Source organism: Enterococcus sp. E4-150, assembly GCF_035726465.1.
Lineage (GTDB): Bacteria > Bacillota > Bacilli > Lactobacillales > Enterococcaceae > Enterococcus_B > Enterococcus_B faecium.
Window position 1 is genome coordinate 1 of record NZ_JAPRGK010000004.1, and the last position, 57,671, is coordinate 57,671.

The window sequence follows — 57,671 nt, forward strand, 5'->3', positions numbered from 1 at the left end:
TTGGAGCTGTCCTTATGGACCTTCATGACGAATGGCTCAGTTCTACAAGAAAATATATTAAGTTTGATCAATGAGAGACCGGTAAAACATTGTATAGTATTTTACACAGGATTATGGACTTGACTAATTTTTCGGTAAAGATGTATAATATTTTCTGAAAATTTAAAGAATTGGGGTATAGATTATGGAAAAACAGCAAGACAAGGGCTTCTTCGGGCAGCCGAAGGGATTGTCAACTTTGTTCTTCACTGAGATGTGGGAACGATTTAGTTATTACGGTATGCGTGCATTACTTATCTATTATATGTACGATACAGTTGCCAACGGGGGACTTGGATTACCACGAGCAACAGCATTAGCTATCATGTCGATCTACGGATCTTTGATCTACATGTCTAGTATCGTCGGCGGATGGGTATCTGACCGAGTGTTAGGAGCAAAACGCACTGTATTCTTCGGTGGAGTTTTCATTATGCTTGGCCACATCGTCTTGGCTTTACCATTTGGTGTAAGTACATTGTTTGTTTCGATGGCATTGATTATTATCGGAACCGCCTTTTTGAAACCAAATGTTTCTGGCATGGTCGGACATCTTTATTCAAAGACTGACTTGCGAAGAGATGCAGGATTTTCGATTTTTTACATGGGTGTCAACTTAGGGGCATTATTAGCACCACTAATCGTTGGTACAATCGGTCAAGAATATAACTATCATTTAGGGTTCTCTTTAGCTGCTATTGGGATGTTCTTTGGATTATTACAATACATCATCCAAGGACGCAAGACATTAGACGGAGTGGGTACAACACCGCCGAATCCTTTGACAACTGAAGAACGTAAAGGATTCATCCGTAACTTGATCATCGCACTTGTTGTTATCGCTGCAGTATTCGGCGGGGCACAACTAACTGGTCATCTGACAATTGACTTTTTTGTCAATACAATCAGTGTATTGGGGATTATCTTACCGTTGTATTACTTTATCAAAATGCTGACTTCAAAAGATGTAACTGCTGAAGAAAAACCAAGAGTATGGGCTTATATCCCATTATTCCTTGCAGCAATCATTTTCTGGTCATTACAAGAACAAGGTTCATCTATCTTAGCTTTATTTGCTAGTGAACGTACACAATCTACGCTATTTGGTGTAACGATCCAAGCAAGCTGGTATCAATCATTGAATCCAATTTTCATCTTTATTCTGACACCAGTATTCGTAACGATGTGGACGAAACTTGGTGAACGTCAACCATCTACAGTAGTGAAATTCTCTCTTGGACTTTTATTTGCAGGATTATCGTACTTGCTATTGATGTTGCCGGGTATGCTTTATGGAACAAGTGGAAAAGTAAGTCCATTGTGGTTGTTGGGAAGTTTCTTCATCGTGGTTATTGCTGAATTGTGTCTTTCACCAGTTGGTTTGTCTGTGACAACAAAATTAGCACCACGAGCATTTGAATCACAAACAATCGCTATTTGGTTCTTAGCTGATGCTTCTTCACAAGCAATCAATGCACAAATTGCACGCTTCTACACACCGGGAACAGAATCTGCCTACTTCGGTATTATCGGTGCAGTAGCAATCGTCGGTGGTATCTTGCTATTTACTGTGAAAGAACCAATCAAAAAACTAATGGGCTCTATTCATTAATCAATGAACATAAAAACAGGAATTGCTTATTTGCAGCAGTTCCTGTTTTTTGCGTATACTTAAAAAAGTAGAAATATCAGAACCTTAAAAGGATATAATTTGAAGAATATAGAACAAATGTTCAGTATTTTTTGATATAATAAAGGAGCACCGTATCATGTGTTGAAGGAGGAAAAGCATGTCTTTACAATTTATTCTTGGAAACGGGAAAAAAGATCACCGTCAAGTCTTGATCGACGAAGCATCCGCTTGGCTCGACCAGGATGCAAGTAACCAAGTATTTTTCCTTGTTCCCAACTACAGCAAATTCGAACAGGAACAAGAAATTTTAGCGGAGATGCGAAGAAGAAGCGGAAAAAAAGCTTTCAGCACAACAAACGTTCAAGTATTTAGTTTTTATCGTCTGGCTTGGTATTTGCTGCAACAGACAACTCTTCTTACAGGAAATGAATTATCAGAATCAGGATCTGCAATGATCTTGCGACAGATTTTAGAAAAAAATGAGGAAGAATTAACAATCTTTCGCGGAGAAATCAATAAAAGAGGGTTTATTCGTCAATTACAAGAACTCTACAGTGAATTGCGTACAGGAAATATTCAACCAGAAGACCTGATGCTTTTATTTGGTGATTCACCTAATGCAGAAGACCAGCAACTTAAAATGAAAGACTTGAAGCTGATTTTTTCAGCTTATGACAGCGAATTGACTCAACGTGCACTAACAAATGAAGATGCACTATCTATACTAGCAAATTATATGCAGACACAAGATTTCAACAACGTCAAATTTATTGTCAGTGGTTTTTCTCGAATCAATGGTCAAGAGTATCAATTACTGCAGGCAGTGATGGAAAAGGGGCAATTGGTTGTCGATTTATTGCTGGATCGTCCTTATACAGCGGATCTTCCAGAAGTACTTACGCTCTTTCATGAGACTGGAAAGCTTTATTTCCGTCTTTTTCAAAGTGCAAGAGAACGGAAAGTCCCTATATTAGTGGACCGATTTGCACCAGAGCAGACTCGTCCGACAGAGCTTCAACTGCTGCAAACAATGTGGGAAGAGACATCTAGCCAAAAGAAAGCGGCAGTACACAAATTAGGGGGACAAGAGCATCTCCATTTGTGGGAAGCTGAAAATCCAACTGAAGAAGTCCGACAATTAGCTGTTGAAATCAGACGACTAGTCAGTGAAGAAAACTACCGTTATCGTGATATCCAAGTGCTGACAAAAAATATGTCTTTATATGGAAATATCCTTCGGCCGATCTTTCAAGAAATGGCAATTCCTTTTTATATCGATGAAGAACAAATGATGGAAAATCATCCGCTGATCGAATGGATCAACAGTCTGTTCGCTCTTGACCGCTATTCTTATCGGCTAAGTGATATTATGCGTTTTTTCAAAACTGAATTATTTCTGTCGACGGAAGCAGAAACCGAACTTGATGAATGGAAACAAGAGCGAGATGAATTCAGGAAAAAACTGGACATCACTGAAAATGTAGCACTTGCTTACAATTATCAAGGAACTTATTGGACTCGTGAAAAAGACTGGCAGTTTGTGGCGTATGATTTTGAAGCAGAACAGATTGAAGACGTACAGTATTTGGAAGAACAGTCAAATACGATTAGACGATTATTTCAGAAAGCTGTACCAGTATTTTTGAAAAAAATAAAGAAAAGCAAAACAGGACAAGAGGCCGCAAATGGTTTTTATCAATTTTTGATCCAAAGTGGCGTACAGCAACAATTATTGTTTTGGCGTAATCAGGAAGTAGACAGAGGAAACTTAGAAGCGGCAAGAAACCATGAGCAGACATGGGGAGCGCTGATTGATCTGTTGGATGAATATGTAGTAATTTATGGTGAATCGGCTTTTGACTGGTCACTGTTCCAAGAAATCATTACGAGTGGTCTAGAAAATCTAAGTTATGGTAAAATCCCTACCGCAATCGACCAAGTGCGAATCAATCGTTTGGAATTAGTTCGACCAAATCAAGCTGCCGTCACTTTTGCATTAGGGTTGAATGATCAAGTGTTTCCAGACCGAAAAGAGACAAAAGGATTGTTGTCCAGTGAAGAACGAGAAGTATTAAATCAGGCCTTGCCAGATGGACAGTTTTTATTCGACCCATCAAAGGAAAGTATCTCTTTTGAGCCTTTCCAAGCCTATCTTGTTTTTCTTTCCGGAACAGATCGATTATATCTTAGTTATGCACAAAGCTATGACACAGATGGCTCGCTGAAGATGTCTCCTTATTTGCGTAGAATCACAGAATATTTATCTGTTCCCGTCGAGAGAAAAGAGCATTTGACGATCGAAAGCGACCCTAATTGTTATGTAGGGACTTACAGAAGCGGAATCAATACAGTCAATAGGATTTATCGATTAGCTTTAGATGAAAAAAAACCTGTACCAAAGCACTGGCAAAAGCTCAAAGAATTAGTACTGAATTCGTCATGGCGAAATTTTGCTTTACAGATTTTTGAAAGTCAGGAACATTTAAATGTTCCTGTTTCGATGCCAGAAAAAATGGCGGAAGAGCTTTATGGAAAAGAAATTTATACTTCAATTTCACGTATGGAGAATTTTTATAATTGTGAATACAAATACTTCATGCAATTTGGTTTGAAATTGAAAGAACGAACTGTTTATGGTCTAACTCCAGCAGCAACTGGTGATTTTTATCATGAATCATTGGATCGTTTCTTCAAGCTACTGTTTTCAAACCAATTATCCTTAGTGAATATGTCCGATACGCAGCGTAGAGACTTTACTGAAAAAGTGCTGCAGGAAGTATTCGGAGAACTTCGGTTTGAGATATTGGATAGTTCTGCAAGAATGAACTATATCCGCTACCAGTTAGGACAGACGATTCAAAAAGTGGCATGGGCTTTGCAAAAACAGAGCAAAAATACAGGCATGCATCCTCTTCAGACAGAGATTCTATTTGGTCAGATTGCTGGAGCAAAAGGTATCACAGGTCTGGAATTACCGTTGAGTAATGGTGGAAAACTCCATGTTCGAGGGAAAATCGATCGAATCGATGTAGCTTCTGAACAAGACGATACTTGGCTAAGCGTCGTTGATTACAAATCTAGCGGACGTTCATTCGATGTCACAGAAGCTTATTATGGCATGGCTATGCAATTATTGACGTATCTGGACGTAGCATTGATGGATGCGGTACGTTTGACTGGAAAGGCGGCTGTTAAACCAGCAGGATCATATTATTTACATGTTCATAATCCTGTATTGACGGAGACAGATGATGTAGAGAAGAATACATTGAAAAAATTTAGTTATGATGGCGTTTTTGTCGATGATCCCGCTCTTTTAGAAGTACTAGATCATTCACTGGAAGCAAAAGAACAATCACTGATCTATCCAGTGAAAAAAAATGCGAAAGATGAATACCAAAAAGGTAGTTTCAGTAAAGACAAATTTTTCACGGAAGAAGAACTGCAACTATTCATGGCGCATAATCGGGAAAATATGCGGTTAGCTGGAGATGCGATTACTTCCGGAGAAATCAAACTAAATCCAGCTTATAAAGATAAACAGCGGATTGCCTGCGAATTTTGTCCATTCAGAAGCATCTGTACGTTTGATGTGATGCTGAAAGAAAATAATTACCACCGTCTGGAGAAAATAGATAAGGAAGAAGCACTGCGTAGAATATTGAAAAGGAGTGAAGAAGAGTGAATCAAATTCCTTTAAAACCGCAAAATGAACGATTCACAGATGATCAGTGGCAAGCGATTTTTGATCAAGGAGATAATCTATTAGTCTCTGCGTCTGCCGGATCAGGTAAAACTACAGTGCTTGTTCGAAGAGTGATTGAAAAACTAAAAATGGGTTTTGATATCGATGAATTATTGATTGTGACATTTACTGAAGCTGCCGCAAGAGAAATGAAAGAAAGAATTCAAGAGGCATTACAAGAATCCGTCAATAGCGAAAGTGACCCTGTACGTAGACAGCATTTTACTAAGCAGTTAGTTTTATTGCCCACAGCGAATATCTCAACCTTACATGCTTTTTGCCTGACAGTTATTCGACGTTATTATTACTTAATTGATATTGATCCAGTCTTTCGCATGTTAACAGATGAAACAGAAACGATCTTGATGAAGGAGGATGTGTGGGACGAGCTGAGAGAAGCACTTTATGCAGAAAATGATGAACGATTTTTCCAATTAACAATGAATTTTTCTAATGATCGTTCAGATGACGGCTTGACGAATCTGGTGTTTTCTCTTTATGAGTTTGCCCGTGCCAACCCTGACCCCCAAAAATGGCTAGAACAGTTAAGCGATAATTATCGTTTGCCTGAGGGGCTAGCGAAATCTCGATTATATCAAGAACAAATCCGTCCTTTAGTTTTGGCAGATATATACCAATGTGTACAATTATATGAACAGATGACTCAGTTAGCACAAGGTGAAGGATTAGAAAAAATGCATGAGCAAGTAGCTGGAGAACAACAGCAGATCAAGAATATCTATGAAGCGTTCTCGCAAGATCGGTTAGAAGAAGCTTATGCTGGTTTGGAACAACTAACTTTTTCAACTTTTAAGAGCAGTCGGAAAGCAGAATTGAAAGAAATTTCCAATGAAGTCAAGGGCATGAGGGATAAAGCAAAAAAACTGATTCAGCAGATAAGTAAAAGTTATTTTCCTGTTTCCCCAAGCCAAATGGAAGAATTAACGGACAAAGCACTACCGTTAGTCGAAGAAATGACAAAAGTCACGCAAAGCTTCATGGACGGTTTCAGTATGCGTAAACGGGAAAAAGGTGTTCTGGATTTCAATGATCTGGAACATTTAGCGTTGCAGATTCTCACAGAAAAAACGAAAGATGTATGGCTGCCAAGTGAAGCTTCAAAACATTATCGAAAAAAATTCAAAGAAGTAATGGTAGATGAATATCAAGACGTGAACCAATTACAAGAAGCCATTTTATACTGGCTAAGAGAACCTGATGATACAAAAGGAAATATGTTCATGGTTGGGGATGTCAAACAATCCATCTATTCTTTCCGTTTAGCAGATCCTAGTTTATTTATCGGGAAATACGAGAATTTCTCAAAGAAAGAAGGCGGACGTCGAATCGTTTTGGCTGAGAACTTCCGCTCTAGAAAAGAAGTCCTTTCTTTTACGAATCTTATTTTTGAACAACTAATGGATCCAGCAGTGGGTCAAATCAATTATGACGAAGTAGCCAAACTGATCCAAGGATTTTCAGACTTTCCAGAGAATGAACAGTTTGAGCCGGAAATCATGATCTATGAAAAAGAACAGGAAGAATCAGAGATTGAGATTCCGACGGATGATATACTGGAAGACAAAACAGAAGGCGAACTTTTTATGACAGGACTAAAAATTCGTCAATTAATTGATTCCTCCTTTATGATTTATGATAAAAAATCAAAAAAAAGTCGTCCGATAGAGTACAAAGACATTGTTCTCTTGACACCTACAAAGAAGAACAACTTAACGATTTTAGAGATTTTCAAAACATTGGATATTCCATTAGAGATGAATGATGCTCAAAACTATTTTCAAGCGACAGAAATTCGCACGATGATCTCGCTGCTACAATTAATCGATAATCCCTATCAAGATATTCCGCTTGCGGCTGTATTGCGCTCACCGATCGTGGGTCTGATTGAACCAGAATTAGCCAGCATTCGATTAGCTGACCGTGCACATACTTACTATGATGCTGTGCTTGCTTATCAAGCATCAAACGAAGATGAATTAGCAGCTAAGCTGGAACATTTTGGCAAGCAACTAGATCATTGGCGAGAACTTGCTCGCCGTTCTTCGATCACTGACTTGTTATGGGATATCTATTATGAGACGGGATATCTAGAGTATGTGGTCGGTCTGCCAGCAGGGGCACAGAGACAAGCCAATCTTTATGCATTGGTTGATCGTGCCAAAGCTTACGAGCAAAGTTCTTTCAGAGGATTATACCAGTTCGTGCGTTTCATTGAAAAAATGCAAGAAAAAGATAAAGACTTAGCAGAACCAGTCATTTCAATAGAAGATAATGCTGTTCGCGTTATGACGATCCATGCAAGTAAAGGCTTGGAATTCCCAGTTGTATTTTTGTTAGATATGACAAAGGAGTTCAACTTACAAGACTTGCGCAATCGGTATGCTTTTGAAGAAAAACTTGGAGCAGGAATTCGCTATATGGATCCTGAAACACGAGTGTTATATGATACGTTACCGTTTCAAGCCATCAAATTGGCAAAGCAAAACAAATTGTTGTCGGAAGAAATGCGTAAATTGTATGTAGGATTGACTCGGGCAGAACAAAAGCTTTTCATTGTCGGTTCCTATAAAAATAAAGAGCAAATGATCCAAACGTGGTCTGAAGCAGCTGATCATGAGGAGTTGGTTTTTGATCCTGCGCTACGTTTGAAGGGCAGAAGCAGCTTGATGAATTGGATTGGTTACGGATTGATCCGTCATCCTGAAATGCAGAAATACTTAGAGGAAGAAATTTCGACTTCTCTTCTTCAACATTCAAATGCACAGTTTTCTATTTCATGGATGAATCAGCAATCGATCATTGAACAAAGACAGTTGCTTGCTGAAAAAGAACTGGTTAACTTAGATCAGCAGATGAAAGAAGATGAAACTTTATTAGCAGATTCGTTACAAAAACGTCTGGCATATGAATATCCTTATCAAGCTTCTTCACAAACCACAAGTTATCAATCTGTATCTGAAATCAAACGATTATTCGAAGATCCAGATGATACACAAGAATCACGTTTGACTCTGGAAAGCAGTCAGAACAAAGCAGCATCCCGTCAATTTCGTTATACGCAAGAACAACTAGCAGAACCAAAATTTTTGCAAAAAGATCGGCAAGTGTCAGCAACTGCTGTTGGAACTGCTACGCATGCTTTGTTACAATTACTGCCATTAGAGATGCCAACTACAGAGAGTATCCATCAAAAATTACAGGAATTGGTAAGGAAACGGTTAGTAGACGAAAAAGTCGCGAAAAAAGTAGATGTTTCTTCTATTATATGGTTCTTTCAAACAGAACTTGGTCAACAGCTGATTGCCAACAAAGAAAACGTAAAACGAGAACAACCTTTTTCCATGCTGCTTCCTGCTGACGAAGTATTTCAAGACTATCCAAATCAAGAAGATGAACTATTAATCCACGGAATCGTCGATGGATACCTAGAAGAAAAAGATCATCTCAATATCTATGATTTTAAAACAGATTTTATTTTACATCCGGATGATCCAGCAGAAATAGATGCAATCGTCCAAAAATATCAAGGACAGCTAAGACTTTACCAACAAGCAATGTCAGAAGCTTTGAATAAGCCAGTAGAAAATGTTTTCCTAATTTTGCTTCGAGTGAAACAAATTATAAACATTAACAAATAATTATAATTGAGCAAACTTGACTTATGTTTTGTAAGGATTATGCTATACTCTGGGAAGAGGTGAGTATGATGGAGCTAACACAGACAGAATTCGTTTTATGCCCTAAATTTGAAAAAACATTCTCTATTTTAGGAAAAAAATGGAACGGATTGATTATCGATGTACTACTCGAAAACGGTCCGCAACGCTTTGTTGAGCTTGCGGCAAAAATCCCGATGGTCAGTGATCGAGTATTAGTCGAACGCTTGAAGGAATTAGAAAAAGAAGGAATAGTCACTCGAAACTTTGCCTGTAGCGAAAAGAGCCGTTCAGAATATCTCTTGACTGAAAAAGGAGCAGACTTGCAAAAAGCGATGCGTCAAATACAAGTTTGGAGCGAAAAATGGGTCACAGAGGAAGAATGCGGTTGATTTTGTAAAAAAAATCTTGTAAACTATAGTCCATACGAATAAGTAAAGAACGATGACGAAAAAGAGTAGTTTGGCTAAACCAGTTCAGGGAGATCTGTCGCAGACTGAAAGCAGATCCTGTGTTTGAAAAATGAAGTTCACTTTCCGAGTTCGTCTGATAAAATCAGACCGGCAATTGTCGTTAACGAAGTAAGAGTGCGGTGTAAGTCATTTATCCGCAAATTAGGATGGTAACGCGAAGACCTCGTTCCTTAACAGGAATGAGGTCTTTTTGTTTTGTATTTGGAATTTAAAGGAGGAACAAGCACATGTCTCTACAAGCACAATTAGAGAGCTTGAAAGAAGCAACGCTCGTCAAAATCACAGCGGCACAAGATTTAAATGAATTAAATCAAATACGTGTTGAAACGTTAGGAAAAAAAGGACCGATCACAGAAGTATTACGTGGGATGAAAGATCTAAGTCCAGAAGAGCGACCAAAAGTCGGAAGTTTCGCAAATGAGATCCGAGATCTTTTGACAGAAGAGATCGAGCGAAAAAAACAAGTATTAGAAGAAGAAGCGTTAAATGCAGCTTTGGCAAAAGAAACAATAGACGTGACACTACCTGGTAGAAAAGTAAAACATGGTACACGTCATATCGTGACACAAATCATGGAAGAAATTGAAGATATTTTTGTGGGTATGGGGTATCAGATCGTAGAAGGTTACGAAGTAGAGTCTGACCATTACAATTTCGAACGGATGAACCTGCCAAAAGACCATCCGGCAAGGGACATGCAAGATACTTTCTATATTTCAGACGAGATACTCATTCGGACACATACTTCACCAGTCCAAGCACGGACAATGGAAAAACATGATTTCTCTAAGGGTGCTCTACGAATGATCTCGCCAGGGAAAGTCTTCCGCAGAGATACAGATGATGCGACCCACAGTCATCAGTTCCATCAAATTGAAGGGCTAGTTGTTGATAAAAACATCACGATGGGCGACCTTAAAGGAACATTAGAAGTCGTAATGAAAAAAATGTTTGGGGAAGATCGTGAAATTCGTTTGCGTCCAAGTTATTTCCCATTTACGGAGCCATCAGTAGAAGTAGATGTCAGCTGTTTCAAATGTGGTGGTGCCGGTTGTAACGTATGTAAATACACTGGATGGATCGAGATTTTAGGAGCTGGCATGGTGCACCCGAATGTGTTGAAGATGTCAGGAATCGATCCAGAAGAATATTCAGGCTTTGCTTTCGGCCTTGGACCAGACCGCGTAGCTATGTTGCGGTATGGAGTGAATGATATCCGTAATTTCTATCAAAATGACTTACGTTTCTTAAGTCAGTTCAAGGGGGAGTAAGAAGATGTTAGTTTCATATAAATGGCTCAATCGTTATGTAGATTTATCGAATGTAACACCAAAAGAATTAGCGGATAAGATGTCTGTGACAGGAATCGAAGTAGAGGGAGTAACGGTTCCAGAAGAAGGCTTGAAAAAAATCGTTGTCGGTGAAGTCAAGGAATGCGTACCACATCCAGATTCTGATCACCTTTCTATTTGTCAAGTCGATATTGGCGAAGACGAGCTGTCTCAAATCGTTTGTGGAGCGCCTAATGTGAAGGTTGGAATCAAAGTGATTGTTGCACTTCCTAACTCACGTATCGCTGGTAATGTAAAAATCAAAAAAGGAAAAATGCGTGGCCAAGTATCAAATGGCATGATTTGCTCATTACAAGAAATTGGCTATTCAGATAGTGTTATACCGAAAGAATACGCTGAAGGTATCTATTATATGCCACAAGAAGCTGTAAATGGCGATCCAGTTTTTCCTTATTTGGATATGGATGATTCGATTATTGAATTATCTATCACACCGAATCGTGCGGATGCATTGTCAATGCGTGGCGTAGCTTATGAAGTTGGGGCAATTTATCGTCAGACTCCTACATTCGATGACGAAAAGCTGGTAGAATCCTCACGTCCTGCTAGCGATAAAATTCAAGTGGAAGTTGAAGATAAAGAAGCAGTTCCTGCTTATCAAATCAGAATCATTGAAGGAGTAAGAATCCAGCCAAGTCCTCAATGGCTGCAAAATCTTTTGATGAACGAAGGCATTCGTCCAATCAACAATGTAGTAGATGTGACGAACTATATTTTGCTTTTATTCGGACAACCACTACATGCATTTGACTACGACAAATTGAAATCAAAAGAGATCTTTGTCCGCCGTGCAAAAGAAAATGAAACATTAGTAACACTAGATGGAGAATCTCGGGAATTGACAACTGACAATCTCGTCATTACTAACGGCAAAGAACCAGTTGCTTTAGCTGGTGTCATGGGAGGGTTAGACTCAGAGATCACGAATGAAACAACAACAGTTGCACTAGAATCTGCTTTATTTGATCCAATTTCGATTCGTCGTACAGCAAAACAATTTAATTTGCGTAGTGAATCCTCTGCACGTTTTGAAAAAGGAATCAACCATGCGACTGTTGGAGAAGCCAGTGAGGTTGCTGCAGCAATGATCGTTTCTCTTGCGGGTGGGGAAGTTCTACAAGGCGCGGTCAAAGGCTCAGAGATCAAAGCAGAAGACGTATCAGTGAAGATTTCACTTGAACGCATCAATCAATATTTAGGAACATCTCTTGTCGTTAAAGAAGTAAATGAGATTTTTGAAGCACTTGGATTTAGCTATGAAGAAAAGGAGCATGTTTATTCCGTAGTAGTACCACCAAGACGCTGGGATATCCAAATCGAAGCAGATATTATCGAAGAAGTTGCTCGTATTTATGGATACGACCAGTTGCCATCTACACTTCCAAGTGGAGAAACGGTTGCTGGAAGCTTGTCAAAAGAACAAGAAACTACTCGTAAAATTCGTACGATCTTTGAAGGAAGCGGATTGAGCGAAGCAATCAGTTATTCATTGACAACAGAAGAAAAATCAAGACAGTTTGTTATAAAAGAAAGCAATATTACACGTTTGGACTGGCCAATGAGTGAAGAGCGTTCTGTATTGCGAATGAATTTGATCAGCGGATTATTAGATGATATCAGTTATAACACTGCCCGAAAAAATACAGAGATTGCTTTATATGAAATTGGTCGGGTGTTCTTCCAAGAAAATGATCCACGTACACATCTGCCGCAAGAAGTAAAACATGCAGCAATCGCTATTTCTGGTATTTGGGAAGAAAAAGATTGGCAGATGAAAGCTCAAAATGTAGACTTTTTCACCATCAAGGGTCTTTTAGAAAACTTATTTGAACAACTAGGCATCACTGAAGATATCCATTATCAAACAGTGACAGAAATGAAGGAAATGCATCCTGGAAGAACTGCTGCGATTTACCTTGGCGAAAAATTTATTGGTTTTGTCGGTCAAGTGCATCCAACGATTGCAAAAAGTTATGATATTCCAGAAACATATGTTGCTGAGTTTGATTTATCTGCTGTAGTGGAAGCTGCTCAAAAAGGGATCGTTTTCGAAGCAGTGACAAAATTCCCAGCAGTCAGCCGGGACATCGCTTTGCTTGTAAAAGAAACTGTGACAAATCAGGAATTAACAGAAGTTATCCGTTCTGCTGCCGGAAGATTTTTAACAGATATTCAATTATTTGATGTCTATCAAGGAGAAAACATTGAAAAAGGACATAAATCCATGGCGTATAGCCTGACATTCGTCAACCCAGAAGCAACATTGACAGATGAAGAAATCAATAAAGGAATGGAAAAAGTCGAAAAAGCGTTGGTAGAAAACCTAGAGGCAAGTATTCGCTAAGAGGGAAAATATAGTAAGTAACGATCAAGTAGCTTTTGAAGACCATACATTTGAAAAAGAGATGTGACACAACTTCGTCACATCTCTTTTTTTGATTTTAAAAAAGGAATAGCACAGAGACGAGATAAAAAAACAGGCCTTTACAGCCTGTTTTTTTAGAGTAAATGAATTAATGGAAGTAATTGATTCCCATTGCTGATTTTACTTCAGAAAGTGTTTGTGCAGCTACTTTAGCAGCTTCTTCACTACCTTTACGTAAGATTTCCATAACAGCTGAAGGATCTTTTTCCAATTCTTCTCGGCGCGCACGGATCGGTGCAAATTCAGCTTCCAATACATCAATGAGGTATCGTTTGATCTTTACATCACCAAGTCCGCCACGGCGGTAATGAGCTTTCATTTCTTCAATTGCTTCTTTATCTGTTCCGAATACATCCAAGTAGGTGAAGACCATATTCCCTTCTACTTGTCCAGGATCTTGTACATGGATGTGGTTTGGATCAGTATACATACTCATGACTTTTTTCTGTAAAACATCGGCAGGATCGGAGATATAAATACCGTTTCCTAACGATTTACTCATTTTGCCATTTCCATCGATTCCAGGTAATCTACCCATTCCTTTTGGTGGGAATACGCCTTTTGGTTCCACCAAGACTTCACCATATGTATGATTGAAGCTTTGTACGATTTCCTGTGTCTGCTCTAGCATTGGTTTTTGATCCTCGCCAACAGGTACAAGATTCGCTTTGAATGCAGTGATATCTGCTGCTTGAGAAACAGGATAGATAAAGAATCCTGTAGGCACGCTTTCACCGAATTTTTTTTGTTCGATTTCTGTTTTGACAGTCGGATTGCGCCGAACGCGTCCTACGCTGACTAAGTTCAAATAATACATGGTTAATTCAGCTAATTCCGGAATTTGTGATTGGATAAATAAAGTAGATTTTGCAGGATCTAATCCCACGGCTAAATAGTCTAAAGCAACTTGCAAGACATTTGATGAAACCTTCTCAGGATTTTTAGCATTATCTGTCAGTGCTTGCATGTCAGCAATCATGACAAACAGTTGGTTGTCTTCATCTGCCTGCATAGCCACTCGGGTTTTTAGAGAACCGACGTAATGCCCTAAATGCAGCTTCCCAGTTGGTCGATCTCCCGTTAAAATAATATTTTTCAAAAAAGACACCTCTTTACGATTTGTAAGTCTGAGCACTTAATATCTTACCGTTTTTCCTGAAAAGAAACAACAGTTCCTAATGAAAAAACAAGGAAAGAGGATAAAATAACTAATAGATTAGAAATGGAAGAAATATTTATGGGAGAATAAACGTTCTAAGAAACTTTACAAATTACTAAACTATCAGATATAATGTATTTTATTATACATCTTTAAAAGAAATCTTACTAAATAATAATGGGAGTGTAATTCTATGGCAATGATTAAATTTGATCACGTGGATAAATATTATGGCAAGTTCCACGCATTAAAAAATATCAATCTCGAATTCGAGAAAGGAGAAGTTGTCGTTGTCATTGGTCCTTCTGGTTCAGGAAAGAGCACGATGCTTCGCTGTATCAATGGATTAGAGACGATTTCTTCAGGCAAGCTACTAATTAATGATACTGACTTGCATGATAAAAAGACAAAGTTGACAGAAGTCCGAAAGAATATCGGCATGGTTTTCCAGCATTTCAATTTGTATCCTAATAAAACCGTTCTGGAAAATATTACATTAGCACCAATCAAAGTGTTAAAGCAAGACCAGGCAACTGCAGTCAAAAACGCTGAGAAATTTCTGAAAACTGTCAATATGTTAGATAAGAAAGATTCTTATCCTTCCATGTTATCCGGGGGACAACAGCAACGGGTGGCAATCGCCAGAGGTTTAGCGATGAATCCTGAGATGCTGCTGTTTGATGAACCTACTTCTGCTTTGGATCCGGAAATGATTGGTGATGTATTAGACGTTATGAAAAAATTGGCTCATGACGGTATGTCAATGATTGTCGTGACACATGAAATGGGCTTTGCCAAAGAAGTGGCGGATCGTGTTATCTTCATGGCTGATGGAGAAGTATTGGAAGACAGCAGAAATGTGAGAGACTTTTTCGAAAATCCAAATGAAGTCCGAGCACAGCAATTTATCAGTAAAGTTATCAATCATTGATAGGAGGAAAAAGATGCGCAGGTTAAAAAAAATACGCCTGATTTTCCTTTTAGGCATTGCTTTTCTTGCACTAGCCGGATGTAAAGGAAATGGGTTGGCAAATGAAGATATTTTAGAGCGAAGCAAATCTACCAATGAAATCATCTGGGGTGTCAAGTATGATACTCGATTATTTGGAATGATGGATATTGAGAGCAGAACTGTACAAGGATTTGATATAGATATTGCAAAAGCAATCACTAAAAAGATCCTTGGTGACAATGGAAAAACAGAATTTGTTGAAGTCACTTCTAAAACTCGGATTCCATTATTGAAAAACGGAAATATCGATGCAATTATTGCAACGATGACGATCACAGATGAACGAAAAAAACAGGTTGACTTTTCAGATGTCTATTTCGATGCTGGCCAAGCTTTGTTGGTAAAGAAAGGAAGCCAAATCAAAAGTGTAGATGATTTGAATGCTTCTACAACGGTTCTAGCAGTCAAAGGTTCTACATCGGCTGCGAATATCCGACAGCATGCACCAGATGCAAAAATTTTAGAATTAGAAAACTATGCAGAAGCATTCACTGCTTTACAATCTGGTCAGGGAGACGCGATGACTACGGATAATGCGATTTTGTTAGGGATTGCAGATGAAAATCCAGAGTATGAGTTAGTTGGTGGAACGTTTACTAATGAGCCTTACGGGATTGCGATCAACAAAGGGCAAGAAAACTTCTTGAAAGCTGTTAACCAAGCGCTAGAGGAAATGCATGCAGATGGCACATACGATAAAATCTATCAAAAATGGTTTCCAAATGAAACTGAAGGAAAAGTAGAGTAAGGGGGAGAGGCAATGAGCGAATTGATACAGACTTATGGACCAATCTTTGTCGACGGGTTCAAGATCACATTGTTTTCGAGTGTCTTAGCACTTGTGTTTAGTTTGATTATCGGAACGTTAATGGCAATCTTCCAATTATCAAAGAATAAAGTAGTGAGCGCCTTAGCAAAGGCATATGTAGAATTTTTTAGAAACATTCCATTATTAATCATCGTGATGTTTTTTTATGTTGTCGTACCGATTTATTGGTTTAATCTAGATGGATTCCAAGCAGGTACGATTGGATTAACGATCTATACATCTGCTTTTATTGCTGAAACAGTACGTTCAGGGATTCAAACCGTACCAAAAGGTCAAACAGAAGCAGGACTATCTTCTGGTTTTACCTATTCAGAAATCATGCGTTATATTGTTTTACCGCAAGCATTCAAAATCGTTATTCCGCCATTAGGCAACCAATTTATCAACCTCGTAAAAAATTCATCTATTTTAGCAATCGTAGCTGGTTTAGATTTGATGTATCAAGGAGACTTGATCGCCAGTGAAACATTCAATACCTTCGATACGTATATCATCGTTGGGTTATTTTACTTAGTTATCACGCTACCGTTATCTTACTTAATGGTTTATCTTGAGAAAAAATGGGCGGTTCGTTCATAGAAGGAGGGGAAATACATGGATTTTAGTGGCGCTTTTTCATGGATGAATATCCGTTTTTTATTGGAAGGATTAAAGGTTACTGTTGAAGTTTCATTGTTTTCGATCATTTTTAGTTTCTTGATCGGTGGTCTGACAGGTGTGATTCGTTTTGCGAATATCCCTTTCTTTTCCAAAATCCTTGGTGTAGTGATTGATATTATACGGAATCTTCCATTATTATTGATCATTTTCTTCACTTACTTTGCCTTACCTCAAATCGGCATTCAGATGAACATCTTCTGGTCTGCTGTTGCAGCATTAACGATTTTTGAGTCAGCTATGTTGTCGGAAATTTTCCGAGCTGGACTCAATGCTGTTCCAAAAGGACAGATGGAGGCAGGATTATCAACGGGACTGACTTATGTAGAAACGATGCGAACGATCGTGTTACCGCAAGCATTTAAATCAATGATCCCGGCAATTGTGAGCCAATTGATTTCACTGATCAAAGATACTTCATTAGCAGTAATCATTTCTTTACCTGAACTTTCTCATCAGGCACGTATTATTTATGGACAGAACACCAATTATGTGCTTCCGATGTTCATCATCATGACACTTATGTACTTCGTGGTATGTTACGCGCTTTCTCTGCTTTCCGGTTACTTGGAAAAGAGACGGTACAGTTATTAATAGATGATTCTTTTAGCGGTTGTGGCAAACTAAAGTCACAACCGCTTTTCCTCTTTCCATTCGAAAAAAAGAGATTTCGATTGTTTTAAGCAAGTAAGAGCACTTGAAAATTCACGCTAAAAAGTACACAATAGGGAGGATAGAATTTATTGAAAAAAAGGATGATACGATTGACAGATAATCGCCCTATCGGATTTATTGATTCAGGTGTCGGCGGCTTGACTGTAGTAAAAGAAGCCCTAAAACAATTACCGAATGAAAATATTTTATTTGTAGGAGACACAGCACGCTGCCCATATGGCCCTAGACCCGCGGAACAGGTAATCCAGTATACTTGGGAAATGACGGATTATCTGGTGGAGCAAGGAATCAAGATGCTGGTGATCGCCTGCAATACCGCAACTGCGGTGGCTTTAGAAGAAATCAAAGCTGCTCTTTCTATTCCAGTCATCGGTGTGATCCTTCCCGGTACTAGAGCGGCAGTAAAAAAAACACAAAATAAACAAGTTGGCATTATCGGTACGATTGGTACAGTAAAAAGTCGAGCTTATGAAAAAGCGCTGAAAGAGAAAGTGCCAGAATTGACTGTGACAAGTCTTGCTTGTCCAAAATTTGTTTCAGTTGTCGAAAGTAATGAATACCATTCATCGGTGGCGAAAAAAATTGTGGCAGAAACATTAGCTCCTTTAACCACTAAAAAAATCGATACATTGATTTTGGGATGCACCCATTATCCATTATTACGCCCCATCATTCAAAATGTAATGGGAGAAAATGTTCAACTGATCGATTCTGGAGCAGAAACAGTAGGTGAAGTATCTATGCTGTTAGATTATTTCAATCTGAGCAATTCACCGCAAAATGGTCGGACATTATGCCAGTTTTATACAACTGGCTCTGCCAAACTTTTCGAGGAAATAGCTGAAGACTGGCTTGGAATCGGACACTTAAATGTAGAACATATCGAATTGGGAGGAAAATAAGGATGCGTCATGACGGGAGAAAAGCCCAAGAGCTTCGCAAACTGGAGCTTCAAACAAATGTTTTCAAATATCCAGAAGGATCGGTAGTGATCCGTTTTGGTGATACAACAGTTATTTGTTCTGCAACAATAGAAGATTCTGTACCTCCCTTTTTGAGAGAAACAGGAACAGGGTGGGTGACAGCAGAATATAGTATGCTGCCTCGAGCAACGAGTACGAGAAATCGTAGAGAAAGCAGCAAAGGAAAACTTTCTGGTAGAACAATGGAAATCCAGCGTCTTATTGGTCGTTCCTTGCGTGCAGTAGTAGACTTGGAAAAATTAGGAGAACGTAGTATCATCGTAGACTGCGATGTGATCCAAGCGGATGGCGGTACTAGAACAGCAAGTATCACTGGGGCGTTCGTGGCATTGAAATTAGCCATTGAAAAACTTTTAAGAGAAAAAGAATTGTCAGAAGATCCAATCAAAGAACATCTTGCTGCAGTTAGCGTAGGAATCTTACCAGATGGGACTTGCGTCACAGATTTGGATTACCAAGAGGATTCCGCAGCACTTGTAGACATGAATCTTGTAATGACAGAATCTGGAAAATTCGTGGAGATTCAAGGAACTGGAGAAGAAGCAACGTTTGATGGTGAACAGTTGAATGAAATGCTCTTTTTTGGAAAAAACGCGATTGAAGATTTGATCAAAGAGCAAAAACATGCTTTGCTAACAGAGTTTGCTCAAAATGATGAGCGGATAGAAGAAACAAAAACAATCATCATTGCGACAAGAAATCCAGGAAAAGCAGAAGAGTTTCGAAATATGTTCAAAGAAGCGGGATATCATGTAAAAACATTACTTGACTATCCTGAATTGCCAGATGTGGAAGAAACTGGCAGCACATTTGAAGAAAATGCTCGATTAAAAGCAGAAACGATTGCACAATTGCTTGATCAGCCAGTCTTAGCAGATGATTCAGGTTTGAAAGTCGATGCTTTAGGCGGTATGCCAGGAATCTATTCTGCACGTTTTGCAGGGGAACAAAAAAGTGATGCGGGGAATAACGCCAAATTATTATATGAATTGACAGATGTGCCGGATGAAAAAAGAACAGCACAATTCCATTGTACATTAGTATTCGCGGCACCCAAAAAAGACAGCCTTGTAGTAGAAGCGGAATGGCCCGGTCGAGTAGCCCGTATACCATCTGGCGAAAATGGCTTTGGGTATGATCCTTTATTTATCCCAGAAGGTAAGAAACAAACAGCAGCAGAATTATCGAGCGAAGAAAAAAACAAGATCAGTCATCGGGCTCAAGCAATGAAAAAATTGAGTGCCGAGTGGAAACAATGGCTGGAAGGAGAGAGATAGATGCGGTATTTAGTAGTAAGTGATAATCATGGAGACAGAGATATCCTCGTTGACTTAGTAGATCGTTATCGTTCTGAAGTGGATATCTTTTTCCATTGTGGTGATTCGGAATTAGAAGCTTCTGACCCATTATGGGATACATTCCAAGTGGTTCAAGGTAATTGTGATTATGGACCAGGATTCGAACAGAAAAAAGTGATCCAAACTGGTCAGGATACAGTATTCATGACTCACGGTCATTTATCGAATGTCCGATTTGGTTTGACACAGTTAGCAATCGAAGCTCGAGCTGCAACTGCCGATATGGTGTTTTTTGGTCATACCCATCAAATAGGCTGTGAGATGGATCAGAAAATCCTGTTTTTGAATCCTGGTAGCATTTCTCATCCTAGAGGCCCGATCCAAATCCCATCATATGCTCTTATCGAAAGTTTAGATGACCAAATTTCTGTTCAATACTATAACCGTGCCCATCAGGCAGTTGAAGAGTTGGCCTTTTCTTTTTCGAGAGAGCGCTGAATAAAAAAACTCTAATTTTTAATAAAAATAAGCTTTATTTTATGAATTTTGCATCCGGTTTCGGTAAAATAGTAGTGTTGAATGAAATAGAAATGGAGGCCATCAGATGATTGGACCTATAGTAAGAGAAATGCTGCTGGAAAATCAGGAAACGTTTTTGATTCCTGCAGAAAATGTGGCAAATGTTATGTATCATCATCCATTATCCCATGGTTTACTTGTGTTATCGAAGGTCGGTTATTCCAAAATTCCTGTATTAGGAAAAGATGATCACTTTGTAGGACTAGTAAGTTTATCAGATGTGGTCAATAAAATGATTGACTTGCAAACAATCAGCATGGACCCGTTAGAAGGACTAACGGTTGCTGATGTGACAGAAACAGATGTTCCGACAATTGATGAAAATTGGGAACTAGAAGAAGTACTCCATTTGTTAGTCGATTCGCCTTTTTTACCGGTTGTCACAGAAGATCGGATTTTCAAAGGAATCATTACAAGAAAAGAGCTGCTTAAAGCCGTAAACTTCATGGTGCATGAATTAGAACGTCGTAATATATTGTCTCCGAAAATCGAAGAATTAAAAGAACAAATCGATATCGTGAGCTAAAGAACGAGAAACTAAAAGATAATCAAAAAATAAGTAGAAAAAACAGCGTACCAGTTTTGACTTTATCTTGAAAAAGAGGCTGGGACAAAAGCGTTTAACTCCAAGAAATAAGAAGGAATTCACGAAAATTGCTTTTCAAATTTTTGTGAATTTCAGCTTATTTCCGAAGGAGTTGCTTCTGCTTCCGCCGTTTATACGTGTTTAGAGCGTGGGACAAAAGTGTTCTTTACTTTTGTCCCACGCTCTTTTTAGTGAGATTCGTTGCATCGTTTGTCCAAATTATTTTCCGACAGCAATTGGACTGTTCGGAATCGTGAAACCAGAAGCTGTCAATTCTTTGACATAGGAGCTCAAGAACTCTTCTTTTAAGGCATATTGTTTTCCGTTCAATGCGTAGCAGACCGTACGAATCGCAAAATTGCTGTTTCCAAGATCCACTAATCCAAAGATAGAAGGTTCAGTTTGGAGCTCTTCTTGGTATTTTTCAGCTAATGTACGATTTACTCGATCAATGATCTCATAGATTTTGTCATATCCTTCTTCAGGAACAATCCGGATATCTAAAAGTACTTGCATATTTGCACGAGAGAGATTGCTGATCGTGGTGATGTTTCGATTCGGGATGAAATGGACAGTACCATCCGTTGCTTTCAGCTGAAGGGTACGGATACCAACAGATACGACGGTTCCTTCAATCGTTAAGTTTGCTAGCTTGATGTAGTCCCCAACATCCATCTGTTGTTCCATGATAATAAAAAATCCGGTAATAACATCACTCATGAACCCTTGGGCACCAAGACCGATTGCCACACCTGCAATTCCGGCACCAGCCAAAAGTGATCCGATCGGCACACCGATAGCAGATAAAATTGCATAGATAAAAAAGAAACCAAGGGTATAATGAAAAATAGTATTTAAAAGACTATGTAAAGTCTTTAAGCGGCTCTCGTTTAGAATGGCTTTTTTAGAATACTGATTAAAAGACTTATCAATCAGATATTTTCCCACACGGTGAAGAATCCAAAAAAGGACGATCAAAAAAATCAGATATAAACTTTTTTGGATAAAGGCAGCCAAAATGGCGTCCCAATCAATCCCGTCCCAAAACCGCTGAAACGCATTTACTTTGCTGACAGCTTGATCTGTCAATGTCTCGCCAGAAGAGTCTGTCGTACCGGCAGTTGCTAATAATGAAAACATAAAATCCTCTTTTCTAAAATTTGATTCTTTCTGTATTGTACCAAGAAGTTTTCAAAAAAGGAAATAGCAAAAATAACTATAATGAAGGAAAAAAGCTGAAAATAAAATGACAAATAATATGGATAATGATAAAATGTGGAGAAAATAACGAAGGTGGTAAGTATATGCAAATCGATTGGAACAATCTAGGTTTTTCTTATATCAAAACTCCTTGGCGTTTTATTGCCAAATGGAAAGACGGACAATGGGAAGAAGGAGAATTGACAGAAGATAATTACCTGACGATTCATGAAGGCTCTCCAGCGCTTCATTATGGTCAGCAATGTTTTGAAGGTCTAAAAGCTTATCGTCGAAAAGACGGCAAGGTCAATCTCTTTCGACCTGAACAAAATAGTCGACGGATGAATCAAAGTGCTAGACGATTGCTGATGCCAATGGTCCCTGAAAAGATGTTCGTTGATGCTGTCAAGCAAGTGGTAAAAGCAAATGAAGATTTTGTGCCGCCCTATGGAACAGGCGCTACATTATACTTGCGCCCTTTACTGATTGGGGTCGGTGAAAACATTGGTGTCCATCCAGCTCCAGAATATTTATTTGTCGTCTTCTGTACGCCAGTAGGAGCGTATTTCAAAGGTGGACTAAAACCAACGAATTTTATTGTATCTGATTACGATCGTGCTGCTCCTAAGGGGACTGGTGCAGCAAAAGTCGGCGGAAATTACGCAGCGAGTTTACTTCCAGGAACAGAAGCAAAAGAACTGGATTACTCAGATTGTGTTTATCTTGATCCAGCCACACATACGAAAATCGAAGAAGTAGGTGCAGCAAATTTCTTTGGAATTACAAAAGACGGAAAATTCATCACTCCGCAATCGCCCTCTATCTTACCAAGTATCACGAAATATTCCTTGTTGCAGTTAGCTGAAGAACGACTAGGACTGCAAGCAATTGAAGGAGATATTTTCATTGATGATCTAGATCAATTTGCAGAAGCTGGTGCATGTGGTACAGCGGCTGTTATTTCTCCAATCGGTGGGATTTATCACAATAACAATCTTCATGTATTTTATAGTGAAACGGAAGTAGGACCAGTAACAAAACGGTTGTATGATGAATTGACAGGTATTCAATTTGGAGACATAGAAGCACCAGAAGGCTGGATTGAAGTCGTGGAATAATTTCAAAGTAATGAGTTGAAAAAAACGTAAAAAGAAAAAATCAGGAAGAAACTTTAAAAAGTTTTTTCCTGATTTTTATATATTTTACTTTAAAGAATGCAACAAAAGTTTATGAAAGATGGACACCTTTGTCAACGTAGATAATATCACCGATGATTCCGCTGGAAAGTGGGCTGATTAAGAAAGCACAAGCATTACCGACTTCTTCGATCGTCACACCTTGCTGATCAGGCGTACGAGATTCAGATAACTGGATCAGTTTTTGATAGTCTTTAACACCTGTGACAGCTAATGTTTTGATTGCCCCAGCTGAGATTCCATTGACCCGAATTCCTTTAGGCGAGAACTCAGCTGCCAAATAACGGATAGCAGCTTCAAGAGAAGCTTTCGCAATACCCATCATGTTATAATTCGGGATTGCGCGTTCTGAACCTAGATAAGTCATGCTAACGATCCCGCTGTTTGGTGCAAGAAACGGTTGTGCGTATTTTGATACAGCAATTAAAGAGTAGCTGCTGATATCTTGAGCTAATTGATAGCCGTCTCTGGAAATATCAGACACATTTCCGGACAATTCTTCTTTGTTGGCGTAAGCAACTGCATGGACAAGGCCGTGGATCTCCCCAGCATATTCACCGATGGCATTCATTGCTTTTTCGATGCTTTCGTCGCTAGAAACATCACATTCTACAGTGAATGCTTCTTCGCCGACCAATTTGACTAATGATTTTTTCATTCGTTCATTTTGGTAAGTATAGATAATTTCTGCCCCTTGTTTCAACATTGCTTCAGCACAACCCCAAGCAATGCTTTTTTTGTTAGCGACGCCCATAATGACGATTTTTTTTCCTTCTAGAAATGACATAATGACTCTCCTTTGTTTCTGATAAAAATTTGATAGTCGTAAAAAAATAGAGAATAATAGCTAAAATAACTTCTTGATTTCTTAATTATTAGTCAAAATGTTTTGATTGTCAAACTATTTTTTCTTAAATTAAAAAAAGATTGCTAAATATTTAGGAATATGATACTTTGATAGTCAAAGTAATGAAAATGGCAATTGCCTGAAAGAAGGAGTTTAATTATGTCTTACGTATTATCTGCTACTGAAGTAATGGAATTGATTCCTAATCGTTATCCTATTTGTTATATTGATTATGTAGATACTTTAGAACCAGGAAAAAAGATCGTTGCGACAAAAAATGTAACAATCAATGAAGATTTTTTCCAAGGTCACTTTCCTGACAATCCAGTGATGCCGGGTGCGTTGATTCTAGAAACACTGGCACAAGCAGGTTCGATACTTATCCTAAAATCAGAAGAGTTTCTAGGAAAAAGAGCTTATATCGGTGGGATCAATAAGGCCAAATTCCGTCAAAAAGTTGTTCCAGGAGATGTGCTGAAATGTCATTTTGAAATCACCAAAATGAAGGGATCAGTCGGTACAGCGTTATCTGCAGCATATGTAGATGATAAAAAAGTCTGTGAGTGCGAGTTCACGTTCATCGTCAACCAAAATGCTTGACTATAAAACCTGATATAGCAAAACAAAAGGAAGCTTACTTGCTTTTTATGTAAAAAGAAGACGCCTGAATCTTAGCATACGTTGTCATCTATGCAGGATTCAGACGTTATTTTTTTATTTTTGTTTTGCTTCTTGCAGTATATTGATTTTATCGATTTTTACTTCTTCTTTTGGTTTGTCTGAACTATCTGTTTCGATATTTGCAATAGCATCCACGACATCCATTCCTTCAATCACTTGGCCGAAGACAGTATAATGGCCATCTAGTGAAGGATAACCGCCGTTTTTATAAGCGTCGATGATTGCTTGAGGATAGTCGTCTTTTAAAAGACCATCATGCATATCATCTGTATTTTGAACGATAAAGAACTGGCTGCCGTTACTGTTAGGATCTTGTGAGCGAGCCATAGATAACGCACCTCTTATATTATAAAGGTGGTTGTTGATCTCTGTTTCAAATCCTTCTCCCCAAATGCTTTCCCCTCCAGTGCCATCGCCTTTAGGATCGCCACCTTGGATCATGAAATCTTTGATGACGCGATGGAAAGTCAGTCCGTTGTAGTAACCGTCTTTTGCATGTGTCATAAAGTTTTCAACCGCTTTTGGTGCATATTCGGGAAATAATTTGATTTTGATTGTGCCTTTATTCGTCACCATTTCGACCAGATCTTCATTTTTGGCGACATCTTTCGTCAATTGTGGTAATTCCAATGCGTTCAAATCGACGCTACTGGCAGTCGTGCTTTCCGCAGTAGATGTACTTTTTGAACTTTCTGTAGACGAACTAGAAGAAGTCGTGTTGTTTGCAGAACAACCAGCAGCAAACAGCAATGCTGCTGCTAAACTAATACTTAAAATAACTTTATTTTTCTTCATAACTGTTCCTTTCCAATTTACTATTTTGTTATCTTTAATGATAACAAAATAGAGGGAAAATACCTACTTAAATTATTGGAATTTATCATTTATTTTAAAAGAAAAAGAAAAGGTGTAGACCATTTACTTTGTGTTTGCTATAATGTAAGTGGATACAAAAACGAAAAGATGCAGGAGGAAATGGTAATATGGGAAAATTAGGAATCTCGATTTATCCAGAACGGTCAACATTTGAAAAGGACAAAGCGTACTTGGATTTAGCTCATAAGTATGGGTATAAACGGGTTTTTACCAGTTTGCTGCAGATCAATGATGATAAAGAAAAAGTTCTTTCAGAATTTAAAGAAGTAGTTGATTACGCGAATAGCCTAGGCATGGAAGTAATGGTTGATATCAATCCAGCGTTATTTGAACAGTTGGAGATTTCTTACGATGACTTATCTTTTTTCCATAAGATGGGTGCTTACGGGGTCCGCTTAGATATCGGATTCACAGGAGCAGAAGAAGCAAAAATGACGCGCAATCCTTTTGGTATCAAAATCGAGATCAATATGAGTTCGGGCACGAATTACGTTGACAACATCATGAGTTATTCGCCAAACACGGATAATTTATTAGGTTCTCATAATTTTTATCCTCATCGATACTCTGGTTTAGGATACGAACACTTTGTTTTTTGTTCAGAAAAATTCAGAAAATATAATTTGAATACGATGGCATTCGTCAATTCGCAATCTGCTGAGTTTGGCCCTTGGCCTACGCAAGATGGCTTGTGCACGCTGGAAGACCACCGAGATCTTGAAATTGCGACACAAGTGAAGCATTTAATCCTTACGGGATTGATTGATGATATTTCTATTGGAAATGCGTACGCAAGTGAAGAAGAATTGAAAGAAATGGCAGAAGCATTTAACGCGGATTATCCAACATTGAAAGTAGATACGGAAGAAGGTATTACAGAAAACGAACGAATCTGCTTGTTTGATAACCTTCATAGTTATCGAGGGGATCGCTCAGAATATATCCTTCGTTCAACGATGACTCGTGTATACTACAAAGATAAAGATTTCCCGCCTCATAATACGCGAGATATGCATCATGGGGATGTACTGATTGACAATGAAGGGTACGGTCAATACAAAGGAGAAACACAAATCGCCTTGAAGGATATGAAAAACGACGGACGTGTCAATGTTGTAGGAAGAATCTCCGATGACGAATTATTCCTCCTTGACTTTTTGAAACCATGGTCAAGCTTTAAATTAATTGAAAATAAAAAATAGATAATTAGTTATTGCAGAAATAATCCGCTAGAAATAGCCAGTTATTTCTGCTTTTTTATTTTGTTTTTTTATAGGTTATAAAAATGAACATTGCATAGTAGAGATTCTTTGATTATACTAATTCAAGGTTATATGAAAAAAGAGAAATGAGATGGATGATTTATGAAACTTTGGATGAAAATCCTTTTAGGCGTCGCTTTAGCTCTGATTGTTGCGTTAGTGTTTGCAGGAAATTATTTTTATAATTATGCTGTTGTGCCTTCTGAGAAAGACTTTTTAGACGAAGATACACCTGGTACAACACAGACATCCAAAGAAACGGATGCACATAAATGGTTTAGTTCAAAAGAAAACCGAAGCGATTGGACCATCACTTCAAAAGACGGTCTGAAATTATCAGCGATTTATCTTCCTGCTGAAACGAAAAGTGAAAAAACAGCTCTTGTGGCTCATGGCTATATGGGAAACGCTGAAACGATGACCAATTACGCAAAGATGTTTCATGATATGGGTTACAATGTCCTTGTTCCTGATGCAAGAGGACATGGAAAAAGCGAAGGGGATTACATTGGATTTGGATGGCCAGAGCGTAAAGACTATGTACAGTGGATAAACAAAGTGCTAGAAAACAATGGAAAATCGCAAGAAATCGTTCTATACGGTGTCAGCATGGGAGCAGCAACAGTTATGATGACTAGCGGAGAAAAACTACCAGATAATGTGAAAGCAATCATTGAAGATTGCGGTTATTCTTCCGTCCATGATGAGCTTGCCTATCAGCTAGACGATATGTTTAGTCTTCCAGCATTTCCGCTTATGCAAGTAACAAGTCTAGTGACAAAAGTCCGTGCTGGCTACTTTTTCGGTGAAGCAAATGCAGTGGAACAATTGAAGAAAAACCAGCGCCCAATGCTCTTTATACATGGAGACGAAGATACATTTGTACCATTTGAAATGTTAGATAAGGTCTATCGTGCAACGAAGGGACCAAAAGAAAAGTATGTTGTAAAAGGAGCCGAGCATGCGGAAGCATACAAGACAGATCCTGAAAAATATCAGCAAGTAGTCCAACAATTTTTAAGCCAATATGTTCATTGAACGAGTTTAAAAGTAGGGGATGAAAAGAAAGAAGCCTTTGACTGGATCCAGTCAAAGGCTTCTTTTATCGATTGATCTATCAAATTACAAGTTAGCGAATTTTTCTAGTAAGCGAATCATTTGGCAAGTAAATCCATACTCATTGTCATACCATGCAACAGTTTTAACAAGTTGGAAATCACCAGCAGTTGTTACTTCTGTTTGCGTTGGGTCAAAGATCGAACCTTGAGTTGTTCCAATGACATCGCTAGAAACGATTTGACGGTCATCATACCCGAATGAAGGATTGTCAACTGTGTGTTTTTTGATTGCTTCGTTTACTTGATCAGCAGTTACTTTTGTTTTCAATACTGAAACCAATTCAGTTAATGAACCATCAACGACTGGAACACGTTGTGCGTGTCCTTGTAATTTTCCTTGTAGCTCAGGGATAACTAAGCCGATTGCTTTCGCAGCACCAGTAGAATGTGGGATAGTATTGTCAGCAGCTGAACGAGCAGCACGCAAATTACCGCCTTTTACAGGTCCATCTAAGAGCATTTGTGTGGAAGTGTAGGCATGAACTGTTGTCATTGTACCAACTTCGATCCCAAATTCATTATTTAAGAAATAAGCCATAGGTGCTAAACAGTTTGTTGTACATGAACCTGCTGAGATGATTTTGTCGTTTTCATCTAATGTATCATCATTGACGTTATAGACGATGGTTTTCATAGCACCAGCTGGGGCAGAAATAACTACTCGTTTGACACCAGCATCTAAATGCGCTTTTGCTTTTTCTTCAGATGTATAAAAACCAGTACATTCTAGTACGATATCTACACCGTTTTCTTTTGCCCAAGGGATTTTGCTTGCGTCGGGTTCTGCATAAACACGAGTTGCTTCGCCATCCACTACGATTGAGTCTTCTGTTGCAGTAACTGTGCCAGGATAAGTACCATGAGTAGAGTCAAATTGCAATAATTGTGCTAACATAGTTGGACTTGTTAAGTCGTTGATTGCTACTACTTCAATATCATCTGAGACTTCTTTGATGCGGCGGAAAGCCAGACGGCCAATACGCCCAAATCCGTTAATACCTACTTTTACTGTCATATCAAAAGTTCCTCCTTTATTAGGGGTGCTGTGAAACGGCATCCTCAATTAATACAATTAATACACTGTTATTCTGCTACGCAAAGAATATTTTGTCAAAAAATTATACTTGGTAGCAGAAAAAAGGTTGGAAACCTTACCAAATGATAAAAAAAGAAGAAGGTAAACAATCTTTTTGCTGAAATGATAGACAAAATCAGATTTCACCGATAAAATAAGTAAGACTTTTGTTTATTGTGGAAATTCAGGCAGTCAAATAAATAAATGAATAATAGGAGGACTTAATTATGTCCATGTTTTTAGATCAAGTAACGATCGATGTGAAAGCTGGCAAGGGCGGAGACGGAATGGTTGCATTTCGTCGCGAAAAATACGTTCCTGACGGCGGACCGGCTGGCGGAGACGGTGGTCGTGGCGGCGATGTCATCTTGATCGTCGATGAAGGGTTACGTACATTGATGGATTTTCGGTTCAATCGCCATTTCAAAGCGCAGCCAGGTGAAAATGGGATGAGTAAAGGGATGCACGGTCGTGGTTCAGAAGATACCTATGTTAAAGTACCACAAGGAACCACTGTCCGAGATGCGGAGACTGGTGCTCTTTTAGGAGATTTAATTGAAAATGGTCAAACACTAGTTGTGGCAAAAGGTGGACGCGGTGGACGAGGGAATATCCGTTTTGCCTCTCCTCGGAATCCTGCACCGGAAATTGCTGAAAACGGTGAACCAGGACAAGAGCGAAAAATCGAACTAGAATTGAAAGTATTGGCAGACGTTGGACTTGTAGGTTTTCCATCTGTCGGGAAATCGACTTTACTATCCGTTATTTCATCTGCTCGTCCAAAAATCGGCGCTTATCATTTCACGACGCTCGTCCCTAATCTAGGAATGGTTACTACAAGTGATGGCAGAAGTTTTGCCGCAGCAGACTTGCCAGGCTTGATTGAAGGAGCTTCGCAAGGTGTTGGGCTGGGTACACAATTCCTTCGTCATATCGAAAGAACACGAGTAATTTTACATGTGATCGATATGAGTGGGATGGAAGGACGAGATCCTTATGAAGACTATCTTGCCATCAACAAAGAATTATCTACTTATAACTTACGCTTGCTAGAGCGTCCGCAAATCATCGTGGCAAACAAAATGGATATGCCGGATGCACAGGAAAATCTAGTGAAATTCAAAGAACAGCTGAACAAGGAAAAAGAAGATGAATTTGCTGATGACATCCCAGTATTTCCAATTTCTGGAGTGACTCGACAAGGATTGGACGCGTTATTGAATGCTACAGCAGATTTGTTAGAAGTAACGCCAGAATTCCCATTGTACGAAGAAGAACTGGAAGAAGAAACTGTACACTATGGATTCAATCCAGAAGGTCCTGAGTTCCAAATCGATCGTGATTCAGATGCAACGTGGATCTTATCTGGTGAGAAGATCGAAAAATTATTCCAAATGACAAATTTCGATCATGATGAAACAGTGATGCGTTTTGCTCGTCAATTACGTGGTATGGGTGTGGATGAAGCTCTTCGGGCACGCGGTGCGAAAGATGGCGACCTTGTACGTATCGGTGAGTTTGAATTTGAATTTGTCGAATAGGCAAGCAAATAAAAACAAATACCAAAAAATATAGATTCAGATTTAAGGGAGGTTGTGACAGAAGTGGTCAGCTTCAAGAACGCCGTTTATTCGGAAAAAGGAGCTGTGATACGACTTTTGTCACAGCCCTATTTTATTGGAAAAAAAGAGTGCTTTTCTTTTCTTATTTTACAATTAAAGGTAAAATAAATAACAAGAAGGTATGAAAGGGGTGTTTTTAATGAGCAAACGAGTAATCATTTTAAATTTTCAAGTAGAAAGCCAGGCATATCAGGCATTTTCAGAAATCAAAAAGTTACATGCTGTTCGTTCGATTAAAGGAGAACAGATGGCAGTTGTCAGCCATGATCCTAATGGGACACATCAATTCAAAATAGAAGATTTTATCGACTTTACCGGTAATAACAAATCTTCTACGGGTGGATTAATCGGAATGTTGGTTGGTGTATTAGGTGGTCCGCTAGGGATTTTATTAGGATGGTTTGCCGGAGGAATGATCGGTGCGACACAAGATGCCAAAGAAATAAAAGATGCCCAGACCGTGTTCGACTTTGTAGGAAATAAAATCGGTGAAGGAGCTACAGGACTGATCTTGATTGCTGATGAAGAGGACAATCGCCCACTGAATCAATTGGTAATGATGGAATTAGGCGGAGAAATTACCCGCTTGGATTATGAAGATGTCGAAAAAGATGTGCATGATGCGAAAGAAGCTGAAAATCATGCGAAAGAAGCTGCACAAAAGACTTGGAAGGACAAACATCCGCAAACTTCCAACGACAATGAAAGTTCTGGATCTTCAAATTAATAAAAAACAGCAGAGGATCTCAAACGGGTTCGCTGCTGTTTTTATAGTAATTTTCAAAGAAAACGCTATCGCTTTAGAACGTTATTTTTAATTTGAACCCATTCTCGACTTACGGTTGATTATCCCTTCTTTTTACCCTAAAATTAAATAGGAACTTAAAGAAAGTCAGGTAGATTATGGAATTACAATTTTTAGGAACAGGTGCAGGTGTTCCTGCAAAACATAGAAATGTGACAAGTATAGCATTAAAACTTTTAGACGAGCGCAATGAAGTTTGGTTGTTCGACTGTGGCGAAGGCACGCAAATGCAGATTTTGCGAACGACTATTCGTCCGAGAAAAATCGGTAAAATTTTCATTACACATTTACACGGCGATCATATTTTTGGACTTCCCGGGCTCATCAGCAGCCGGTCATTTCAAGGTGGGGATACGCCATTAGAGATTTACGGGCCAAAAGGGATAGAGGAATACATAAAAGTCTCTTTAGGTATTTCGCAAACGCGTTTAAGTTATCCGCTGAAATTCATTGAGCTAAATGAAACAGCCCCGATTTTTACTGATCAGCAATTTTCTGTTTATACAAAAAAACTAAATCATGGGATCGACAGTTTTGGTTATCGTGTGGTTGAACATGATCATAAAGGAGAATTGCAGGTGGATCGTCTAAAAGAATTAGGTATTCCAGCTGGACCACTGTACGGCAAACTGAAGCAAGGTGAAACGATCCAACTAGAAGATGGGCGAACGATCAATGGAAAAGATTTCGTAGGTCCAGATAAAAAAGGACGAATCGTGACTATTTTAGGCGATACGAGAAAAACACATAATTCCGTTGTGCTTGCGGAAAATAGCGATATTCTGGTACATGAAAGCACATTTAATAAAGATGAAGCAAGAATGGCGCACAACTATTTCCATTCCACGACTCATCAAGCTGCTGAAGTTGCAAAAGAAGCGCAGGCAAAACGGCTGCTACTTACTCATATTAGTGCGAGATATTTAGGAAAAGCAGCTTTAGAGCTTGAAAAAGAAGCACAAGAAGTGTTTGAAAACACGACGATCATGAAAGATTTTGATAGCATTGAGATTCCATTTAGCGAGGAGGAAGAGGCATGAATTTAGAAGATAAAGTTGTTTTAGTAACGGGTAGTTCAGGCGGTCTGGGCGCACAAATCTGTTATGAAGCAGCAAAGCAAGGAGCAATCGTTATAAGTTGCGCACGAAGAATGGCATTTGTAGAAGGTGTCAGAGACGAGTGCAGACGCTTGAGCGGCAAAGAGGCTTATGCTTTCAAGGTAGACGTCAGCAATCCTGAAAGCGTGGACGAATTATATGAAAAGGTGATGGAAGAAGTCGGGCGCGTCGATATTCTGGTAAACAATGCGGGTTTTGGGATTTTCGAAGACTTCCTTACATTCGACCTTGGAAAAGCATACGATATGTTTGAAGTCAACATCTTAGGAATGATGGTTTTGACACAAAAATTTGCGATCGATATGGCAGAAAGAAGACAAGGTCATATCATTAATATCGCCTCTATGGCTGGAAAAATGGCAACTGCAAAATCAACGGTTTATTCTGCCACGAAATTTGCAGTCCTTGGCTTCTCCAACGCTTTGCGATTAGAATTGAAACCACTTGGCGTAGCTGTTACGACAGTGAATCCAGGTCCAATCGAGACAGATTTCTTCGATAAGGCTGATCCAAGCGGAAGCTATTTGGAAAAAGTCGGACAAATCGTTTTAGAACCTGCCAAGTTGGCAAAAATGATCGTCCGCAATATGAGACATCCAAAACGGGAAATCAATCAACCGTTTATTTTAGAAGTTGCATCAAAATTTTATACGCTGTTTCCAACGATTGGTGATTATTTAGCCAGCGGAATTTTTAACAAAAAGTAGGTGAAGGAATTGAAAAAGCAAAGCAATGTGATTCTTGGATTTGTTTTAGTTTTGATTATTGTTCTTTTTGCTGTATTGAACAATAAAAATGTTCCTGTAAGTTTTGGCTTCACTTCCTTTTCTGCGCCATTGATCTTAGTGATCATCGGTTCTGCGCTGATTGGTGCACTGATTGTATTTTTGACTGCTTCGGCAACACTATGGCAGCAAAAAAAGCAAATCAAACAGCTGACTCAGGAAATGTCAGAATATCAAACAGAACTTCAAAAGAAAATTGAAGAAGCAAAAGAAGAACAGCAACGCGAGTTTAGAAACGAACGTGCGGAGTTGGAAGCTGCTTATCAGGCGGAGTTACAAGCGAAAACCGCACAAATCAGTCAATTGAAAGCGCCGGAAGAACAAAAAACTCAATCGCCCAAACAAAGCTTCAATTATTTTGACTAATAGGGATATTTCATAAATGCGTACAAAAGATCAGGTCCTGCTGAACATCTGTCTAGCGGATCTGATCTGTTTTTATTCTTTCTTTCTGCTTTTTTTTGCTGATTTCCTTTGCTATAATAACTAAGTTAGGAGTGAGAAAGTGAGACAAGCAAATTTTGATTGGAAGTTAAGCGAGACAGAGCCTTCTGAATCCTTTCTCCAAATGATCCGTGAACTGAAATTATCTCCATTTGTCGGTAAGTTACTGTGGCAAAGAGGTTACCATGAGGAAAAGGATATCAACCGATTTTTACATCCAAAGGAACAAGAATTACATGATCCGTATCTGATGCACGATATGGATAAAGCAATCAGCCGAATCCAAGAAGCTGTAATCAGTGGAGAAAAAATCCTCGTTTACGGTGATTATGACGCAGATGGGATCACCAGTGCAACGGTAATGAAAGAAACACTGGAATTACTTGGTGCAGAAGTAGAAGTATTCCTGCCAAATCGATTTGAGCATGGGTATGGACCAAACCAATCGGTATACCAAGAAAAGATCGAAGAAGGAATCCAGTTGATCATCACTGTTGATAACGGGGTAGCAGGAAATGATGCGGTAGCATACGCTCAGCAAGCTGGTGTAGACGTGATCATTACAGATCATCACGAACTACCTGAGAATTTACCAGACGCTTATGCGATTGTTCACCCTCGTCATCCAGCGGGGCACTATCCATTTCCAGATTTGGCAGGAGTCGGAGTAGCATTCAAAGTAGCTTCTGCATTATTGGAAGAACCGCCTGTAGAATTTTTGGATTTAGTAGCGATAGGAACGATCGCCGATTTAGTTTCATTGACTGATGAGAATCGAATCCTTGTTTCATTAGGAATCGATGCCATTCATCATTCAGAACGGATAGGACTTCAGGCGCTATTTGAAGAAAGCGGCGTAAAAATGAGGGACGCAGACGAAACAACGATCGGTTTTTCGATTGCTCCCAGACTAAATGCAATCGGTCGGATGGGCGATCCACGTCCTGCCGTCTCGTTACTTGCGACGTTTGATGAAGAGGAAGCATCCGTTCAAGCAAAAAAATTGAATGAGATCAATGAAGAAAGAAAAGCAATCGTAGAGCAGATAACACAAGAAGCATTAGCGATGGTCAATAAGGAGAATCATATCCATCTATTGGTAAACCGAGGATGGCATGAAGGCGTTTTGGGCATTGTTGCTGGGAAAATAATGAATGAAACGGGTAAACCAACGCTTGTCCTTACTTTAAAAGAAGATGGATCAGCTAAAGGATCTGGACGTAGTATTGAAGCCTTGAATCTTTTTGAAATGCTTGACCAGATGCGAGATTTATTTACTTACTTCGGAGGACATCATGCAGCAGTCGGTTTAACGATGCCAAGTGAAAATGTCACTATACTACAGGAGAAGATGAACCAATATATAGTCGATCATCAAATTGACTTGATGAGAGGGCCTGAGTTGAGAATTGATGAAGTATTGCTGCCAAATGAAGTAACAGTAGAGCGAATTGATGAGCTGAAACTATTGGCGCCATTTGGTACGGATAATCCTTTGCCTCAGTTTTTATTTCGACAAGTCCAAGCAGAAAATATCAAAAAAATCGGAGCAAACCAACAGCATCTGAAATTTGTCCTTTCCGATGCATCGAGTCAGCTTGATGCGGTCGCTTTTGGTTTTGGTACTCAAGAAGAAGAACTGCTGAATAATCAGGTAGATGTGGTAGGAAAGCTTTCGATCAATGAATGGAACGGGCGTAAGAAACCGCAGCTGATGGTATCTGATTTTTCTGTGGGTGGTCTGCAAGTATTTGATTGGCGGGCAAAACGTTTCCGTGAACAGAGCCGAACGTCGGAAGGTAGCCTTTATTTAGCATTTGATTCTTCGACGTTGAAATTCGTGCCTGAGATTATCCAGGAAGCTGCGATTGTTTTCGAAGGACTAGATTCTGTAAAGGCAATAATTGAAAAAAGAAAACCGAACTCTCTAGTTGTTATGGATTGTCCAGATGATTTAGCGGATCTGAAAGAAGTTTTTCGGTCTTATTCATTCAATCGTGTTTATCTGATGGGGATTTCGCCTGATGAGGCCTATTTGAATGGGGTAGGCACAAGAGAACAGTACGCAAAATTGTTTAAACTGATCCATTCTCAAGAACGAATTGATATACGTCATAAAATAAAAGCAATAGCTCAATATTTGCGTATCCCTGAAAAATTATTAATTTTTATGATACAGGTGTTTTTTGAATTGAAATTTGTTACAATAGAGAACGGTGTTTTACAAAAAGTCGCTAGCCCAGAAAGTCATCCTTTGACTGAGAGCAGATTATACCAGCGGCGGCTCAATAAAATCAAAGTTGAGGAATTTTTGCTTTTGAGCGATATTCCTACCATAAAGAAATGGTTAACAACCTAGGAGGAAACAAAGAGTGGATTTAAAAGATTATATTGCCAGTATTCCCGACTATCCGTCAAAAGGAATTGTGTTTCGAGATATTTCCCCACTGATGGCAGATGGTGACGCTTATCGGGAAGCTACGAAGCAAATCGTAAATTATGCAAAAGAAAAACGAATTGATATGGTAGTTGGGCCAGAAGCCCGTGGATTCATCGTAGGATGTCCTGTTGCTTATGAGTTAGGAGTCGGTTTTGCCCCAGTCCGCAAAAAAGGGAAGTTACCTCGAGAAACCATCGAAGTGACTTATGGATTAGAATATGGAACAGATACATTGACATTGCATAAGGATGCCATTAAACCAGGTCAACGTGTGCTAATTTGTGACGATTTACTAGCTACTGGAGGAACAATCAAAGCGACGATCGAACTGATCGAACAATTAGGCGGTGTAGTCGTAGGCTGCGCATTTTTGATCGAATTGATGGATCTTCATGGACGCGACAAAATCAAAGGATATGACATCATTACATTAATGGAATATTAAGCAGAAAAAAGAAGCTATTCTTGATGTTATTCTTAAAGAAGCGATTTTAAAGCGACCCTCAAAAGTCAGATTCTCTATCTGACTTTTGAGGGTCGCTATTTTTTTATAAATGGAAACAAGCAAAGACCAGTAGAAGTTTAAAAAATCACTTTTTCCGCAATTTGACTTAATACCGAAAAACTGGCTTTAGAACACCGTTTATTCGAAAAAAGGATGTGACCGATTTTTGTCACACCTCCGTAAAAGTTTAACTTCTTGTCTTTTGAATAATTAGCAGTCAATCCTTATTATGATTGCCTGGATCTGTAGTAGGGCTCATGATAGAAATGATCTTCATGAATTCTGCGCCGCTCAGATTGACGGTACTTCTTTTCATCCCACAACATGAACCACAAAGTAAATAACGGAACAAACACAAGTAAAGCTGGACGTATGCCGAAATTACCAATAATAATACCTAAAAACAAAACAGTTAATACTAAGCCAAGACGTCTCATTGATTTCATGAATTCTCACCTCGTTAATTTATGCGAACAATTGTTCGTATATTTAGTATACGAATATTTGTTCGGTTTGTAAAGAGGGAAGTGATAAAAATTTGAAAGAAGAAGAACCTGGGCGAAAAAAGAGTTTGAGACCATCGTCTCAAACTCTTTTAAAAAAGTTTTCTTTTATTAGTAGCAATTAATAGATATGACTACGATAAAGTCCTACTACTCGTCCTAATATAGATACTTGATCTAAGATGATTGGTTCGAGCAAGTCGTTTTCAGGCTGCAGACGGAAAAAGTTCTTTTCTTTATAGAATCGTTTGCAAGTCGCTTCGTCCTCGGCAGTCATTGCAATGACAATATCGCCATTTTGAGCAGTTTCTTGCTTCCGAACGATCACGTTGTCACCATCCAAGATCCCAGCATTGATCATACTATCTCCACGAATTGTCAGCATAAAGAGACTGCCTTCTTCGGAAGAAAGATTAGGAGGGATTGGAAAGAAGTCTGAAGCATCCTCTACTGCTAAAATGGGTTCTCCAGCTGTTACGACGCCAAGTACTGGAATAGTTGTTGGACGAATCCCAATCTTTTCTAAACCTTGTTTTGTCAACTCGATTGCACGAGGTTTCGTCGGATCTCTTTGGATAAACCCTTTTTTTTCAAGCCGTGCAAGATGACCGTGAACAGTAGAAGTAGAAGAAAGCTGAACAGCTTCCCCGATTTCACGGACAGTCGGCGGGTATCCTTTTTGGGTTACTTGTTCATGGATATATCGTAAGACTTCGATTTGTCTTGATTCAGTTTGTCGGGCCACAAGGTACACCTTCTTTCACTTGATAAATAAATAGTACCATATAAAAAGCGCTAAATCAAACGAATGTTCGTATTTTATTTAGTTTATCTAGTTGTTTTTTTTTCAGTTTTTATATAATATGAAGGAGAGTAAAAGGAGGGCTGAGCATGCTGTCACCTGAAAAAATAGAGCGGATCAATGAACTTGCACGTAAAAAGAAGGAAAATGGTCTCTCAAAAGCCGAAGAACAAGAACAAATCAACTTACGCAAAGAGTATTTGGAAGCTTTTCGTTCCGGTATGCGTCATCATATCGAAGGAATGAAAGTCGTCGATCCTGAGGGCAATGACGTGACCCCGGAAAAATTAAAAGAAATCCAAAAGAAAAAAGGCTTACACAACCGAAATGACAACTTTTAGTAAAAAATACTGAAAAAGATTGCTTTTTCGTGTGACATCTTATAGAATGAAAGTGTAAGAAATAAAGGTAAAAAAAACCTAAATTAATAGGAGGGGTTATTTTGTTTGACAAAATTGACCAACTTGGCGTTAACACAATTCGTACACTAAGTATTGAAGCAGTCCAAAAAGCAAACTCAGGACATCCTGGATTGCCGATGGGCGCAGCACCTATGGCATATGCGTTATGGACAAAACACCTGAAAGTAAATCCAACGACATCAAAAAACTGGGCTGACCGCGACCGTTTCGTTCTTTCGGCAGGACATGGGTCAGCAATGTTGTATAGCTTGCTTCATTTAGCTGGCTATCAAGTGACAATCGATGATTTGAAACAATTCCGTCAATGGGATTCTAAAACACCAGGACATCCTGAAGTACATCATACAGATGGTGTAGAAGCCACTACAGGGCCATTAGGACAAGGGATTGCAATGGCTGTCGGTATGGCAATGGCAGAAGCGCACCTTGCAGCAACGTATAACAAAGAAAACTTTAATGTGATGGATCACTATACGTATGCAATATGCGGTGACGGAGACTTGATGGAAGGGGTATCTCAAGAAGCAAGTTCGATGGCAGGTCATATGAAACTAGGGAAATTGATCGTTTTATACGATTCAAACGATATTTCACTAGACGGTCCAACTTCAAAAGCTTTCACAGAAAACGTTGGTGCTCGCTATGAAGCATATGGCTGGCAACATATCTTAGTGAAAGACGGAAATGACCTAGAAGCAATCTCTAAAGCGATTGAAGAAGCAAAAGCTGAAACAGACAAACCAACATTGATCGAAGTAAAAACAGTCATCGGCTATGGTGCTCCTAAAGAAGGAACATCTGCTGTTCATGGTGCTCCTATTGGTGAAGATGGCATCAAGATGGCTAAAGAAGTTTATGGTTGGGAGTATCCAGATTTCACTGTTCCAGAAGAAGTAGCTGCCCGCTTCCATCAAACGATGATAGAAGAAGGACAAAAAGCTGAAGATGCATGGAATGAAATGTTTGCCAATTATAAAAAAGCTTATCCTGAATTAGCACAACAATTTGAAGATGCTTTTGATGGCAAACTACCAGAAAACTGGGATGCAGAATTGCCAACTTATGAAGTTGGAAGCAGTCAAGCAAGCCGTGTTTCAAGTAAAGAAGTCATCCAAGAATTATCGAAAGCTATACCAAGCTTCTGGGGTGGTTCAGCGGACTTGTCAGGTTCCAATAATACAATGGTGGCTGCAGATAAAGATTTCACTCCTGAACATTATGAAGGACGCAACATCTGGTTCGGTGTCCGCGAATTTGCAATGGCTTCGGCTATGAATGGTATCCAACTTCATGGCGGAACTCGTATCTACGGTGGAACATTCTTTGTCTTTGTCGATTATCTAAGACCAGCAGTTCGTTTAGCAGCAATCCAACATACTCCTGTTGTTTACGTCTTAACACATGACTCGGTTGCTGTCGGAGAAGACGGACCAACGCACGAACCGATTGAACAACTAGCATCTGTTCGCTGCATGCCTGGTGTTCAAGTGATTCGTCCGGCAGACGGAAATGAAACACGTGCTGCTTGGAAAGTAGCGATGGAGACAACAGATGCGCCTACTATCCTTGTATTGAGTCGTCAAAACCTTCCAGTATTGCCTTCTACAAAAGAAGTAGCAGATGAAATGGTGAAAAAAGGCGCGTATGTTCTTTCTCCATCACAAGGAGAAACACCAGAAGGTATTTTGATTGCAACAGGTTCTGAAGTTGATTTGGCTGTGAAAGCTCAAAAAGAATTGGCTGAAAAAGGCAAAGATGTTTCTGTTGTTTCTATGCCAAGCTTTGACCTCTTTGAAAAACAATCTTCTGAATATAAAGAAAGTGTACTGCCTAAATCAGTGAAGAAACGTGTGGCTATCGAAGCTGCTGCATCATTTGGATGGGAACGCTACGTAGGAACAGAGGGCGCAACGATTACAATCGATCATTTCGGTGCATCTGCCCCTGGCACTAAAATTTTAGAAGAATTTGGATTTACAGTAGAAAATGTCGTGAATACGTACAATCAACTAACATAGATCCAAGCAATTGTTTGACTGATAAGAACAGCTGTCTGCAAGTTGGAGACAGCTGTTCTTTATGTGTTAGAAGAATAAATCAATATTACTTTTCGTTTTCGGCTATGTTACATTTAAATGACAAAACAAAGAATTCTTCGGATTAGTTTGTGTTTCTTGAGAATTAAAAGTATAATTTAATTAATTAAGTTTGTTTTAAGAAGAGAACTTTTTATTAAGTTTTTTTATTTTGAGGAGGAATTTGAATGCAAGAGCTGAAGACCCGCAGTGCCCGGCACCATAGACCTAAAAGAAAAATGGTGATCAATAAAAAAGCGATTGCTCCTTTAATTGGAACGAGTCTTTTAGTTGGGCCGATGATGGTTACAGCGGTACCGCAACATGTTTATGCAGATGAACAAGGATCTCAAACAGTCGCTGATCCTCAAGCGTTTATCGATCAAATCGGCTGGTCTGCGTCAGAAGTTGCTGCAAGTAATGACTTGTATGCTTCAGTCATGATCGCTCAAGCGTTGTTGGAAAGTGCATATGGCACTTCCGGATTAGCTAGTGCGCCAAATTATAATCTATTCGGTGTGAAAGGAAGCTATAACGGACAGGTCGTTTATATGGCAACCAAAGAATATGTAAACGGACAATGGGTAACGATGAATGAACCATTCCGAAAATATTCTTCTTATTGGGAATCCTTCCAAGACCATGCGAATGTTCTTCGTTCAACCAGTTTTTCCACGGGCGATTATCATTATGCTGGCGTGTGGAAAAGCAATACAACAAGTTTTTATGATGCAACAGCGTACTTGACAGGTCGTTATGCTACCGATCCAAATTATGGGGCCAAATTGAACTCATTGATTAATACTTATAATTTAACCCGTTTTGATACGCCATCAACAGGTTCGGCTACAACAACCACAAGTACAACAACAACGACTACTACGACGACTTCAACGTCATCATCTTCAACAACAGATGTAAATACAAATAATGGTCAGACATATACAGTCGTGTCAGGTGATACGCTATGGGATATTGCACAAAAACTTGGCATGTCTGTTGATGATCTAATGGCGAAAAATGGCATGTCTATGTCCAGTTATTCTTTATTAGTTGGTCAAGAACTAAACGTTTGATTTAGATAAAAAGGCAAAGAAACTACCATATATGGTATATCTTTGTCTTTTTTTTGCTAGTTAAAGACGAATCACTCGCCATAAATGAACAGATTGTATTATGATAAGTAAGAAGAGCAAAGACAAGGAGGAATTGAAGATGACAGCTATCTATAACTCAGTCACCGAATTGATTGGCAAAACGCCAATCGTCAAATTAAATAAAATCGTACCAGAAGATTCAGCAGATGTTTTTGTAAAGCTTGAGTTTTTTAATCCAGGAGGAAGTGTAAAAGATCGTATTGCTTTAAGTATGATAGAAAAAGCAGAACACGATGGTCTACTGAAACCAGGTGATACTATCATTGAACCTACTTCTGGAAATACAGGAATCGGATTGTCGATGGTAGGAGTTGCAAAAGGATATAAAGTAATCATCGTGATGCCTGAGACGATGAGTATCGAAAGACGTTTATTGATGAAAGGGTACGGCGCAGAGTTGATTTTGACTCCTGGTGCGGATGGTATTTCTGGATCAATCAGAGAAGCAGAACGTTTGGCAAAAGAAAACGGCTACTTTTTACCATTACAATTTGAAAATGAAGCAAATCCTCTTGTGCATGAGAAGACGACTGGTCCTGAGATACATCAAGCATTTGGAGTAAATGGCTTGGACGCGTTTGTTGCAGGTATCGGTACAGGAGGAACGATCACTGGCGCTGGCCGAGAATTAAAACGTGTGTATCCGAAAATCGAATTAATCGGGGTAGAACCAGCAGAATCTGCTATTTTAGAAGGGAAAGAAGCGGGACCTCACAAAATCCAAGGAATCGGTACAGGTTTTGTTCCTAAAACACTGGATACTTCTGTGTATGATAAAGTCCTTTCTATTAGTGGAGACGAAGCGATGGAAACAGCTAGAGAAGTTGGGCGAAAAGAAGGGATTTTAGTAGGCATCTCATCTGGCGCTGCAATTGCTGCCGCGCTAAAAGTCGCAAAAGAATTAGGAAAAGGCAAGAAGGTATTAGCTGTGGTTCCCGACAATGGTGAACGTTATTTATCTACAGCCCTTTACCAAGAGATATAAGGCACTTGGTTTTTCTCCAGATAGGTTTATGTAAAAAACTTTTAAAGATGAAAAGAACACACAAAAATTTATGATGAGAAAAATTATTTGAATAGAGACGTAGAATAGTGAACGCGACTGTTTTACGTCTTTTTTCATTAAAATAAAATAAAATTGAATTTTCTTTTCATGTTAAGTGGATTTTAAAATGTAAAAATAGTATGATAAGACGAGAATAACAACGTGGGGTGTTTACATGGAAAATAAGTTAGTCGAAGAGGTTATCGAAAAGTTAAAAAAAGAGAACGTTCGAATCACACCTCAACGGTACGCGGTTTTAGAATATTTGATTGAACATCATTCCCATCCAACGGCTGATGAGATTTATAAAGCACTTGAACATCAGTTTCCAAATATGAGTGTTGCGACTGTTTACAATAACCTTCGCTTATTTACTTCGATTGGATTTGTTCAAGAAATGAAGTACGGCGATGCTTCTAGCCGATTTGATTTCAGTTCAAAGCGTCATTATCATGTAATTTGTGAAAACTGCGGTAAGATTGTTGATTTTCATTACCCAGGGCTTGAAGATATAGAAATGGCTGCGAGCAGACTGACTGATTTTGAGATTAATGAACATCGGTTGGAATTGTATGGACTCTGTCCGGATTGTAAAGAATCAGCAAAAAAGGCGCAAATGTAAAAACAGTTTCTATAAGTGTTATACCTAAAAAAAGCTAGCTGTGTAAAAAAAACGCTAGCTTTTTTATTTTTTTGTCTTTTATTCACAATCTTAGATATCAAAGTGAATATTATCACAATAAGAATCTTGTAGATATTGGGTTCTTATGCTTGAAAAGGAATGAAACTACAAACAAACCTTTGTGAATTCACAAGCATTAAACTGTTGTATCCGTTTTATTTCTGTTATAGTAGTTTTGTCGAAGGACAAAATGTTAATCGGAGGGACCATAAATGAAAGTAGTAGTAATTGGCTGTACTCATGCAGGTACTGCAGCTGTAAAAAGTATTTTAAAAAATCATCCAGAAGCAGAAGTGACAGTATATGAAAGAAATGACAATATTTCTTTCTTATCTTGCGGTATCGCACTTTATGTCGGAGGAGTAGTAAAGGACCCAGCAGGCTTGTTCTACTCAAATCCTGAAGAATTATCTTCATTAGGAGCAACAGTTAAAATGGAACACGATGTAACAGACGTCGATACAGAAAATAAAACAGTAACGGCAAAAGATCTGAAAACAGGAGAAACAGAAACGGTTTCTTATGATAAATTAGTGATGACAACTGGTTCATGGCCTATTATCCCACCGATTAGTGGAATCGATGCGAAAAATGTACTCCTATGCAAAAACTACAATCAAGCAAATGAAATTATTGCACAAGCAAAAGAAGCAAAACGTGTAGTAATTGTTGGTGGTGGATATATCGGTATTGAATTAGTAGAAGCTTTTGTCGAATCTGGAAAACAAGTGACATTGATTGATGGATTAGATCGCATCTTGAATAAATATCTAGATAAACCATTCACAGATATCTTAGAAAAAGAATTGACAGACCGCGGTGTTACTCTTGCGCTAGGCGAAAATGTTACTGAATTTATCACAGATGAAGAAGGAAAAGTGAAACAAGTAGCTACACCAACAGATACATTTGATACAGATATGGTCATTTTATGTGTGGGCTTCCGTCCAAATACAAAACTGATCGAAGGAAAAGTAGATACACTGCCAAACGGGGCAATCAAAGTGAATGAATACATGCAGACAAGTAATCCAGACATTTTTGCAGCTGGAGACTCTGCAGTAGTCAACTACAATCCAAGTGGCACGCAAAACTATATTCCTTTGGCAACAAATGCCGTTCGTCAAGGTTTGCTTGTGGGAAATAACTTGACAGATCATAAAATGGCGTATCGTGGTACTCAAGGAACTTCAGGACTTTACCTATTTGGCTGGGCGATCGGTTCGACAGGTGTGACCAAAGAAAGCGCAACTTTGAACGATCTAGAAGTCCAAGCGACTGTATTTGAAGATAATTATCGTCCAGAGTTCATGCCAACTACTGAAAAAGTAATGATGGAGCTAGTCTATGAAAAAGGAACGAATCGTATCGTAGGTGCTCAGTTCATGTCCAAATACGACATTACACAATCAGCAAATACCATGTCTTTAGCTGTTCAAAATAAAATGACTGTAGAAGATCTCGCACTTTCAGATTTCTTCTTCCAACCACATTTTGACCGCCCATGGAATTACTTGAACCTACTTGCACAAGCAGCGCTAGGCGAAATCGAAACTGCACAATAAAGAAAAAGGGTTGTGACACAATTTTGTCACGACCCTCTGTCTTTTTTGTGAAAAGTACAATTAGTTGTCTTTCTTCGGATTTTTTGTCACAATAAGCAGCAAAGATAAAGCTGTTACATAAAAGAACAAGCAGCTTTATTTGATTTTGAAAAGAAAGGTGAGAAAGAAGATGAATAAAGAATATTTTGTCCAACAAGATGCATTTTTAGAAGATTATAAAAGTGCTTCGAAGAAATCAACGATCAATATTGATGAGTTGGCAGATCAAGTACTCTCTCAGTTGAATGAAACGCAAGAGGAATATTACACGATGCCAGCAAAAGACGCCAAAGATAATGTTTCTCATCGTTTTCCTTTCAGTAGACGCATCTACTCAGATGAAAATGACGGCACATTGAATACAGAGTACACATATGAAGGTCAGCCGTATGTGCTAGAAACTGATGATGATCTTTAAAGACAGTTTTTGAAAAGGCCGCTCATCCTTAAGTGATGACAAAAAATCATCACAATTACCGATGACTGTCTCTTTACTATCTTTTAATCAGAAAAAGGGGTTATGACAAGCTTTGTCAACCCCTTTTTTTCTTGGTTTCAGATTGGGTTTTCCTGCAAAATATTTTTATCTTTGTTGAATAGGAAACAAAAAAACAATATAATGAAAGAAAAAGAAGGTGTAGAAATGGATAAAAGACAACTGCTAATAGAAGAATATCTGGATTTAGCTAATGAGATTATTCATCGTAATAAACCAGAAATGGAAAAAGAATTTGCAGGATTTACTCTAAATGAACTAGAAGTGATTGAACATATCGGGAAAATCCCTGATCCTAACGTGACAAAATTAGCGAATGCTAGTTATATGACTAGAGGAGCCATCAGTAAGCTAACAAAAAAACTGATAGCTAGAGGGATCATAAACACTTATCAAAGCGAAGAGAATAAAAAAGAAATCTATTTTCAATTGACGCCAATCGGACAAAAAATAAGGAATAGACACGAGCAACTCCATCAAAAATGGGTACAGCGAGATGCTACTTTATTTGAAAATATGTCAAAAGAAGAATTTGACACAGTATTTCGTTTTATCGGTCGATACAGAGAATTTATACGAAGTAGCAAATGAAGCTACTATTTTTTATTGTAGTGATAATAGGCAAAAATCATAAGCAAAAATCCGAATACCGTCGGAAGAAATGGTGCTGCAGCATAAAGCTGTCCTGCGATTAGCGGGCCGATGACGCGCGATAGAGATTGTATACTTTGGGTACCGCCCATTACAAGACCTTGCTGGTTATCTGAGACAGAATTGGATAGTTGGCCATTGAATACAGGAGTAAAAATAGAATCACCGAAACCATAACAGATAATCCCAAATAAAAACAAAATCGGCAGTAGAAGAATTCCAGATAATGTGATGAATAGATAGACGAGGATTTCACTGAACATCCCTATTCTTGTGATCTGCTGTTCTGAAAATTTTTTGAGCAATCGAGGCATAATGAACAATTGCGAGACAGTATCCAAGATTCCAATCAAAGAGAAGCTTAAACCAACCAACCCAGCTTTCCACTGAAAGGCGTCAATCGAAAATTGAGAAAAGATAGATTGAAGAGATCCAGCTGCCAACCAAACAGCAAAACCTGCTGTCAATAAAGGAATAACGGATGAAATCTTGAATAATTGTTGTAATTGGTGAAAAGGTCTTACATGGGAGAAACTTAAATCTACTGAACGTTTTTTTATTGGAAGGCTTTATAGCATAAATGTGTAGCCATAAACGGCATTTAAGAAAGTAAAGAGTGCTCCAATAAATATAGGAACAGAATTCCCCAACTCAGCTAATAGACCCCCTATAATAGGACCCAGCGTTGTTCCTATACCGACTAAAGCACCCATCCATCCAAAAACTTTGGTTCTTTCATTAGGTTCCGTGATGTCGGCAAAGTAAGCATATAAGGTGGAGATTTCTCCTGCCGTCAATCCTTCAATGATACGACCAAGGAACAACATCCATATCGAATTTCCTAAACCAAAAAGCAAATATCCGATACTTGATCCTAATAAACTGATAATAAGGATCGGACGACGCCCAAAATGATCACTTAAGCTACCGAGAATGGGGGCAGATAAGAAGGCAGCTAGAGCATAAACAGACATGAGCAAAGTGATATAGAAAGCTTGCTGATGTATGGAGTGAGAATAAGGCAGCGTTAAAAACGGAAGTACAGGACTGACGATAGTAAATCCTAATCCAGTGAATAAGACAGAGATGTATCCAAAAACTTTAGAATGTTTATTTGTGAAACTGTACATGTAAAAACTCCTTTATGCAATAATGTTAACTTGGAAACAAAAATAGTGTATAGTAATTTTGTTTCCTTGTCAACATTCTAAGGAACAGCGAAATCTACTTAATTTATTTATTCCGAAAAGTGAAAATACGCATCAAAAACATGAACAAACAAAAATCAAGTAGACGACATTGTAAATCTGACCGATCAGTGAAGTAAATAGAAAAGAAACCTGTTCTTGCTTCCCATGTTTTTTTTACGTATACTGTGATTGAGCGGAGGAGAAATCATGTTGAATTTAGAAAATTACTTAAGCGCTGGACAAACAGTTATATCTAATCTTTTACTTAAAAATTACCATAGGATCGGTCTACAATCTGAAGAATTTTTATTTGTTCTACAGTTGCATATGGCACAGCTTGAAGGAGATACTTTCCCTGATTTGCAGATGATTGCTATGGATATGGGAATCAAGCAAGATCAGATTTTTCAAATACTGGATCGTCTCGTAACAAATGGATTTATCAAGATAGAAACGACGATTGTCAACGGTAAAAAAGCAGATCGATATAATCTTTACCCCATCTATGATCTATTAGGTGAGTATTTAAAAACACAAGAAAAAAAATACGAAGAAAAAACACAAGAAAAAGAAATCCAGTCAGTGTATCAATTATTTGAACAAGAATTTGGACGCCCGCTTTCTTCGATCGAGTTCCAGCGAATCGGTCAATGGCTAGAAGAAGACCATTATCAGCCGGAAATTTTGAAGCTAGCACTGCGGGAAGCCGTATTAAATCAGGCTTATAGTTTTAATTACGTTGACCGCATTTTGCTATCGTGGGAAAGAAAAAATCTACGTACAAAACAACAAGTGGAAGAAGACCAAAAACGAAGAAAACAGCAGATTCTTCAAAGAGAAGTAGAACAGTCAGCTCAACAAGAAGAATTGCCGAAAGTCTCACTGAAAAATTGGTTGGAGGAGTAGCGGAATATGTTAAGCAAACAAAAAACAATGGAAGCTCTAGAAACGATGTATGGAATGTTTCCCGAAGCACATGGAGAACTCAAGCACAATAATCCATTTGAGTTATTGATTGCAGTGATCTTAAGTGCCCAGGCGACAGATGTATCAGTGAATAAAGCAACGCCAGATTTGTTTGCCTCTTTTCCGACACCCGATGCGTTAGCAGAAGCTTCAATCGATGAAATCATTCTTAAAATAAAAACGATTGGTTTGTATCGAAATAAAGCAAAAAACATCAAAGCGTGTGCACAGCAGCTGATTGAACGTTTCGATGGGCAAGTGCCAACGTCAAGAGAAGAATTGATGTCTCTTCCTGGTGTAGGCAGAAAGACAGCAAATGTCGTATTGGGGGATGCATTCGGGATACCAGCAATCGCAGTAGATACCCACGTGGAACGTGTCTCAAAACGCCTGAGGATCTGCAAACTAGATGCTACGGTCATGGAAGTAGAAGAAACACTGATGCGGAAAGTACCACAAGAATTATGGGTAAAGACACATCATACACTGATTTTTTTTGGTAGATATCATTGCACGGCAAGAAATCCCAAGTGCGAGGTATGTCCTTTGCTATCAATATGTCAAGATGGGAAAAATCGGATGCGTCTAAAAGAAAAGGCGCTAAAAAAGAAACCACGCCTGTAGACGTGGTTTCTTTAATTGCAAATAAATGTATGAATTATCTTGTTATTATGGAGAAAAGCTGTTTCGTTTATCTTTTTTGCATGAAAAAGTAAATGTACATACTCAGTAGCTAGGATGGTAACTTATTACAATTTATTGCGATAAAAATAAATGTTGTTATTTTTCTTGGGAAAATACCCGATGTAGAAAATAATGCCTTCCAATATACCTATAAAATAAGTCCAGTATTCCAAAGGATTATATAAATAAGTGACGTATCTATCTAAAGGTGTAATAAAAATGATAAGTGATAATAAAAAAATACCATTTATAACTAAACATAAACTAATGGATTTGGGCGGTTTCAGGCTCATCAGAAAAATATAGATTCTGGTGAACAACAACCATAAAAAAGTGAGAATCATTGCATGAGAGCTTCTTTCCATAAATTTTCCTTTAAGGGTAGTGCTTAAAAGTACAGAAAAAATAATAAATGCAAGGATAGGAGCAACTAAAGTAAATTTATTTAATAAAAAACTAAATTTTTCAGCTTTTTTATTCTTGGAATAACGAGGTATTGTTTTCGATAAAAAAAGATGGTGCAGACAAATTATGATAATTAAGCATACTATCAGATAACTCAAAATGAAGCCTTCTTTCAAAAAATTATTCAAAACCATATATTGTATTTTTTATTTGATAATAACAATGGGATTATTAAGAAGTGGCGCTAAATAAAAGACTAGTGTGTATTTAGCCGATTTAATTATAAACAAGTAAATGGATAAAGTATATGTAATGATAAAAGAAAAATGGATTTTCTAATTTTTAAGCTAAATGTTAGATCACACATGTATATGCTGGATAGTCTTATAAAAAATCATGTAATACAGCTTGGTACATGATTTTTATTTGTAGCTGTTTTTTACATAGACACAAAAAAGAAACCACGCTTGTAGACGTGGTTTCTTTTTTACTATCTGTTTCCAGAAGCTGAGGAGCTGCTGGATGGTGTATGGTCATTTGCAGCATCCGCTCCGCTAGTTGCTGGCTCACTGGAAGAAGCAGGAGGAGCGGATGAAGACGGTGTCGAGCTTTCTTCGGATGAAGAAGAAGGAACCGTTGTTGAAGACGCTGGCTCGCTTGTTTCTGCTGTCGTGCTTTCTTTTGAGGACTCAGCTGTTGATTCGCTTTGACTAGTAGAGCTAGAGCTTTGAGTCGTTGTCTCTGTTGTTGAGCTTCCAGGAGTCTGGATATAGCTGGAAGATGGAATAGTTGTTGATGGTGTAATTGCATTCGATCTAGCTGTATATTGATCTTTGTAGTACAGTTCACCGCCCACACGAATTAATCCGCTTGGCATCTCCCAGTCTGTATTTGTCACGTTAGCTGAAACATACTGCATAAGCTCGCGATAAACATCAGAGGCTACGTGTGACGATTCTGAAGTGACAGGTGTCATTTTTTTATTGTAACCTGTCCACACGGAAATCGAATAATTTGGCGTATAGCCCGCAAATAAGATATCTGGATACACCCCAGAAGAAATACCAAGTTTTGCATACTCGTCATCTGTGTAATTGGATGTTCCGGTCTTACCGGCTTGATATAACCCAGCGATTTGCGCATTCGTACCAGTACCTTCAGTGATCGTATCTTTTAAAATGTCTGTGATCATATAAGCTGTTTCTGGAGACATGGCTGTTTTTCCATCTGGCTCATAAGTTTCTTCTGTTCCGTCTTGGAAGACGATTTTATTAACATATTGAGGTTTGTAATAAGTCCCTCCATTGGCGAAAGCCGCATAGGCTGCTGCCATTTTTAAGGAAGAAGCTCCGTATTTTGTCCCATCTTGTTCTTCCGTATTACTAGAGATCGCATTCGATTGATGGATCGTACTGTATTCGATCCCAAGATTTTTTAAGAAAGAAGCCACTTTATCTGAACCGACTTCATTGAATAATTTGACTGCTGGAACATTACGGGATAAGTAAAGTGCTTGGCGTAAAGTAATGGTGCCCATATATTGATTATCCCAGTTTCCTACAGGAGTCGAAGTCCCTTCATAGTTATACGGTGCGTCAGTAATAGTTTTTCCAGTAGAATATTTCAAATATTCAAAAGCTGGTCCGTAATCTGTGACAGGTTTCATCGTAGAACCAAAATCACGGGAAGTATTCACTGCTAAGTTGTTGCCTAAAGTTACATCTTCTGCGATGTGACGTCCGCCAATCTGGGCTTTTACTTTCCCGGTATTGGTGTCGATAAGGGTGGAGGCAACTTGCATCTCGTCGTCTGGGTAAGAGACATACTGATCCGTGTTGACGATATCATATAGTTTCTTTTGGGCGTCCAGATCCAAATTCGTATAAATCTCTAAACCGTCTGTGTAGACATTCTTATCTGTTTTTTCTTGTACTTCATTGATGACTTCTTTGACATAATTATCGACGATCTTAGTATTGTCATCGGATTGAGTTAGTTCTTGCAGACCATCCGTTACCGGTACATTAACAGCTTGATCATATTCTGTTTGAGAGATTTTTTCGTTTTGAAGCATCGTATACAAAACAGTATCTCGTCTTTTCTTCGCCTGATCTGGATAAACATAAGGATCATAGGCAGAAGGGGCTTGAGGCATCCCAGCAAGCAATGCTGTTTGCGGTAAAGAAAGTTCTGATAATTTCTTGCCAAAGTACATCTCAGAAGCTGTCTCCATCCCGTACAAGCCGTTTGACATATACACTTTATTTACGTAGTAGGTCAAGATCTCTTGTTTCGATTTTTTTTGTTCCAATCTTACAGCCATCCACGCTTCTTGGGCCTTGCGTTTCAGGGTCTGATCCTCGGCACTGGTGGAGAAAAAGGACAGTTTGATCAATTGCTGTGTCAAAGTACTTCCGCCTTGCAGTCCGCCAGAGGTAAAGTTAGAGAGGGCAGAACCGATGATCCGAATAGGGTCAACCCCGATGTGTTTATAAAAACGGCGATCTTCTACCGACACGATCGCATCTTCTAATGTTTTCGGTAATTCATTCGCAGAAATTTTTTCACGCTTTTCTGCGCCTAAATCTTCGAATAGTTCGCCATCTTGTGTATATAGTTTGGAAGATACGGTAGCGTCTAATTTTTTATCCGTCAATTCGGGCGCATCTTTTGCGTAATACCAGAAAAGTCCTATACCCGCTAAAAAGAGGATACAGAAAAATGAGAGTATTCCTAAAAGGATCTTGATAAATAATCCTTTTTTATGTGTTCCAGAGGACTTTCCAGAACCTTTGCCAGAATTCTTCTTCACACTCTTTTTAGGAGTAGGCTGTTTCTGTCGTCTAGAGCTTCTAGTTTGTTCATTTGCCATTCTTGCTTTCTCCTTCAATAGATAATGTTGATAAATAGAAGTCAACCGCGTCCAAATAAGGAATCCGCGGAGAAATACCAGTTTTGATCTCTATTCCTAGTTCTTCGATCAAAGATAAAGGTAGTGATTTGCGTCCTTTTTCCTTTTGGGCGTCCCAGTAAGCAATCAAATGAACACTATTCAAATAAAAACAGCGCTTCAAAGACGAAAACCATAACAAGACAAAGCAGACCCCATTTTGTTCGAGGCATGCTTTCATATGTTCGATTTGATGGGCATGGAAGTTTTTAAAGGGAAAAGATGTTTTGTTCTTGGTTTCTTTTGCTTCAAAGTCCAAGTAAAAGCCTCGATAGACGCCATTATAGTCTGTAGTTGAGGCTTGGGTAAAGTAGGCTTCCTTGATCACAGCAGCACTTCTCTTAGGATAGTCTACTTTCACGATTTGGATAGGGGTAGGCTTTTTATGGATAACCGCCAACCCGCGGGAAAGATAATATTTATTACTTTCATTGATTGCTTCTTCAAAGCGCATCCCCCGATTGCCGAATTCAGTGATCTGATTTCTTTTTTCTTGAATTTTTTCGACGGGAGAGGCATTCTTATAATAAGGTTGGCCATTTGGATAGCGCAATACCATCTTTAATCACACTCCTAGGCCACATTATAGCAAAAAAGCGGATAGAAAGAAAAGGAATCTGAGATGGATAAGTCAAAAGTAATCTATGTGTCTGGGTATCGAAGTTTCGAACTCGGTGTTTTTAAAGAAAATGATCCTAAAATCCAAGTTGTTAAAAATGTTTTAAAAAAAGAACTCCATCAGTTAGCAGAAGAAGGGCTGGAATGGGTACTCGTTAGTGGAAATCTAGGCGTCGAACTATGGGCTGTGCAAATAGTAGCGGAATTGAAAGAAGAATATCCGGAACTATCCCTTGGTATTTTGTATCCTTTTGCTGATTTTGGTAATAACTGGAATGAAGGGAACCAAGAAAAAAAACAATTAGCAGAACAATTAGCAGATTATGTCGAAGCTGTTAGCCATCAACCCTATCAATCACCTAGTCAGTTAAAGAATCACACTCGTTTTATACTTGAACATACAGTGGGCTGTTTGCTGATCTATGATGAAGAATTCCCTGGAAAAACGAAGTATTTTTTTGAAGATGCACAGAATTACCAAGCAGATCATCCCTACGAAATTCGGCTGATCAGTATGGACGATCTTCAAAATTTTAGTGAGTAATCGATATTGTGTTTGATTTATCAACTTTTTTCCTATACAATGAAAAAGGTAGAAATGTTATTACGTAAATGAAAACTAGAGGTGTAAATATGGCGAATTTGGTTTATAGTCCTAAAGACATTTTACAACAAGAATTCAAAACAAAAATGCGCGGCTATGATCCCGTTGAAGTTGATGAATTCTTAGACAATATCATCAAAGATTATGAAACTTACAGCAAAGAACTCCTTGCTTTACAGGAAGAAAACGATCGATTGAGTGCAAAAGTAGCTCAATTATCTAAAACTCAAGGAGCAGCTCAAACACGCGTGCAACAAACAGAGGCACCAAAGAGCGCAGCAGTGACCAATTTTGATATCTTAAAACGCTTGTCAAATCTTGAACGTGAAGTATTTGGTAAAAAGCTTGATCAACAAGCAAGTGCAGTCAAACCAGCACAACCTAATCCAAATAACTACACAAATGCAGACACAAGCTTAGATGACAATGAAAAAACACGTCAATTTTAATTTTTGATTAATGAATTTGCGGTTTTCGGGTAATCGCGGTCTGACTTGATCAGGCTGAGGAAAGTCCATGCTCGCACAGGCTGTGATGCCTGTAGTGTTCGTGCTTAGCGAAACCATAAGCTAAGGTACTCTTTGGAGTAACGGCAGGAAAACAAGCTAAGGCTTCGGCTATGCTTAAGTATCCTTGAAAGTGCCACAGTGACGAAGCGGCTGGGGAAACCCATCCGGTGGAACGCGGTAAACCCCTCGAGCGAGCAACCCAAACAATGGTAGGGGCGCTTTTTGTCTGGAAGAAGAACAGGACAAAAAGGCAGTATAACTGCAGATAGATGGTTACCGCTTTGTTTTTTCTCCCTGGAAAAGCAAAGTACAGAACATGGCTTATAGAAAACCGCAAACATCAGGGAATTAGGTCGTGACAAAAGTAATGCGTTATAAGAAACAAGAAAAACATTTGAAAGCTATTTTTCAATACTTCAGATGAGTCGTTCTTATTACAAAACAAACTTTTGTATCACCGGTTATTCGGAATTTGAGTAAAAGTGTGGGGTAGGACTGATGTCCCACCTCCTTTTTTTATAAATAAGGAGATTGTGTATGGAAAAAAACAGGAAGTTCAACCTCGTCGCAACTGCGGCAAGCGGGCTAGAAGCACTGGTTGGTAAAGAATTAAGAGATCTTGGAATCGAATGCCAAGTTGAGAACGGACGTGCACGTTTTGAAGGAACAATGGAAACGATCGCTACAGCTAATTTATGGTTACGTACAGCAGATCGAGTAAAAATCGTGGTTGGGGAATTCGATGCGTATACGTTTGATGAATTGTTTGAAAACGTAAAAGCATTGCCTTGGGAAGATTTTCTTCCACTAGATGCAGCTTTTCCTGTAGCTGGAAAATCGATCAAGTCGAAACTATATAGCACACCTGATTGCCAAGCGATCACAAAAAAAGCAATCGTTGAACGTCTCCGTACCTATTATCACCGTCCAGCTTCTGTACCACTGACGGAAACTGGCGCACATTTTCAGTTGGAAGTAGCTTTGCTGAAAGACCATGTGATGGTAACTCTGGATACGACAGGACCAAGTTTATTCAAACGTGGTTATCGCTTAGAAAAAGGTGGAGCACCATTGAAAGAAAACATGGCAGCAGCACTTGTTATGTTGACAAATTGGCGAAAAGATCGTCCATTTTATGATCCTGTATGTGGTTCAGGTACGCTTTGTATTGAAGCAGCCTTAATAGGCCATAATATCGCACCAGGATTCAATCGTGAGTTTGCTTGCGAATCTTGGGATTGGTTCAGTCAAGAAATCATGGAAAATGTTCGATCAGCAGCCGAAGAAAAAGCAGATTATGATATTGAATTAGATATTACTGGTTCAGATATCAATGGACGGATGATTGAAATTGCCAAAGCCAATGCAGAAGAAATCGGATTAGGCTCTTCGATTACCTTTAAGCAACAAGCAGTTAAAGACTTCAAAACGGATAAAGAATACGGGGTCATCGTGGCTAATCCGCCTTACGGAGAACGTCTAGGAGAAGAAGAAACTGTTCGGAAATTATATGAAGAAATGGGCGATGTATTCCGTCCATTAAAAACATGGAGTAAATATATCTTGACTAGCGACTTATCGTTTGAGGAATTTTACGGACAAAAAGCAACCAAAAAAAGAAAATTGTATAATGGTGCATTGCGTACGGATCTATTCCAGTATTGGGGAACTCGTCCGCCTAGAAAAGAACGGGCTGAAAACGAATAACTAGGATATAAGTATGGGTACCTAAAAACCATAGTTGGGGATTTAAAACCTTTAAACTTATGATTTTTGGAGGAATTGAAAATGAATGAACAAGCAAAAAAGTATTGGAAAGAATTTTGGCAAGGTGAACTCCCTGAAACAAATGTTACCGCAGAGCAGTGGGGTTGGGAAGGAACACCGATGGCTGATGAGCTAGCGGACTTGATTTTAAAGGGGATCAAAACAGCGTCATGTTCATCATACGATGAATACCTGTATTACGATGAAGATCCTTTGTCTAAAATCGGAAGTTATACCATTGTTTTAAATAGTAAAGACAAACCTGTAGGAATCATAAAGTATACAGATATGACGATAATGCCGATGAATGAAGTAACAGAAGAAATTGCCCGTGCTGAGGGTGAGGGTGATTTGAGCTATGATTACTGGTATAAAGCTCATAAAAAGTTTTTTAGGGAGTTAATGCCCCAAATTGGAAAAGAATTTTATGAAGAAATGCCACTGGCTGTTGAACGGTTTGAATTAATCGATGCAAAGGAAATGTAGTAAATGTAAGTGAGATATAGCTATTGGATAAATGATAACTAGGATAAGTTGGAGGACTTTTGGATGAATGAAAAGGAATTTTTACAAGAAGTAAAAGAAATCAATCTTCTACAACAAGCTTTAGGAATCCTCGATTGGGATACACAAACAGGTATGCCTGAAAAAGCTAGTGCATACCGAAGTGAAGTAGACAGCTATCTTTACAGCATTTATTTTTCAAAAAAAATCGGTCCAAAAATCAAAGAAGCCATTCGCTATTTTTCTGAACATCCGGAAGAATTGTCGGAAGTTGGAACTGCCGTTTTTGCCAAAGTAAAAGAAGAGTATGATTTGGAACATCGCGTACCGGAAGATCTTATGAGAAAATATACAGCTGCCGTTTCTTCAGCACACGGACAATGGCAAAAAGCTAGAGAAACACAACAATTTTCTGATTTTCAACACGCATTGAATCAAAATATTGAATTAACAAAACAGTTGATACCTTACTGGAGAAAAGATGAAAAGACGAATTATGATGTTTTGCTGAATCAATACGAACCCGGGATGACTGTCGAAATCCTTGATAAGGTATTTGATCAGCTTAAAGAAGGAATTCTTTCGATCCGCCGTACGCTCCAAGAAAAAGGGACTGAACCTGAAACAGACTTTTTAAATCGGAGAATGACGAAAAAACAACAGAAGAGATTTGTAGTGAAAGTAATCGAACAACTTGGTTATGATTTTAGTCGTGGTCGTTTAGATGACACTGTCCACCCATTTATGACTGGAATTAATCCGAATGATGCACGAATCACGACACGATGGAACGAAACAGATTTCAAAATGGCTGTTTTTGGAGTGATCCACGAGGCTGGTCATGGTATGTATGAACAAGACATCGATGATAAATATGCGTATACACCGGTTTATGAAGGTACATCAATGGGTATCCATGAATCACAATCGTTGTTTAACGA

At 38.7% G+C, this 57,671-nt stretch carries 50 protein-coding genes, 1 other RNA gene, 1 pseudogene and 1 other annotated feature (1 of these 53 running past the window's edge); of the genes and pseudogenes, 41 read left to right on the forward strand and 11 right to left on the reverse strand.

The window, feature by feature from the left end; genetic code table 11:
* Nucleotides 1-184 precede the first annotated feature (184 nt).
* The 6 genes from OZ002_RS04655 (at nucleotide 185) to pheT (ending at nucleotide 13,263) form a co-directional block, all read left to right on the forward strand.
* The gene (locus OZ002_RS04655; RefSeq protein WP_002288052.1) at nucleotides 185-1,651 is read left to right on the forward strand and encodes a peptide MFS transporter; all 1,467 of its coding nucleotides are present in this window, start codon (nucleotides 185-187) and stop codon (nucleotides 1,649-1,651) included.
* 178 nt (nucleotides 1,652-1,829) lie between these two features.
* Nucleotides 1,830-5,357 carry a PD-(D/E)XK nuclease family protein gene (locus OZ002_RS04660; RefSeq protein WP_252704018.1) on the forward strand — a complete coding sequence of 1,176 codons (3,528 nt, stop codon included), beginning with the start codon at nucleotides 1,830-1,832 and terminating at the stop codon, nucleotides 5,355-5,357.
* Nucleotides 5,354-9,076, forward strand: coding sequence for a helicase-exonuclease AddAB subunit AddA (addA, locus tag OZ002_RS04665; protein ID WP_325082900.1), 3,723 nt, complete (start codon nucleotides 5,354-5,356; stop codon nucleotides 9,074-9,076). Before OZ002_RS04660 ends, addA begins: the two co-directional genes overlap by 4 nt.
* A gap of 68 nt (nucleotides 9,077-9,144) precedes the next feature.
* The gene (locus OZ002_RS04670; protein WP_002295781.1) at nucleotides 9,145-9,486 is read left to right on the forward strand and encodes a winged helix-turn-helix transcriptional regulator; all 342 of its coding nucleotides are present in this window, start codon (nucleotides 9,145-9,147) and stop codon (nucleotides 9,484-9,486) included.
* Between the two features lie 43 nt (nucleotides 9,487-9,529).
* Nucleotides 9,530-9,741: a binding site (T-box leader), on the forward strand.
* 53 nt (nucleotides 9,742-9,794) lie between these two features.
* Complete coding sequence (gene pheS / locus OZ002_RS04675; RefSeq protein ID WP_002295783.1) at nucleotides 9,795-10,838, forward strand: phenylalanine--tRNA ligase subunit alpha; 1,044 nt, start codon at nucleotides 9,795-9,797, stop codon at nucleotides 10,836-10,838.
* Nucleotides 10,839-10,842: 4 nt separating this feature from the next.
* Nucleotides 10,843-13,263 (forward strand): phenylalanine--tRNA ligase subunit beta, encoded by a 2,421-nt coding sequence (gene pheT, locus OZ002_RS04680; RefSeq protein WP_156249018.1) that lies wholly within the window; start codon nucleotides 10,843-10,845, stop codon nucleotides 13,261-13,263.
* Between the two features lie 169 nt (nucleotides 13,264-13,432).
* Here the strand turns inward: pheT and trpS are convergent, their stop codons facing one another.
* Entirely contained in the window at nucleotides 13,433-14,443 is a 1,011-nt protein-coding gene (gene trpS, locus OZ002_RS04685) for a tryptophan--tRNA ligase (RefSeq protein WP_002288045.1), read from the reverse strand.
* 253 nt (nucleotides 14,444-14,696) lie between these two features.
* Between trpS and OZ002_RS04690 the strand changes: the two genes are divergently transcribed.
* The 8 genes from OZ002_RS04690 to cbpB all read left to right on the forward strand — a co-directional run bounded on the left by OZ002_RS04690 (nucleotide 14,697) and on the right by cbpB (nucleotide 21,062).
* Nucleotides 14,697-15,434, forward strand: a complete 738-nt coding sequence (locus tag OZ002_RS04690) for an amino acid ABC transporter ATP-binding protein (RefSeq protein ID WP_002288042.1) — start codon at nucleotides 14,697-14,699, stop codon at nucleotides 15,432-15,434.
* Between the two features lie 13 nt (nucleotides 15,435-15,447).
* On the forward strand, nucleotides 15,448-16,263 hold the full coding sequence (locus tag OZ002_RS04695) for a transporter substrate-binding domain-containing protein (RefSeq protein WP_086317098.1): 816 nt from the start codon (nucleotides 15,448-15,450) through the stop codon (nucleotides 16,261-16,263).
* Between the two features lie 12 nt (nucleotides 16,264-16,275).
* Entirely contained in the window at nucleotides 16,276-16,923 is a 648-nt protein-coding gene (locus tag OZ002_RS04700; protein ID WP_002288038.1) for an amino acid ABC transporter permease, read from the forward strand.
* 15 nt (nucleotides 16,924-16,938) lie between these two features.
* A complete protein-coding gene (locus tag OZ002_RS04705; RefSeq protein WP_002295785.1) occupies nucleotides 16,939-17,595 on the forward strand; it encodes an amino acid ABC transporter permease in 657 nt (218 codons plus the stop codon).
* A 161-nt stretch (nucleotides 17,596-17,756) separates the two neighbouring features.
* The gene (gene racE, locus OZ002_RS04710; RefSeq protein WP_123840061.1) at nucleotides 17,757-18,578 is read left to right on the forward strand and encodes a glutamate racemase; all 822 of its coding nucleotides are present in this window, start codon (nucleotides 17,757-17,759) and stop codon (nucleotides 18,576-18,578) included.
* A gap of 2 nt (nucleotides 18,579-18,580) precedes the next feature.
* Nucleotides 18,581-19,936: a ribonuclease PH gene (gene rph / locus OZ002_RS04715; RefSeq protein WP_002319030.1), complete on the forward strand. Its 1,356-nt coding sequence runs from the start codon at nucleotides 18,581-18,583 to the stop codon at nucleotides 19,934-19,936.
* Entirely contained in the window at nucleotides 19,937-20,455 is a 519-nt protein-coding gene (locus tag OZ002_RS04720; RefSeq protein ID WP_002331805.1) for a metallophosphoesterase, read from the forward strand.
* 106 nt (nucleotides 20,456-20,561) lie between these two features.
* Complete coding sequence (gene cbpB / locus OZ002_RS04725; RefSeq protein ID WP_002295789.1) at nucleotides 20,562-21,062, forward strand: cyclic-di-AMP-binding protein CbpB; 501 nt, start codon at nucleotides 20,562-20,564, stop codon at nucleotides 21,060-21,062.
* A 279-nt stretch (nucleotides 21,063-21,341) separates the two neighbouring features.
* On the opposite strand, the gene OZ002_RS04730 is transcribed toward cbpB, so the two are convergent.
* Nucleotides 21,342-22,262, reverse strand: coding sequence for a mechanosensitive ion channel family protein (locus tag OZ002_RS04730; protein ID WP_002295791.1), 921 nt, complete (start codon nucleotides 22,260-22,262; stop codon nucleotides 21,342-21,344).
* Between the two features lie 125 nt (nucleotides 22,263-22,387).
* Here OZ002_RS04730 and OZ002_RS04735 point away from each other — a divergent pair, with 125 nt between their 5' ends.
* Nucleotides 22,388-23,440, forward strand: coding sequence for a branched-chain amino acid aminotransferase (locus OZ002_RS04735; protein ID WP_002321517.1), 1,053 nt, complete (start codon nucleotides 22,388-22,390; stop codon nucleotides 23,438-23,440).
* A 109-nt stretch (nucleotides 23,441-23,549) separates the two neighbouring features.
* On the opposite strand, the gene fabI is transcribed toward OZ002_RS04735, so the two are convergent.
* Complete coding sequence (gene fabI, locus OZ002_RS04740; protein ID WP_002295795.1) at nucleotides 23,550-24,305, reverse strand: enoyl-ACP reductase FabI; 756 nt, start codon at nucleotides 24,303-24,305, stop codon at nucleotides 23,550-23,552.
* 219 nt (nucleotides 24,306-24,524) lie between these two features.
* Between fabI and fabZ the strand changes: the two genes are divergently transcribed.
* The gene (fabZ, locus tag OZ002_RS04745; RefSeq protein WP_002295797.1) at nucleotides 24,525-24,965 is read left to right on the forward strand and encodes a 3-hydroxyacyl-ACP dehydratase FabZ; all 441 of its coding nucleotides are present in this window, start codon (nucleotides 24,525-24,527) and stop codon (nucleotides 24,963-24,965) included.
* A gap of 114 nt (nucleotides 24,966-25,079) precedes the next feature.
* Here the strand turns inward: fabZ and OZ002_RS04750 are convergent, their stop codons facing one another.
* On the reverse strand, nucleotides 25,080-25,841 hold the full coding sequence (locus tag OZ002_RS04750) for a peptidylprolyl isomerase (RefSeq protein ID WP_123849718.1): 762 nt from the start codon (nucleotides 25,839-25,841) through the stop codon (nucleotides 25,080-25,082).
* 188 nt (nucleotides 25,842-26,029) lie between these two features.
* Here OZ002_RS04750 and OZ002_RS04755 point away from each other — a divergent pair, with 188 nt between their 5' ends.
* Together OZ002_RS04755 and OZ002_RS04760 are read left to right on the forward strand one after the other, a co-directional pair.
* Nucleotides 26,030-27,124 (forward strand): DUF871 domain-containing protein, encoded by a 1,095-nt coding sequence (locus tag OZ002_RS04755; RefSeq protein WP_002295800.1) that lies wholly within the window; start codon nucleotides 26,030-26,032, stop codon nucleotides 27,122-27,124.
* A gap of 162 nt (nucleotides 27,125-27,286) precedes the next feature.
* Nucleotides 27,287-28,222 carry an alpha/beta hydrolase gene (locus tag OZ002_RS04760; protein ID WP_002289735.1) on the forward strand — a complete coding sequence of 312 codons (936 nt, stop codon included), beginning with the start codon at nucleotides 27,287-27,289 and terminating at the stop codon, nucleotides 28,220-28,222.
* An 84-nt stretch (nucleotides 28,223-28,306) separates the two neighbouring features.
* Here OZ002_RS04760 and gap read toward each other — a convergent pair whose 3' ends face one another.
* Nucleotides 28,307-29,317, reverse strand: a complete 1,011-nt coding sequence (gene gap, locus OZ002_RS04765; protein ID WP_002289734.1) for a type I glyceraldehyde-3-phosphate dehydrogenase — start codon at nucleotides 29,315-29,317, stop codon at nucleotides 28,307-28,309.
* Between the two features lie 287 nt (nucleotides 29,318-29,604).
* On the opposite strand from gap, the gene obgE reads away from it, so the two are divergent.
* The 7 genes from obgE to OZ002_RS04800 all read left to right on the forward strand — a co-directional run bounded on the left by obgE (nucleotide 29,605) and on the right by OZ002_RS04800 (nucleotide 37,036).
* Nucleotides 29,605-30,918 carry a GTPase ObgE gene (gene obgE, locus OZ002_RS04770; RefSeq protein WP_002295805.1) on the forward strand — a complete coding sequence of 438 codons (1,314 nt, stop codon included), beginning with the start codon at nucleotides 29,605-29,607 and terminating at the stop codon, nucleotides 30,916-30,918.
* Between the two features lie 220 nt (nucleotides 30,919-31,138).
* Complete coding sequence (locus OZ002_RS04775; RefSeq protein WP_002295807.1) at nucleotides 31,139-31,726, forward strand: hypothetical protein; 588 nt, start codon at nucleotides 31,139-31,141, stop codon at nucleotides 31,724-31,726.
* A 176-nt stretch (nucleotides 31,727-31,902) separates the two neighbouring features.
* Nucleotides 31,903-32,844: a ribonuclease Z gene (rnz, locus tag OZ002_RS04780; RefSeq protein WP_156249016.1), complete on the forward strand. Its 942-nt coding sequence runs from the start codon at nucleotides 31,903-31,905 to the stop codon at nucleotides 32,842-32,844.
* The gene (locus tag OZ002_RS04785) at nucleotides 32,841-33,629 is read left to right on the forward strand and encodes an SDR family NAD(P)-dependent oxidoreductase (protein WP_002295810.1); all 789 of its coding nucleotides are present in this window, start codon (nucleotides 32,841-32,843) and stop codon (nucleotides 33,627-33,629) included. Before rnz ends, OZ002_RS04785 begins: the two co-directional genes overlap by 4 nt.
* Complete coding sequence (locus OZ002_RS04790; protein ID WP_002303793.1) at nucleotides 33,630-34,073, forward strand: LapA family protein; 444 nt, start codon at nucleotides 33,630-33,632, stop codon at nucleotides 34,071-34,073. It abuts the gene before it with no gap.
* Between the two features lie 139 nt (nucleotides 34,074-34,212).
* The gene (recJ, locus tag OZ002_RS04795; protein WP_049142495.1) at nucleotides 34,213-36,510 is read left to right on the forward strand and encodes a single-stranded-DNA-specific exonuclease RecJ; all 2,298 of its coding nucleotides are present in this window, start codon (nucleotides 34,213-34,215) and stop codon (nucleotides 36,508-36,510) included.
* 13 nt (nucleotides 36,511-36,523) lie between these two features.
* The gene (locus tag OZ002_RS04800) at nucleotides 36,524-37,036 is read left to right on the forward strand and encodes an adenine phosphoribosyltransferase (RefSeq protein ID WP_002295813.1); all 513 of its coding nucleotides are present in this window, start codon (nucleotides 36,524-36,526) and stop codon (nucleotides 37,034-37,036) included.
* A 287-nt stretch (nucleotides 37,037-37,323) separates the two neighbouring features.
* Here OZ002_RS04800 and OZ002_RS04805 read toward each other — a convergent pair whose 3' ends face one another.
* Nucleotides 37,324-37,542 (reverse strand): hypothetical protein, encoded by a 219-nt coding sequence (locus OZ002_RS04805; protein WP_002297436.1) that lies wholly within the window; start codon nucleotides 37,540-37,542, stop codon nucleotides 37,324-37,326.
* Nucleotides 37,543-37,720: 178 nt separating this feature from the next.
* Nucleotides 37,721-38,344, reverse strand: coding sequence for a transcriptional repressor LexA (gene lexA, locus OZ002_RS04810; protein WP_002296572.1), 624 nt, complete (start codon nucleotides 38,342-38,344; stop codon nucleotides 37,721-37,723).
* A 146-nt stretch (nucleotides 38,345-38,490) separates the two neighbouring features.
* On the opposite strand from lexA, the gene OZ002_RS04815 reads away from it, so the two are divergent.
* The 8 genes from OZ002_RS04815 (at nucleotide 38,491) to OZ002_RS04850 (ending at nucleotide 46,473) form a co-directional block, all read left to right on the forward strand.
* Nucleotides 38,491-38,742, forward strand: a complete 252-nt coding sequence (locus OZ002_RS04815) for a DUF896 family protein (RefSeq protein WP_002295816.1) — start codon at nucleotides 38,491-38,493, stop codon at nucleotides 38,740-38,742.
* 101 nt (nucleotides 38,743-38,843) lie between these two features.
* Nucleotides 38,844-40,841 carry a transketolase gene (gene tkt, locus OZ002_RS04820; protein WP_002331800.1) on the forward strand — a complete coding sequence of 666 codons (1,998 nt, stop codon included), beginning with the start codon at nucleotides 38,844-38,846 and terminating at the stop codon, nucleotides 40,839-40,841.
* Between the two features lie 245 nt (nucleotides 40,842-41,086).
* A complete protein-coding gene (locus OZ002_RS04825) occupies nucleotides 41,087-41,974 on the forward strand; it encodes a glucosaminidase domain-containing protein (RefSeq protein WP_125178958.1) in 888 nt (295 codons plus the stop codon).
* A 139-nt stretch (nucleotides 41,975-42,113) separates the two neighbouring features.
* Nucleotides 42,114-43,040, forward strand: a complete 927-nt coding sequence (cysK, locus tag OZ002_RS04830; RefSeq protein WP_002296093.1) for a cysteine synthase A — start codon at nucleotides 42,114-42,116, stop codon at nucleotides 43,038-43,040.
* A gap of 235 nt (nucleotides 43,041-43,275) precedes the next feature.
* Nucleotides 43,276-43,722: a Fur family transcriptional regulator gene (locus tag OZ002_RS04835; protein ID WP_002306796.1), complete on the forward strand. Its 447-nt coding sequence runs from the start codon at nucleotides 43,276-43,278 to the stop codon at nucleotides 43,720-43,722.
* A gap of 272 nt (nucleotides 43,723-43,994) precedes the next feature.
* On the forward strand, nucleotides 43,995-45,347 hold the full coding sequence (locus OZ002_RS04840; RefSeq protein WP_156249015.1) for an NADH oxidase: 1,353 nt from the start codon (nucleotides 43,995-43,997) through the stop codon (nucleotides 45,345-45,347).
* Between the two features lie 169 nt (nucleotides 45,348-45,516).
* On the forward strand, nucleotides 45,517-45,804 hold the full coding sequence (locus OZ002_RS04845; RefSeq protein ID WP_002289544.1) for a DUF5960 family protein: 288 nt from the start codon (nucleotides 45,517-45,519) through the stop codon (nucleotides 45,802-45,804).
* 225 nt (nucleotides 45,805-46,029) lie between these two features.
* Complete coding sequence (locus OZ002_RS04850; RefSeq protein ID WP_123849715.1) at nucleotides 46,030-46,473, forward strand: MarR family winged helix-turn-helix transcriptional regulator; 444 nt, start codon at nucleotides 46,030-46,032, stop codon at nucleotides 46,471-46,473.
* 5 nt (nucleotides 46,474-46,478) lie between these two features.
* Here the strand turns inward: OZ002_RS04850 and OZ002_RS04855 are convergent.
* Nucleotides 46,479-47,663 (reverse strand): annotated as a pseudogene (locus OZ002_RS04855) (MFS transporter).
* Nucleotides 47,664-47,930: 267 nt separating this feature from the next.
* Between OZ002_RS04855 and OZ002_RS04860 the strand changes: the two are divergent.
* Nucleotides 47,931-48,629 (forward strand): DnaD domain-containing protein, encoded by a 699-nt coding sequence (locus OZ002_RS04860; RefSeq protein WP_002331795.1) that lies wholly within the window; start codon nucleotides 47,931-47,933, stop codon nucleotides 48,627-48,629.
* 6 nt (nucleotides 48,630-48,635) lie between these two features.
* Nucleotides 48,636-49,313, forward strand: coding sequence for an endonuclease III (gene nth / locus OZ002_RS04865; RefSeq protein ID WP_002296097.1), 678 nt, complete (start codon nucleotides 48,636-48,638; stop codon nucleotides 49,311-49,313).
* Nucleotides 49,314-49,438: 125 nt separating this feature from the next.
* On the opposite strand, the gene OZ002_RS04870 is transcribed toward nth, so the two are convergent.
* From OZ002_RS04870 to recU, 3 genes are all read right to left on the reverse strand, one after another.
* A complete protein-coding gene (locus OZ002_RS04870) occupies nucleotides 49,439-49,972 on the reverse strand; it encodes a hypothetical protein (RefSeq protein WP_156249012.1) in 534 nt (177 codons plus the stop codon).
* 296 nt (nucleotides 49,973-50,268) lie between these two features.
* Entirely contained in the window at nucleotides 50,269-52,650 is a 2,382-nt protein-coding gene (locus OZ002_RS04875) for a PBP1A family penicillin-binding protein (protein WP_002331793.1), read from the reverse strand.
* A complete protein-coding gene (recU, locus tag OZ002_RS04880; RefSeq protein ID WP_002289604.1) occupies nucleotides 52,640-53,287 on the reverse strand; it encodes a Holliday junction resolvase RecU in 648 nt (215 codons plus the stop codon). Before recU ends, OZ002_RS04875 begins: the two co-directional genes overlap by 11 nt.
* A 63-nt stretch (nucleotides 53,288-53,350) precedes the next feature.
* Between recU and OZ002_RS04885 the strand changes: the two genes are divergently transcribed.
* The 6 genes from OZ002_RS04885 to OZ002_RS04910 form a co-directional block, all read left to right on the forward strand.
* Nucleotides 53,351-53,890 carry a DUF1273 domain-containing protein gene (locus tag OZ002_RS04885; protein ID WP_002318743.1) on the forward strand — a complete coding sequence of 180 codons (540 nt, stop codon included), beginning with the start codon at nucleotides 53,351-53,353 and terminating at the stop codon, nucleotides 53,888-53,890.
* 89 nt (nucleotides 53,891-53,979) lie between these two features.
* On the forward strand, nucleotides 53,980-54,399 hold the full coding sequence (gpsB, locus tag OZ002_RS04890; RefSeq protein WP_002295835.1) for a cell division regulator GpsB: 420 nt from the start codon (nucleotides 53,980-53,982) through the stop codon (nucleotides 54,397-54,399).
* 21 nt (nucleotides 54,400-54,420) lie between these two features.
* An RNA gene (gene rnpB, locus OZ002_RS04895) (RNase P RNA component class B) lies at nucleotides 54,421-54,788 on the forward strand.
* A 208-nt stretch (nucleotides 54,789-54,996) separates the two neighbouring features.
* Entirely contained in the window at nucleotides 54,997-56,166 is a 1,170-nt protein-coding gene (locus OZ002_RS04900) for a THUMP domain-containing class I SAM-dependent RNA methyltransferase (protein WP_156249011.1), read from the forward strand.
* Between the two features lie 81 nt (nucleotides 56,167-56,247).
* Complete coding sequence (locus OZ002_RS04905; protein ID WP_002306785.1) at nucleotides 56,248-56,712, forward strand: ASCH domain-containing protein; 465 nt, start codon at nucleotides 56,248-56,250, stop codon at nucleotides 56,710-56,712.
* 63 nt (nucleotides 56,713-56,775) lie between these two features.
* A protein-coding gene (locus OZ002_RS04910) for a carboxypeptidase M32 (RefSeq protein ID WP_002324814.1) crosses the window boundary here: on the forward strand, nucleotides 56,776-57,671 show its 5' portion. The gene runs 601 nt beyond the window's last position; 896 of the gene's 1,497 nt are visible here — the first part of the coding sequence; the start codon lies at nucleotides 56,776-56,778; the stop codon falls past the right edge of the window.

Coding starts and splice junctions, on each gene's coding strand:
- OZ002_RS04655 (WP_002288052.1), top strand. CDS start 185: ATGGAAAAACAGCAAGACAAGGGCTTCTTCGGGCAGCCGAAGGGATTG.
- OZ002_RS04660 (WP_252704018.1), top strand. CDS start 1,830: ATGTCTTTACAATTTATTCTTGGAAACGGGAAAAAAGATCACCGTCAA.
- OZ002_RS04670 (WP_002295781.1), top strand. CDS start 9,145: ATGGAGCTAACACAGACAGAATTCGTTTTATGCCCTAAATTTGAAAAA.
- pheS (WP_002295783.1), top strand. CDS start 9,795: ATGTCTCTACAAGCACAATTAGAGAGCTTGAAAGAAGCAACGCTCGTC.
- pheT (WP_156249018.1), top strand. CDS start 10,843: ATGTTAGTTTCATATAAATGGCTCAATCGTTATGTAGATTTATCGAAT.
- OZ002_RS04690 (WP_002288042.1), top strand. CDS start 14,697: ATGGCAATGATTAAATTTGATCACGTGGATAAATATTATGGCAAGTTC.
- OZ002_RS04695 (WP_086317098.1), top strand. CDS start 15,448: ATGCGCAGGTTAAAAAAAATACGCCTGATTTTCCTTTTAGGCATTGCT.
- OZ002_RS04700 (WP_002288038.1), top strand. CDS start 16,276: ATGAGCGAATTGATACAGACTTATGGACCAATCTTTGTCGACGGGTTC.
- OZ002_RS04705 (WP_002295785.1), top strand. CDS start 16,939: ATGGATTTTAGTGGCGCTTTTTCATGGATGAATATCCGTTTTTTATTG.
- racE (WP_123840061.1), top strand. CDS start 17,757: ATGATACGATTGACAGATAATCGCCCTATCGGATTTATTGATTCAGGT.
- rph (WP_002319030.1), top strand. CDS start 18,581: ATGCGTCATGACGGGAGAAAAGCCCAAGAGCTTCGCAAACTGGAGCTT.
- OZ002_RS04720 (WP_002331805.1), top strand. CDS start 19,937: ATGCGGTATTTAGTAGTAAGTGATAATCATGGAGACAGAGATATCCTC.
- cbpB (WP_002295789.1), top strand. CDS start 20,562: ATGATTGGACCTATAGTAAGAGAAATGCTGCTGGAAAATCAGGAAACG.
- OZ002_RS04730 (WP_002295791.1), bottom strand. CDS start 22,262: ATGTTTTCATTATTAGCAACTGCCGGTACGACAGACTCTTCTGGCGAG.
- OZ002_RS04735 (WP_002321517.1), top strand. CDS start 22,388: ATGATAAAATGTGGAGAAAATAACGAAGGTGGTAAGTATATGCAAATC.
- fabI (WP_002295795.1), bottom strand. CDS start 24,305: ATGTCATTTCTAGAAGGAAAAAAAATCGTCATTATGGGCGTCGCTAAC.
- fabZ (WP_002295797.1), top strand. CDS start 24,525: ATGTCTTACGTATTATCTGCTACTGAAGTAATGGAATTGATTCCTAAT.
- OZ002_RS04750 (WP_123849718.1), bottom strand. CDS start 25,841: ATGAAGAAAAATAAAGTTATTTTAAGTATTAGTTTAGCAGCAGCATTG.
- OZ002_RS04755 (WP_002295800.1), top strand. CDS start 26,030: ATGGGAAAATTAGGAATCTCGATTTATCCAGAACGGTCAACATTTGAA.
- OZ002_RS04760 (WP_002289735.1), top strand. CDS start 27,287: ATGAAACTTTGGATGAAAATCCTTTTAGGCGTCGCTTTAGCTCTGATT.
- gap (WP_002289734.1), bottom strand. CDS start 29,317: ATGACAGTAAAAGTAGGTATTAACGGATTTGGGCGTATTGGCCGTCTG.
- obgE (WP_002295805.1), top strand. CDS start 29,605: ATGTCCATGTTTTTAGATCAAGTAACGATCGATGTGAAAGCTGGCAAG.
- OZ002_RS04775 (WP_002295807.1), top strand. CDS start 31,139: ATGAGCAAACGAGTAATCATTTTAAATTTTCAAGTAGAAAGCCAGGCA.
- rnz (WP_156249016.1), top strand. CDS start 31,903: ATGGAATTACAATTTTTAGGAACAGGTGCAGGTGTTCCTGCAAAACAT.
- OZ002_RS04785 (WP_002295810.1), top strand. CDS start 32,841: ATGAATTTAGAAGATAAAGTTGTTTTAGTAACGGGTAGTTCAGGCGGT.
- OZ002_RS04805 (WP_002297436.1), bottom strand. CDS start 37,542: ATGAAATCAATGAGACGTCTTGGCTTAGTATTAACTGTTTTGTTTTTA.
- OZ002_RS04815 (WP_002295816.1), top strand. CDS start 38,491: ATGCTGTCACCTGAAAAAATAGAGCGGATCAATGAACTTGCACGTAAA.
- OZ002_RS04825 (WP_125178958.1), top strand. CDS start 41,087: ATGCAAGAGCTGAAGACCCGCAGTGCCCGGCACCATAGACCTAAAAGA.
- cysK (WP_002296093.1), top strand. CDS start 42,114: ATGACAGCTATCTATAACTCAGTCACCGAATTGATTGGCAAAACGCCA.
- OZ002_RS04835 (WP_002306796.1), top strand. CDS start 43,276: ATGGAAAATAAGTTAGTCGAAGAGGTTATCGAAAAGTTAAAAAAAGAG.
- OZ002_RS04840 (WP_156249015.1), top strand. CDS start 43,995: ATGAAAGTAGTAGTAATTGGCTGTACTCATGCAGGTACTGCAGCTGTA.
- OZ002_RS04845 (WP_002289544.1), top strand. CDS start 45,517: ATGAATAAAGAATATTTTGTCCAACAAGATGCATTTTTAGAAGATTAT.
- OZ002_RS04850 (WP_123849715.1), top strand. CDS start 46,030: ATGGATAAAAGACAACTGCTAATAGAAGAATATCTGGATTTAGCTAAT.
- OZ002_RS04860 (WP_002331795.1), top strand. CDS start 47,931: ATGTTGAATTTAGAAAATTACTTAAGCGCTGGACAAACAGTTATATCT.
- nth (WP_002296097.1), top strand. CDS start 48,636: ATGTTAAGCAAACAAAAAACAATGGAAGCTCTAGAAACGATGTATGGA.
- OZ002_RS04870 (WP_156249012.1), bottom strand. CDS start 49,972: ATGGTTTTGAATAATTTTTTGAAAGAAGGCTTCATTTTGAGTTATCTG.
- OZ002_RS04875 (WP_002331793.1), bottom strand. CDS start 52,650: ATGGCAAATGAACAAACTAGAAGCTCTAGACGACAGAAACAGCCTACT.
- recU (WP_002289604.1), bottom strand. CDS start 53,287: ATGGTATTGCGCTATCCAAATGGCCAACCTTATTATAAGAATGCCTCT.
- OZ002_RS04885 (WP_002318743.1), top strand. CDS start 53,351: ATGGATAAGTCAAAAGTAATCTATGTGTCTGGGTATCGAAGTTTCGAA.
- gpsB (WP_002295835.1), top strand. CDS start 53,980: ATGGCGAATTTGGTTTATAGTCCTAAAGACATTTTACAACAAGAATTC.
- OZ002_RS04900 (WP_156249011.1), top strand. CDS start 54,997: ATGGAAAAAAACAGGAAGTTCAACCTCGTCGCAACTGCGGCAAGCGGG.
- OZ002_RS04905 (WP_002306785.1), top strand. CDS start 56,248: ATGAATGAACAAGCAAAAAAGTATTGGAAAGAATTTTGGCAAGGTGAA.